We start from the raw sequence: 55,783 nt of genomic DNA, 5'->3' as shown, positions 1-55,783 counted from the left end.
GCCCGCAAGTCGGACACGGTCCACACCGGAGTTGAGTGATGACCACCGCCAGTCCCCGTACCCCTCCCGCCGTGCTGCCCGGACCCAATGACGTCTGCTGGTGTGGCAGCGGCACCAAGTACAAGAAGTGTCACCGTGGCGCCGACGCCGTCGAGGCCCGCAAGAAGGGCCCCGAGGTGGCGCGCCACGGCATCCGGCCGGGCATCATCAGCCCCCGCCGCGACGTGCCCCTGAACATCCCGCGTCCGGACTACGCCGCGTCTGGCCGCCCGCTGCGCCGGGGCGGGGACTCCGACATCAAGACGCCGGACGTCATCGCGCGCATGCGCCGCGCCTGCAAGGCCGCCGCGGAGGTGCTCCAGGAGGTGGCGGGCCACGTCCGCCCGGGCATCACCACCGACGAGCTGGATGCCATCACCCACGAGGCGTACATCCGCCGGGGTGGCTACCCGAGCACGCTCAACTACCACGGCTTCCCCAAGTCGCTGTGCACCTCCGTCAACGAGGTCATCTGCCACGGCATCCCCGACAGCCGCGCGCTCGAGGACGGGGACATCGTCAACCTGGACATCACCATCTTCCTGGATGGGGTGCACGGGGACTGCTCGGCCACGTACTTCGTGGGCACTCCGCAGCCGGAGAGCGAGCGGCTGGTGCGAATCACGCGCGAGTGCCTGGACATGGGCATCGCCGCCGTGAAGCCCGGCCGTCCCGTCAGCGACATCGGCCGCGCGATTGAAGAGCACGCCACGAAGAACGGCGTGAGCGTGGTGCGTGCCTACTGCGGCCACGGCATCGGCGAGACGTTCCACACGGCCCTCCAGATTCCGCACTACTACGAGCCGGAGGCCGACACCGTCATGCAGACGGGCATGATTTTCACCGTCGAGCCGATGATCAACCAGGGCGGCTGGGGCCACCGCACGTGGGATGACGGGTGGACCGCCGTCACCGCCGACGGCAGCCGCAGCGCGCAGTTCGAGCACACGCTGCTCGTCACCGAGCAGGGCGCCGAAATCCTCACGGTGCCCTGAGTCGTCTCATCGTCCCGAGGCCCCCTCGCGCTGCAGGGGGCCTCTTCGGGCGGCCACGGTGTTCCCGCGTCGCCCCGCGGTCCGAGCCCGCCGTGTGAAGGCAGACAGTCTCCGGCTCGCGGACTTCCCGACACGAGGGCTTCATCCCTGTCGCGGAGTCGACGCCACCGTCAGATGACCTCCCAGCCTCGTCGGGACGGTGCGCTATGACGTGCGCCCTGGCCGGGGCTCGACGTGTCTGGCTTTCGCGACGCGGAGCGCTCCGACGAGGGACTGTCCACGCGGTTGTGTCGCCGGAGGCGCGCCATGGCTCTCGATATCGCTGTCGACCCCCAGTCGCTCAAGAGCGTCCAGGATGTCATCCAGACGCTGGAGGGGACCTTCCAGGTGGACTTCATCCCGGGCGTCCTGAAGAAGCTGGAGGAGAAGCTGCTCGTGGAGCGCGCGGCGTTCCGAGCCAACGAGCTGACGCAGCGCTACGAGCTGGACCTCTACTTCGGACTGAAGGCCCCCGAGGTGGAGGACTCACGAGAGTCGTTCCTGAAGGTGGGGATGAGCATCACCATCCAGCCCGAGGTGGTCTCCAGGGGGCGCAGGCCCGCGCGGTATGACGGCACGTTGGAGGTCCCGCTCGCCGGCGAGGCCGTCACCCATGTGCCGTTCGCGCTCTATTTGAAGAGGAGCCTCCGGTAAGGCCCAGCTCAAGTCCGTCCTTCGACTCAAGGCCCGCGCGAGGAGGACTCACGGGGGACAGGACCGCTGGCCGTCTCTCGCGAGGCGGAAGCGCGCGGGCCTCAGGGCCTGCACCACGACGTGGCCTGTCTGCTCCAGGCTCAGGGTGGCGCCAGGCTCCAGGACGTAGTCCCTGGAGTCCTGCTCGAAGGTGAGCCAGAGCCGGCCCTCGGTGCAGGTGAGCGACAGGCCCTCGCTCCCTTGCAGGCGACGGCTCCAGAGCGCTCCCTGGAACAGGCCGATGCAGCCAGCCTCCGCCTCCGGGTGGGCTCCCGGCTTCAGGTGATTCCACAGCATGCTCCACCAGTCCCGCCCCGACAGAGCGAACGTCGACTCCATGGCTCCATGACCTCCTCGCGAGAGGCAACATGCGCCCTGCCACGGGAACAGAACAGATGCAGCCGATTGTCATTGTGACCAGTACAGTCCCGGAATGGGAAACTGTACCGGTCCGGCATGAGGGCAGGTGTATCTGGGCAGCGGGCGGCGGGGCCGCTACCGATACGGGTCGCGGGACGGCATCTCGACGGAGGTGGCATGGGCGCGCTGGCACACAAGGCGAAGTTGTACGAGCAGGTGGCCGAGCGACTGGAGGAGGCCATCGCCGCGGGGACGCTGCGCGCGGGAGACCGGCTGCCCTCGGTGCGCCAGCTCAGCCTGCGCGAGCGGGTGAGCATCTCCACGGTGCTCCAGGCGTACCTCCATCTGGAATCGGTGGGACTCATCGAGACGCGGCCCCAGTCGGGCCACTACGTGCGCCGTCGCGAGCGGCCCCGTCTGGCGGAGCCGCAGGTGTCCCGGCCCGCGACGAGCGCCACGCCCGTCACCGTCAGCGGGTTGGTGTCGCGGGTGTACCAGGCGATGAGAGATGCGCGCACCGTGCAGCTCGGTGGCGCGTGGCCCGCGCCGGAGCTGCTGCCCACGCGGCGACTGTACCGGGAGCTGAACGCGCTCACTCGGGAGGCGGGTGACGTGGGGGTGCTGTACGACGTGCCGCCGGGGTGCCCGGAGCTGCGGCAACAACTGGCGCGGCGCTCACTGGACTGGGGCGGGGCGCTGGCGCCCGAGGACTTCATCATCACCTGTGGCGCGGCGGAGGCGATTCATCTGTGCCTGCTCGCGGTGGCGCGCACGGGGGACACCATCGCGATTGAGTCGCCGGCGTACTACGGCACGTTGCAGGCGATTGAATCGCTGGGGCTGAAGGCGCTGGAGATTCCGTGCTCGCCGCGACATGGGATGGAGCTGGATGCGCTGGAGGCCGCGCTGGAGCGGCGGCGCGTGGCGGCGGTGCTGGTGGTGCCGAGCTTCAGCAACCCGGTGGGCAGTTGCATGCCGGAGACGCGGCGGCGTCGGTTGGTGGCGATGTTGGAGGCGCGAGGTGTTCCGCTCATCGAGGACGACTTGTATGGCGACCTGCACTTCGAAGCGGAGCGTCCGCGCACGTGCAAGTCCTTCGATGCGTCTGGAAACGTGATGCTGTGTGGCTCGTTCTCGAAGACGCTCGCGCCGGGTTTTCGCGTGGGGTACGTGGCGCCGGGACGGTTCCGCGAGCGGGTGGAGCTGCTCAAGTTCTCGCACACGATTGCCACGGCGTCGCTGCCGCCGCTCGCGATTGCGCGGTTCCTGGAAGAGGGCGGGTATGACCGGCACCTGCGCGCGCTGCGCCGCCATCTCATGTCCCAGGTGGAGAGCATGGCGGAGGGCGTGGCGGAGTACTTCCCGGAGGGGACGCGGGTGGCTCGGCCGTCGGGTGGCTCGCTGCTGTGGGTGGAGCTGCCGCCGAAGGTGGACTCGCTGGAGCTGCATGCGCGCGCCATCGAGGCGGGCATCAGCATCGCGCCCGGACCCATCTTCTCCGCGCGGCCGGACTCGTATCGGAACTTCATCCGGCTGAGCTGTGGTCAGCCGTGGACGCCGCGCATCGAAGCGGCGGTGTCCACGTTGGGGAGCCTGGCGCGCAGCCTGGCGTGACGGGGCTTCAGCGCGCGAAGAGCAGGCCCAGGCCCTGGCGGGAGGCCTTGTCCAGGGCGTGCGTGGCCGCGTCGAGCGCGCGGGCCGGGTCTCCGCGCCTCGCGAGGGTCAGCTTGCGCTGGAGCCAGGAGCGGATGCGGGCGGAGCGGAGGTGGGGCTTGTAGTCGGGAGCGCCCTCGAGGTGCTCGCGCAGGCCCTCGCGAAGCTGGCGGACCTCCGAGCCTGTCCAATAGCCGAGGGCCGGGTACGCGCGCTTCAAGCCGGTGTTCGTGGGAGTGTCCTGTCCGGGCAGGCGGCCCCAGACGGCGAAGCGCCAGAGTCGCTGGATGGGCTCCGCGCAGGACGCGCCGACGACGGCCTCCGCCGCCTGGACGTCGTACTCGCTGGGATGCAGCTGCGTGGCCAGCTCCAGTGGCTCCCCCCGTGCGTCCTCGCCCAGGTGGACCAGCTCGTCCGCGAGCACGTCGAGCAGGTCCCAGACGCCGTCCTCGAGTCGCTCGGGGAGCCGCGTCAGCGTGTCTGCGCCGTGCTGGGAGAGGTGGTCCATCAGCTCCAGGAGCAGGACTTCGTCATCGTCTTCCTCGGGGTCCTCCAGGCCCTCGGCCACGGTGGAGCGCATGGCCGCGAGGCGCGCGCGGGTCAGGACGCCGGCGAGTCCCTCGGGGGGAATCAGGAAGAAGGAGACAGGGCTGCTCATGACCCCTGTGTACACCGACCGGCGGCGGGCCGCGCGGGGTTCAGAATGCCTTGGACCGCCGTCGCGAAGGTCCAAGGCATTATGTCATTCTTCGGGTTGAAGTCCTTCAGCCACATCCACGCAGAACCAAGGGGAGCACATGCGAAAGACCTTCCTCGCAGTCGCATTCGTGGCCGGGTTGTTGACGGGTTGTGGTGGCGCGGAGGCAGATGAGGCGGAGGACATGCAGGAGGTCGCGCAGCCGCTGGATGCACGCGCGGCCTGTCTGGAGGCCTGCTCCGTTCAGGCCGGAAGGTGTTGGCAGAACGCCACCACGCCGGCGGCCCAGGCGTGGTGCCAGACGATTACCGAGCGCTGCCCTCTGAAGTGTCAGTAATCCAAGACGAGTCGCAGGCTCGCGGTGCCTCCAGGTGAAGCACCGCGAGCAGCTTCACTCCAGTTTCCGGCCCGCGGAGGGTTGCCTCGCGGGCCGTCAGGGCTACACCCGACTCACGGCGTTCAGCAGTTCAGGTTGATGCGGATGAAGTCCACCATGGACTCGTTCTGCATGCGGAACTGCAGCATGTCGCCCACGGCGGTGATGGGGAGCGGCATGCACAGGAAGGCGGTCTGGCCCGGGTTCCACGTCGGGGTCAGCGCGGGCGCCACGGCCGTGCTGGCGATGATGGGGAAGCTGTAGGTGCCGAAGTCCGTGTCATGCACGGTGATGGTGTCGTTCTGGGGCGTCGTCGGAAGCGCTCGGGAGTAGGCGCAGAGCGTCAGCGTGCAGAACGGCGTCTGGGTGAAACAGCTCCGAAGTCCGTGCCGCAGCGTGGCCACGGTATGGCGGTTGGAGGTGGCGTCATCCAGCGTCTTGAGCTGGCTGACGGGGATGCTGTTGGCCGCGAGGTAGTTGACGAACTCGGGCATCGCCGTGGGGGCGTAGGGCAGCGGGTCCGGTCCCCCGGCGAAGTTGTCGGCCGTTCCGAAGGTGACGGACATGTTCGGGGTGCAGACGGCCTGCTCGGCCTCGCCCACGGCTCCGTCATCGAGGGTGGGCTCCTCGGCGGAGCCACAGGCAGTCAGGGCGAAGGGCAGCAGTCCCAGGGCGAGAAGCGAGGAAGCGGAACGAGGCATGGAGGGTCCTCCAGGTCGATTGGGTACGGTGGCCGTGAGGCCGTGCGGGCCGGTGAAAGTGGCATGGCCAGCTCGGCCCACGAGTGAAGCCTGCAATAACACCGGGCATGAGTCCACGACGTGGTGCATGGGCTGCTCTTCGGAGGAGCCATGCGGCAGGATGTCGACGTGGTCGTCATGTCCAAGGACTCCTGATGAAGCGCTTCCCCGTGTGTCTCGCGCTGCTCCCTCTCCTGGTCACGCTGCTCGCGGGAGGTGCGCAGGCGGCTGAACTGAACGTGACGTCGCTCACGGTCATCCCCAAGCCGGATGCGGAACAAGGCCCTCCGCAGGAGGCCATCCAGATGCCGTTCATCACCCACGACAGGCCGGAGCTGGCCGCCAACATCAACGACAGCCTGTTCATCAATCGGTTCAAGGCGCTGGCGCCCGTGAAGGCGGAGCCGCGACTGCCGGCTGACGGCTTCGACCTGGCGGGCCTGGCCGGTCAGACATTCAATGTGGCGCGCAACGATGCGCGTCTGCTCACGATTCATTTCGATGCCGAAGGCTGCGGCGCCTACTGCGAGACGTACAGTGTGGCCTACAGCTTCGACACGCGGACGGGTCGCCAGCTCAACCCGAGGGAGTTGTTCACCCCTGCCGGCGTGCGTGCGCTGAGCCTGCGCATGCACAAGGAGAAGCAGCGCGTCTACCGTGCGCAGGTCGCGCGGCATGAAAAGGAGCTGAAGGCGTCACGCAAGAAGAAGGATGAGCGTGAGACGATTGACGACCTGGAGGAGCGCATCGCGTTCAACCGCGAGTGTCTGGCCAGCGTGGAGGCCGAGGGTGACGAGGTGCGCGCCAGGAAGTCTTTCAATGAGCGCTGGGAGTTCAATGCGGCGGAAGCCCGCATGACGGCGGAGCGCTGCAGCAACCACGCGTCGCGCGCGCTCGATGACGTCGGCACCGTCAGCCTGTCACTGCCGTATGACTCCCTGCGTCCGCATCTGACGGCCTATGGCAAGAGTGTGCTGCTGGGGGAAGGACAGGCGTCGTCAGGCGAGGTCTGGGGTCAGGTGCTGCGCGGTCGAATCGGCAAGCTGCCCGTCGTCATGATGCTGGAGAAGCAGGACGACGGCTCGGTCTCCGGCGTGTACTTCTACGAGAAGCATCGCAAGCCGATTGAGCTGTCCGGTCAGGCGGAAGGCGGGAAGCTCGACCTTCAGGAACGTGATGCGGACGGCAACCCGGCGGCGCGTCTGCAACTGGAGGTCGGCAAGAATCTCCTGCGCGGTGAATGGGTGGGCAAGCAGTCCTTGTGGATGGAATTGCGCGCGCCCTGAGTCGTGCGGACGCCTGGCAGCGGGTGCTGCCCCGACCGGTTGGGTACTCCGGGCGGGGCAGCGGGGGCTGGCTAGAGGATTTTCGTGAGCTTCCAGTAGGCCCCACTATTGGTGGATTTGATGGGCGGGAAGGTCTCGTCCATGTCGAGCTCGATGTACTGCTCTTCGGCGGTCGGCGCGCGGGCGGTCGGGTTGTTCGTGTAGCCGTCGAAGGTGTATTTGCCCTTGGTCGGGCTCTTCTCGCCTGTCTTGAACCGCTGTCCCACGGTCGCCATGTTGATCTCCTCTTCCGTCCTTGTGGGACGGGTTGTCGTGCCGGCTGGCACGACGTGAGACTTTGGAGATGTGGACAGGCATGAGCCATACCTCTCAAGAGGTAGATGTGCCCAGGCACTCCGATGTTGTTGCCGGCTCAGGCTTCTTCGTCGGGAAGGAGCGTCCGGAGAAGCTCGTCGTCCGGACCAGAAGGACACCAACCAGCGGGTGGCGGATTGGCGCGAAGTGCAGCCCTGGCCTGCTTGACCCGCTCCTTATGGGTTTCCGGGGTATATGCCGACCAGTGGCTGAACACGATGGCAACCTCCGTGAGAGCATCGTCATCCAAAACGGCGGGCCAGCCATTCGGGAGGCATGCGTGCAGTTCGCGCACGAACTGCCCGCGCACCAGGCGAGTGAGCTGTTTGCTGCGCTCCGCCTCGGCCACCAGACCGCTGAACACCTGCACTCCAGCGATGTCGTCCTTGCCGAGCTCCTCGGCCAGCGCCACCAGCGAGGCGGTGGGGCGTGCCTCGGCAAAGGCGGTCAGCGAGTCGTAGCCTCGCTCGCGGACCCGCTCATGCAGGCGAGCCTTCCAGTTCCCCTCCCAAGGATGGTCGGCGGCCATCACCGTCGCCCTGGGGTGAAGTTCATCGGGATGTAGTAGCGATTCATGTTCTCCCCGACGATCCTCAGGATCGTATTCCGCGTCAACCTCCGGCCAGCTTCAGCTTCGGCATCGCGCAGCGTCTCCATGATCATCCGATTCCATTCTCCGGGCCATGTGCGTCCCAGACGCCAGCTCCCGCCGCCGTGAATGGCCTCGTGATGGGCGCGTTCCAGCCTCACGCAGAAATTGTCGATGTCCAGGTCGCCCGTGAAACCACGCTGCTCGAACCACTCGCGATGCTCATTGGGCATGACGTGATGCTTCGGTGCCTCGGACATGCCGGCTCCTGCTTTGTCCGTCACCCGCATGCCGCGCACTTCGGGACTGTCCCCGAGCGCGTCACGAACTCCCTTGGGCAAGTCTTGATGCGCTTGTGCCATCAGGACTTGTCCACTGTGGATGCGGACGGCCGCGCTGATGACTGGAACGGAGATGATGCCTGCTTGCACGAGCCGTCGCATCATCTCCACCCACTCGGTGGAGACGACGATTCGCGAGCCCGCCATGACTCCACCTGAGCTCATCACGAGACCCGCGCCCAACGTCGCCGGTGCGGCCGGAGGAAGCCGTGGTAGTGACATCTTCAGAGTGGAAACCAGGGTGAGCATCTCCCACACCTGCACCGCGGCCATGACTTTTCCATCGGCTTCCATGGTCGCGCGGGTGTCTCGATGGAGCGCATCGAACTCACGGGTCAGCTCTCCCATCAGTTCGGGCATCGCGGTGGCCGCCGCCTCGACCCGCTCGGGGTCCAGTGACGCGAGCTCCGTCAGCCGTGGCTCCATCAGTCCCTTTACTCGATGGAGGACCACGAACATCTTCTCGGAACTGCACATGAGACAGTGTCGGGAAACAGCATCAGCGAATTGGAGGAAGTCAAACCAGGTTGCCAGCAACAGGTTGCCGAAGAGGACAGCTTGGAGTCGAGGCCCCGACATGCGGAGGAGGCCCACTTCCGTGCTTGAGTCCCCGACTTCCGACGCCACTTCCGCGAGTGCCGTGGCGCTCCCGAGCGCACCACGAAGCCACGTCAGGTGATTGGAGCCGTGGTCGAGGTGTCGCGCGAAAATGTCGTTGAGCCCCCACCCGCCGAGAGTGGCAGGCCGCGTCGCGAATCGGGAGAACGCGTCTCCAACGCCATCCATGGAGACCTTCAGCTCTGCAATGGCTTCGAGGACGGCTTGACGCGGCAGCGCGTTATTTTGTCCCCCGCCCCCCACAGCTCCTTGGATGCGGGGCCCAACGAGTGTTGCGTCGTTGCGTGGCCCCAGGTGTCGCCACAGCCGTTGTTGCATCTTGGGGCCGGTGATGGAGTGAGGGCGTTGGTCGCTCGACGCTTCAACCCTCGTGGGATGCGTGACCATGCCTGGCTCGTAGCTCAATGTTCCTCCACGTCCGGGAGAATTCGTCCCCGAGGCACAGCCCGTGACCAGCAGCAACACGGCCAGCAGCGGGGTGCTAGCGCGCATTGTCCACCCCCAGTCCCACCGAGGCGAAGGCCCCCGGCCGCAACTGCGCTTCCTTCGTGGGAAACAGCAACGTGCCGCCTGTTCCCATCGCGTAGAGCTTTCCGCCCAGGACTCGCCAGCGGACTTCCGCTGCTCCCAGGTAGCGCGCGCCCGGCTTCCCAGCTCCGATGGCGAGTCCCTTCAATGCGACTTCCACGCTGCGCTCGAAGAGCTGCACCACGATGCGACCATCCACGTCGAGGCGTCCCCAGGAGAAGGCTTCCGCGCCCAGCGACAGTTTCAGGTGTTTGTAGAGCCCCCCGTAGCTGACCGCGTCCCAGCCCACTTCCGCCTCTCCGAACGCGGAGTAGCCCTCCGGAAAGGACGCCTCCGCGAGCGGAAGGTCTTCAGGGCCCGCTGCCTGGAAGCGCGCCAACTCGTAGTCCGCGCCAAAGAAGCCTTGGCGGAAGCCGCCATGCTGGCGCCTCGCCTCCAGTCGAAGTCGCAGGTGGAGCTTCTCAGTGAGCACGTCCACCCCCGCCCCCACGACGGCCCCCCAAGCGCCTCCTTGACCAGGACGGCCTCCCCATCCGGCAATCAGGTGGACCTCGTGGTCAGGCCGCAACAACACCCCCGCCGTTGCATCCAGGTGCGCCAGTGTCACCGAGGGCGCGAGGCCTCCCGCTTGCCCCCAGTCATGCACGGCGGACAGGCCGAGGGTGTAGCGCCCTTGCTGCTCGGGCTGGCCGAAGAGAATGTGCTCCAGGTCCAGGGAGAGTTCCGCGCCCATCAACCGCGCACCCAGCACGTCCGAGGCGAATGCCTCCGCATGGATTGGACCCAGCGTGGCGGTGAGAATCCCCCCGGCTGGGTGGTAGTCGGGATGGGTTCGATTGGAGTAGCGGCGGACGAGATGCCCGGAGAGGAGTCTGTGTTCCTCCAGGGGGCCGAACCAGATGCCCATCGGCGCGTTGTCCGAGCCGAACTTGAGGCCGCGAATGAGTTGCCCCCAGTCCGAGAGCGAGTCCCAGTCTTCGCGACGCATCAGGCCCGCACCAGAACCACCACCCCACATGCGGAACCGTATGGGAGCGCCCACGTTGATGCCGAACTCGGGGCCACCGTCAATGATGAGTGTGGGCTCTACCTGGATGAAGGCTTCGTCGTTGCCCGCGCCCGTGCGAGGCACCAGCGCCAGCGTCGTCGCTTCCACCCGTGTCAGGTAGTACCACCTGCGCTCAGGAGGAACTGGTGGGCTGGGGTCCACACCTTCTGCGGAAGCGGAGACCTCCGAGACCCACCCTGCCATGAGGAGCAAGGGTAACAGCGTGGTCAGAGTGCTTTGTTTGCTGTGCATATAGGCCTCCAGGGGGTGTCCCGACATGGGGCACGAGGACCACAAATCGCCCAGCCGACTTGAGTGGCTCGCGCGGTGTCGGTTTACCGCGTCCTCGCTTGTGGCTGGTCCCATCCAGGCCCACTGGGGACGAATGACAAGCACCAGCTCGGCACTCGTGGCGAAGCGTGCGTGTTGACGGTCATCGCGGACGGGAGCGGATGATGGACGCGGAGGGGGCGTGCCGCGGAATGGAATGGCCGATATGGGTCGCGACCGACGCCATCACCGATTCCTTGGTGGGGACGTCCAGGCGCGGCGCAGTTGTTTTTCACCCACCCTTTCGAGGTGGAGGGACTGGCCCGAACGTGGAGCCGGGTGCCGTGAATCCGCGCCCGCACATTGCCTCTGGCGGTAGAATGCCTGGATTCGTGGGGGGAGCCCCCAGGGGGATCATGGCAAACGTCTTCATCTCGCATCGCTCGTCGGACACCGCCGAAGCCGAGCGGCTCGCGCAGGCTGTCCAGGCCGCTGGCCACAAGGTGTGGTTCGACGACTGGGAACTCAACATCGGTGACTCCATCGTCGGCCGGATGAACGAGGGACTGGAGGGAGCCGCCTACCTCGTACTTTGCTACTCATCCTCGGGCGTGGACTCACCGTGGATGAGTCGCGAGTGGCTGTCCGCCCTGGCGCGTCAGATGTCGGGCCCCGGCGTCAAGGTACTGCCCGTGGTGCTCACAGGCGGAAAGCCTCCGGCCATCCTGGCGGACATCAAGTACGCCGACCTCGTGAAGAACTGGACCCACGGCGTCGCGGAGCTCCTCCGCGCCATCAAGTGACCACCATGAAGCGGCGGGTCTTCATCGCGCACGCCAAGGGAGAGGTTGCGATGGCCGAAGCCCTGGCCCGGCCTCTTGCGGAGGCTGGGTACGAGGTCGTCCACCACGGCACTGTCCTCGTCGGTGGGTCATTCATGGAGGAAGCGCAGAAGCAACTCGCGGCGGACGGTCCGGTGGTGGTCTGCGTGACGGTGAAGGCGGTCGGTACGAACTTTGCCCATCGTCTCGTGAATGCGAGCAGGGAGAGCAAGCGCGGTCGGACCTTCCTGATGCAGATGGAGGAAGATGCATACGTCGATCTCCTCTCGCTTGATGAGGAGGTCCCGGAGTGGTGGCGAGACCATGCCGCCGCCGAGCAGCGGCTTGTAGAGACCTTGAAACAGTACTATCCGCTGGATGAGAGGGCCTCTGTCCAGATGGCGCGATTCGATGCGGAACGGCGCTACCGCCAGCTCGCATTGGAGGCGTGCGACATCATCAACCTGGCCAACCTGCCAGAGGGCGAGCGCGATGTCGTCAGTCGGAAGCTTGAGCTGCGCAAGCTCTATGTCCCCCTGCGGGTCAGGGTGGAGGCGTCCTCACAGGATGAGGCGGCCGACGCCCGGCTGAAGGCGCTGGAGCAGCGTCGTGCTGCTTCACTGCGGGGAGTTCCTGACACCGAGATGCAGGTACGCTTCCCATTGGGAGAGCGACTGGCAGAGGCAAAGCGATTGGTGGTGCTGGGAGACCCGGGGGCGGGGAAGTCCACGCTCATCCGGTGGCTGGCGACGGCCTACCTGCTGCGGTTGAAGCAGGATCCGGAATTGAACGCCCTTCCGGATATCGCGACGCTGCCTGACCGGCACTGGCTGCCCATCATCGTCCGGTGTCGCGACCTGGACCCAGCCTCCATTAGTGGCTCGCTCAGCAGCATCCTCCGGCATACGTTGCGCAAAACAGAGATGCTGGAAGCGGAAGTAGAAGTCTTGCAGGCGGTCCTGCTCCAAAAGCTCGCCGAGGGAGAGGCCCTGTTGCTCATCGACGGGCTCGATGAAATCTCCGAGGCCGGAGCGCGCGTCCGCTTCTGCGAGCAACTCGAGAAGATCCACGTTGCCATGCCGGCTGCTCCTATCGTGGTGACCTCGCGCGTCGTTGGCTACCGCGAGATGATGGGGCATCGCATCGGCCGTGGCTTTGAGCATGTCACCGTGGATGACCTGTCCCCTGAGGACAAGGATGATTTCGTGCGCCGCTGGTGTGCTGTGACGGAGCCCGCCGAGCGCCGGGCCACTATCGAGGAGGAACTGATCTCGGACATTCACAGCACTGACCGGATTGAGCGGCTCACGGGGAACCCGATGTTGTTGACGACCATGGCGCTCGTGAAGCGCAAGGTTGGCAAGCTCCCCCGCCGTCGGACGGACTTGTATTGGGAGGCGGTGCAGGTACTCCTCAACTGGCGCCGAGCGGAGGCGAACGATCCGCTCGAACTATGGGAAGCCTTGCCGCAGCTCGGTTTTGTCGCCTACGCGATGTGTGATCGTGGCGTGCAACGGCTTCGCCGGGATGAGGTACTTTCCCTGCTGCATCAGGTCAGGGAAGAATATCCACGGCTCCACGATGTACGGCGCCATTCTCCCGAGAACTTCCTCATCCTTATCGAGCGATACACGGGCATCCTGATTGAGTCAGGACATGAGAAGCACCAGGACATGAGTGTACCCGTCTATGAGTTCCGCCATCTGACGTTCCAGGAATATCTCGCGGCGCGAGCGCTCGTGCACCACTGCTTCCCTTCTGCACCACAGAACTCCCTGGCGGAGAACATCGCTCCGCTAGCAATGAAGCCGGCGGCGGTTGGCGGCCAGGAGGAATCGCATGTGCAGCATGCCGCGAGTTGGCCAGAGGTACTTCGCCTCTGCGTCGCCATCTGTGGGCACGTTGACGTTGATGCCGTGCTGCTGGCTATCTTCACACCACTTCCGGGTGAACCCTTGGAGACGGCGGTGGGATTACGCGCATTCCAGGCGGCGCTATGCCTGGTAGATGAGCCCAATGCATCGGACGAGGTGGCGCGTCGCATCCTGCTCAAGCTCGCCGAGCACCTCGACTACCTGGAACCGTCACCAAGTTTGGTGCCCATTCTCTCGCTACTGATGGAAACGCGTTGGAACTGGGAGTTGATGCTCGCACTGGCGCATGAGTTCAGAATCCGTGAAGCCCACGAGCGAATTCTCTTCTGGAGGGTCGTCCGTCGCTTCGTGATGGAATGGAAATATGAGGCCGGGACGACTCCCCAGGACTGGGTTGCCTTGTGGGTTGCCAAACTCTCGGCGAAGAATGACCTCGAAGTCATTGCGTCGGCGCTCAGGCTTTCGGTGGAGAATTTCTGGAAGGAAGACTGCACGCCTCCGTCCGTTCAAGGAGATGAGTTGATGGCCCTGATAGCGCGAGGGGGTGCGGTAGCGCATGCCTCCGCCCTGGCCCTGCATCGGTTGAAGGACTCTGTTAATTACGGAGAGCTCTGGTCGCCCACCCCCACGCAATTGGAACAGCTCGCCTCTGTGTATGCCTCCGAAGTTTCTGATACAGGGGCGCTGATTTCGCTGACGAGCATTCTGGGCAGCGAACGAGTAGAGAGCTCCGTTGACGCCATCATCTCCAGGCTGAGGAGTGAAGACTCGGCTCTTAGAGCGGCAGCCGCCAATGCACTGGGGGTTCTCCAAGATGTGCGGGCACTAGCTCCGTTGGCCCAGGCCATCAAAGACACGGATCGCAAAGTGAAGCGGATGGCGATCTTGGCGCTGGGATACCTGCGTGACATAAACTCTCTGGAAATGCTGAGCGAGAGGCTTCAGGACCCCGATGAAGACACTCGGTCCGCTGCTGTTGAAGCGCTTTCCCTTCTTCCGGGCTCGGTTCCTGTCACTGCGCTACGAGAAGCAATCGGAGATCCGAGCGAGGAGGTTCGGCACACCCTGGTATGGCGTCTGAGGGAACGCATGGAACTCGCGGACATGGAGCTTCTCATCAGGTTGCTGGATGACCCAGTCGCCGCGAACCGACTCGGAGCGATTCGTATCATGGCTGAGCTGAAGTCGCCCCTGGCTGTTGCACCGCTGTTGGCCTGGATGGAGCGACCGCTGGAGCCACTGGCGGAGGGTGATTTCCTGGCCATGGCGCTTCGGGGACATGGTTTCTTCAAAGGGCGGTTCCTAGATCATCGGCTCCTGTGGACGGAGGCAGCATTGGCTTTGGGCGAGATTCAGGATTCGAGCGCTGTCGAGCCGCTCCATGACTGGCTCGGCCAAGTGGATGAGGAATTGCGCCCCGCTGTCCTTCATTCACTGGGCAAGATTGGCGATACATGCGCCGTGGAGTGGTTGGTGCCCTGGCTCTCAGTGGCAGACGAGCGCACTTCCTTGGGCGCAGCGGAAGCGCTCGCACGACTGGGTGACGGTCGGGGAAGGGCTTTCCTCATCTCGAAGCTTGTCTCCGAGTCCTTCGAGCTGCGAGTGGGAGCTCTGGAACTCCTCGCAGGACTGTATCCGGAGGACGAAATGGACGAGCGCCTGCTGCTCGTCCATGAGTACCGTGACACCCTCTATATGGATCCAAGCGCCACGGTCGACGATGCACGGCTGAAGGAGATCGAGGAGCAGATGGGAATCCCTCGGGACGAGGCACGGCGGGGTTTCGAGGTCCTCGTCCAGAAGATCCCCCTTAAGCTGGCGTGGCAGGTGCCCGCTACTCCCGCAGCACGGTGAGGCCTGTGTCGGTCAGGACGTAGAGCATGGCGGGCGCCACGGTGGGGTCGTACACGAGCTGGAGCACCTGCTTTCCATTCACGGAGTCCACGCGGGTGAGCGTCTCCCCATCCTCCTCGATGCGCCACAGGCCCTGGTCATCGGTGCCCACGTAGACGATGCCCCCGTCGGTGGCCGCCAGCGCCGTCACGTTGTCGGAGGGCAGGTCGGTGATGCGCGTATAGTTCGCGCTGGAGCGGTCCGTCTGCTCCATGCGCCACAAGCCGAAGTCACGGCTGCCCACCCAGGTGGTCCCCGTCTTCGTGCGGGCAATCGCGCGCCAGTGGTCGAAGGCCTCCAGGCTGTTGAGCTGGGAGTTGTGCCCTTTGTAGCTCCAAGGCACCGGACCCTCCCAGGTGCGCTCCTTGTCGAAGTCCTCCAGCACGCCATTCGGCTCCAGGATGCCCACCAGCCAGTCATTGGCCACCAGCACCTCACCGCCGGGCCCGATGCCGAGCCCCCAGTTGAAGCCCGCCTGGAGTGACTGGGACACGCTGCCGTCCGCGCGCGGTGTCTCCAGATACCAGGCCGCGTGGCGGTGGCTGTTGTACGTGAGGCCCCGAACCAACGTCACACCGTGGTTGGTGCCGATGTAGACATCTCCCCGGTCCCTGCCGCGCATCACCCGCTGGCAGGCGAGCACCGAGCGGTCCTCGTCGTAGTGGAAGTCATTGGTGTTGCGGATGCCGAGCTGCTGCTGCCCGCCAGACACTCCCGCGCTGCGCCACAGGTGCTCCTCCAGCACCACCTGGCCGTCGGACTCCAGGCGCACCGCGTCCAGGTCGCCCTTCTGGTACTCCGCGAACCGCTTCGCGGTGTAGTGGGGCTCCCCTTCCACGGGGATGTATGCGTGGGGCTTGTCCGGCACCTCCGGCTGCAGCTCATAGGTGTGGTAGCCCACGTAGGCGCGCCCCGCCTCGCCGCCGCAGATGACGGTGGAGCCGAGCGCCTTCTTGTCCCGCCCGAAGCCCTCCGCCGCCTGCCCCACGCCGCGCGTCCACGTGGGCGCCGTGTCGCCGGGACGCAGCACGCCAATCTCCGCGCCCTTCAACAGCCAGATGTTGTGCCCCTCGTCGACGCCGATGCTCCGGACACCCGCGCCAATGCCAAACGCCGTCGCGTAGTCCTTCACCGCGTCCAGGGGCCAGGGGCCAGGGCCATCCGGCGAGTCGACGTCATCCCTGCCCGAGGACTCACCGCATGCGCCGAGGAACACCGCCATGCCCACCGCCGTCGCCCATCGCCACCCGCCGTGCATGCACCCTCCCGGCATCTCAGTGCTGCTGGATACACAGCAAGGCGTATGCCCGGAGGGGATGGGAAAACTCCTTCCCACCGTGGCGACTCCAAGGGGAGACGGCACGGAGGTGGGCGTGATTCGACTGGAAGATGACGACCCGACGGTGAACCGCTGTCGCCAGGACTGGAGCCCGAGGGAACGCCGGTTCCTCCAGGTCGGTGTAGGGCCTACCGTTGCATGCGGGGTGGAGCCCCCCGAGCCGCCTCACGAGGGAGGACCAGGGGACATCGTGGTGTGGCCTGCAGGGGCCTGGGAGGAAGTATCCTGTCCGGAGAGGATGGCGTCCGGCGGGCCAGTCCGTGCGGCCATGCTGGTGCTCGGAGGTGTCTCATGTCGCAGTCCACCCGTTGGCTCGTGGCAGGCGTTGTCGGGGCGCTCCTGGTGGCTGGAGGAGCCGCCTTCCTGTGGGCGCGCGCCGCGGTGAAGCGGAGTCCCTCCATCATCCATCCCGACGAGGAAGGGCCCCGCCGGTAGAGCACCCGGCACGTCTCCCACTCTCTCCCGAGTCACACCCGTGGAGGCCGTGAAAGACATTCAGGGGCTTGTTCTTTGTCGTCACGGGTGATTGGTTCCCGAGCTGTCTGAAGAGGGGGACTCACACATGAATCGTGGCACGAGACGGATGTCTGGCATCGCGGCGTGGTGCGGGTTGCTGTGCGCGCTGTTGTTGGGGGGATGCTCAGGCAATGCGTTGGAGGAGACGGCTCCGGAGCCCGGCACCGCGCGCGCCGCGGAGGGCTACTCTCGTCAGGGCACGGTGCTGGCGGGGCGCACCCACTCCCTGGCCCTGCGCTCGGATGGGACGGTGTGGTCCTGGGGTGGCAATACCTTTGGACAGCTGGGCAATGGCACGACACGCCCGCGTCCGTTCCCCGTGCGGGTGTGGCGCTTGTTCGACATCCGGGCGCTCGGGGCGGGTGAGATGCACTCACTGGCGCTGAAGTCGGACGGGACGGTGTGGTCCTGGGGCAACAACCTGAATGGACAGCTCGGGGATGGGAGCACGACGTCGCGTCCGGTGCCCGTGCCGGTGCCCGGACTGACGAATGCCGTGGCCATCGCCGCGGGCTTCTCCCACTCCCTGGTCCTGAAGTCGGACGGGACGGTGTGGGCATATGGGGCAACAACGCGGCGGGGCAACTGGGAGACGGGACGACGACGCGACGCGTGTCCCCCGTGCAGGTGCAGGGCCTGACCGGAGTGATGGCCATCTCCGCGGGCAACGTCCACTCCCTGGCGCTGACGGCGGATGGGCGCGTGTGGTCCTGGGGCGGCAACCTGGACGGGCAGCTCGGGACGGGTGACCTCACGGGCCGCACGCTTCCCGCCGTGCTCCCGGGCCCGACGGGCCTGACGTCGGTGTCAGGCGGAGGCTCGCACACGGTGGCGTTGAAGGTGGATGGCACGGTGTGGACCTGGGGCAAGAACGACGAAGGGCAGCTCGGCCTGGGCTCCACCGCGGTGACTCTCGTCCCCACCCAGATTCCGGCGTTGAGCGGTGTCGAGGCGGTGGTGGGTGGCGGGCAGCACACCGTGGCGCTGAAGGGCGATGGGACGGTGTGGGCGTGGGGGAGCAACACGAGGTCGCAGCTGGGAGATGGGACGATGCTCCAGCGGCTGTCTCCGGTGCAGGTGCCAGGCCTCACGCAGGTCCGAGGCGTGTCAGCCGGCGGTGGACAGCACTCGGTGGCGGTGAAGGCGAGCGGAGAGGTCTGGGCCTGGGGTGCGAACACCGACGGGCAGGTGGGCGACGGGACGTATCTGATGAAGATGATGCCCGTGGCGACGCGCGCGTGGCTGGAGCGAGTCGAAGCCTCGGCGGGTGAGGGTCACTCCCTGGCGGTGAAGTCGGATGGCTCCGTCTGGTCCTGGGGCGGCAACTATTCGGGGCAGCTGGGCGATGGGACGACCGTGTCGCGCTGGTCTCCGTTCAAGGTCACGCTTCCGGGGGCGCCCCTTGTGGGCTCGGTCGCCGCCGGAGGAACGCACTCGGTGGTCCTCCGGGAAGACGGCACGGTGTGGGCCTGGGGCACCAACGGCTACGGCTCCGTCGGAGATGGGACGACGACCGCGCGATTGCTCCCGGTCCAGGTGCAAGGCGCGCCGGTGGCCACGGCCGTGGCCACCGGAATCCGTCATTCACTGGCGTTGAAGGCGGACGGCACGGTGTGGGCATGGGGCTCGAACTCCATTGGCCAACTGGGAGATGGGACGGGGCTCAATCGGACCCTGCCCACCCGAGTCCCAGGGCTCTTGGGTGTCGTCTCGCTCGCCGCGGGCGAGGCGCATTCGCTGGCCTTGAAGTCCGACGGCACGGTCTGGACGTGGGGCCACAACAGCCCGTCCTGGATGGAGTTGGACCCCGAGGAGCCGGTGGCACCGGGACTCCTGTCTCCGATGCAGGTGCAGGGGCTCGCGGACGTGGTGGGTGTCTCGGGTGGCAACAGCCACTCCCTGGCGCTGAAGGCGGATGGCACCGTCTGGGCCTGGGGCAACAACGAACAGGGACAACTGGGGGACGGCACTCTCGCTTCCCGGATGACACCTGCTCAGGTGGCGGGGCTTTCGGGGGTGGTCGCCGTGTCAGCGAATTGGATGCACTCCTCGGCGCTGCGCGCGGATGGGACGGTGTGGACCTGGGGGATGAACTCGCTCGGCCAACTGGGAGGGGGTAGCGGGCCAGCGCGGTCGCTGCCCGCGCAGGTTGCTGGCCTGTCCAATGTCCGGGCCCTGGTGGCGGGTGGGAGTCATGCCCTGGCGGTGAAGGACGACGGGACGGTGTGGACCTGGGGCTACAACGGCTCTGGCCAGATTGGAGATGGGGTGACCGAACAGAAGGCGAGCCCCGTTCCATCCCTGGTGCTCCGCTCGCGTGGAGTGGCCGCATCCTCCCAGGTCGCGCTGGGGCTGACTCCGGATGGCAAGGTCCAGGCCTGGGGCTTGAATGCGTGGGGGCAGTTGGGAGACGGAAGCACCCTCAACCGGTCGGAGCCCGTCGAAGTATTCGGGCTGACGGGGATGCTGGCGGTCTCCATGGCGTACAACCATGCGCTGGCGCTGAAGTCAGACGGAACGGCGTGGGCCTGGGGGTCCAACTCGAGTGGCGCGCTGGGGGATGGGACGCGGACCCAACGCACCACTCCCGTCCAGGTGCTGTCCCCGGTCAGGTTTCTCTCCGTCTCCACGGGGTCCGCTCACAGCATGGCCCTGGCGGAGGATGGAACGGTGTGGGCCTGGGGTGGAAACATCCATGGAGAGCTCGGGGATGGGACGCAAACCCTGCGCACCCAGCCCGTCCAGGTGGTGGGGCTGACGCAGGTGATTGCCATCGCGGCGGGAACCTCCTTCTCGCTGGCCTTGAGGGCGGACGGGACGGTGTGGGGGTGGGGACACAATGCCTATGGTCAGTTGGGCATCAACTCCACGACAGCGAGGTCTCTGCCCGCCCAGGTGCTGGGGCTCACGGGCGTCACCGCCGTGGGGGCAGGCAATGGCCATTCCCTGGCATTGAAGTCAGACGGGACGGTGTGGGCGTGGGGCTATAATGCCTACGGAAGCCTGGGGGATGGCACCACCGTCAACAAGCTCATGCCCGTGCAGACGAGGAATCTGGCGGGAGTGGTGTCCATCTCGGCGGGCGTGCAGCACAATCTCGCCATCACAGTGGGCGGACTGGTCTGGTCCTGGGGACGCAATGACCAAGGTCAACTGGGAGATGGCGTCCCGTCGACGTCGAAGCTGCTGCCCGCGCGGGTGAGCACGCTCGGGACCGCCGTGGCGGTCTCCGCCGGAGGAGACCATTCCCACGCCATCCTCGCGGACCGGAGCGTCTGGTCCTGGGGCAGCAGCATCTATGGACAGCTCGGCACCGGGCTGTCCCGCATCCGGGCCGCTCCCACGCAGGTCTGGTGAGGCGTCACGCCGCCGTCGTTCTTGAGAGGGCCCACATGCCCGGTCCTTCGGTCGTGGGCCCCTGTGTCCGCTGGAGATGAATCCCCGCTGCGCCGGCCCGGCCCTTGACTCATTAGTTTTTTGTCAGGGGCCCGCACCGCTCGTTATGCGGCCGTCCGCTACTCCCAACTGAACTCCCATCATCCCATGCGTCGAGCGCAATACCTCTGTGGTGGGAGAGCGGATGCCCGATTGCCGATGTACCGTGCATCTGCCGTCAAGGCGCTACCTGCTGGGGGACCCATGTCTGAAGGAATCAAGTCTATTGGCATCTCCGCCACCAAGACGCTCATCAACTCCATACTCGTTTCCCTCGTAGTGCTTGGCTCACTCGGCCTTGGGTACCATGCGATGCGGCCAATCCCGCCGACGGGCGAGGAGCTGGCAATCGCATTGGCGAAACAGAGTGTGCAAACCGGCGTCGAGGATTTTGCCTCCATGGTTACTCGCCATCTGGGAGGTTCCGATGCGGTTCGGCTCGACAGCACGATTCAGTCGCGTCTGGGGGAACTGCGAGGCGAGCTTGTGGTGAAGGGCTGGGTAGCCAAAGAAGTCGCAAACAACCTGTACATGGTCAGCTTCACCTGGGCCCACTCCTCGGGTGGTGAGCGAGGGTTCTTCTTCGAGGTCGACACCAAGAACAGATTCGCCCGTCCCATCGGTCCGGATGACGAACTCGCGCTGAAATACGGCATGCGCTCGCAAGAGGACTTTCAAAAGGAGGAGGTGGTCACGCGGGATTTCATCAAGAAGAAGTACCCCGAGGGCGCCCTCCAATATGCAAACCACACTCTCACGATCCAAGGCAGAGCAGATGGGGATTACAACCCGCAGGACGTCGCCCAGGAGATTCACCGCAGTTTGAAGGGGGCGTTCGAACACCGCAGGGATCAGTATCTCCACGTAAAGATGACCAAGGGAAGCCTCGTTGGCGAACACGCTGCGAGATACTAACCCCGGGCAGCGACCTCATCCTCTCTTTTGGCATGCAATACGCCGAGAGAAGGCGTGCGAGTTCCCTGCCAAATAGTTCACAAGAAGAACGAAGTGTATTGCTGACATGAAAGGGGTAGTGCCATGTCAAAGGGTGCAGTCATTACATTCGATTTGAGACCTCAAACCAGCGATGACTACAAGACCGCCTATGGCATTCTGGGGAAGGCGGGCTTTGTCGTAGCAACGCCGAACATGACCGTTTTTCTCCCCAACACCACGGTGATGGGAACCATCCCTGAACAATGGACGGCCGGAAATCTGAGGGACGCGGTCATGACTACGTTCAGGAACGCTGGATTGGTCCTGACCTCTATCCTCTGTGGCGTGGTCACTGATTGGGCCGTCATGGGGGACCGAGTAGACTACAAGGCGATTGCTCCGTAGCGGCTGGAACAATCTCCAACGAGTTGTGAGCTGCGGAGTCAGGCCTCCGCAGCTCGCTCTACCTGACGGGGTTACACCGCTTTTTAGGAGCGGAACATGGCGACCATCACAGGTCCGCTTGGCATGCTTGGGAAGTCAGTGGATCGCACCAGGGCCTTGGCACCCCTGCGGGGATTGAGGCAGGCACATGGAACACCTGTTGGCGGAGTTCTCCTGGCTCTACTTCCTCTCTTCGACGCGTTCCACGCGACGTTCCCCGAAACGAAGCGCATTGCCTCCTCCTTCGAGGAGTTCCTCACCCGAGCCCTGCGCAGTGGCAGTCGCGCGTATTAGCTGGGTGGATGAGCCAGCCCACTCCCGACCCGGGAGTGGGCTGGCGCCAGGGCCTTCAGTCCGCGGACATCGCCACGCCGGGCGACACCTTCGACGCCCTGCGCGCGGGCAGCCAGCTGGCCAGCGCCACCACGCTGAGCAGGAGCACGGGCACCGCCAGGAAGGTCAGCGGGTCCGTCGCGCTCACGTCGTACAACATCCCCTCCAGCACCTGGGACAGCGCCAGCGCCAGCAACAGGCCCACGCCCAAGCCCAGCGCGCACATCCGCAGCGCCTGCTTCATCACCAGCCGCACCACGTCCGCCGGCATCGCTCCCAATGCCAGCCGGATGCCGAGCTCCCGCTTGCGCTGCGCCACGCTGTACGCCATCAACCCGTAGATACCCAGCGACGCCAGCGCCACCGCGGACACCGCGAAGGCGAGGAGCAACACCCGCTGGAAGTTCCGGTTCGCCACCGAGCGCTCCAGGTTCTCCTCCAGCGTCGTCGGCTTGCGCATCGACAACTGCGAGTCGAGCTGCAGCAGCTCCGCCTTCGCCGCCGCCGCCACGGTCTCCATCGGCAGCTTGCTGCGCACCATCAACGTCGTCCCCGGCCAGGGTGTCTGCCCCAGCGGCGCGTAGAGCTCCGGCTCGGCCGGACTGTCCAGCGCTCGCCCCCTCATGTCTCCCACCACCCCCACCACCTCGCGGTCCACCTTGTCGCCGTAGCCAATCCTGACCCGCTTGCCGAGCACCTCCTCCCCAGGGAAGAAGCGACGCGCGAAGGACTCGTTCACCACCACCACCTGAGACGACGTCGACGTGTCCTGCGTCGTGAAGTCCCGTCCCCGCTTCAGCTGAATCCCCAGTGTCGCGAAGGCCCCGTCACTCATCGCTCGATAGGCGGTGTCCTGCCGGTCCCCCGGCGCCGTGGGACGCTCCGGGATTTCCAACGTCAGGCCAATGCCTCCCCCCGTCACCACGCCCGGCGTCACGTGCGCCGCCGCCTCCACCCCCGGCTGTGCGCGCACCCGCTCCAGCAAGCGCGCGTAGAACGACGCCATCGTCTCGCCCGTGTAGCGCGCCGCCGGAAGGTTGTACCGCATCAGCGTCACGTTCTCGGTCCGATAACCCGGGTCCACCGAGGCCAACCGCTGCGCGCTGCGCACCAACAATCCCGCGCCCACCAGCAACACCAACGCGAGCGCCACCTGCGTGGACACCAGCACCGCGCGCCAGCGCAGCGCCGACTTGCTGGCGCTCGTGCCACGCGTGCTCTGCAACAGGCCACCCAGGCTCGCCTTCACCGCCGTGCCCAAGGGTGCCAGTCCACACAGCACCGTCACGGCCAACACCAACCCCGCCGTGTAGGCGAGCGCCAGCCCATCCACGCGCACCGCCTGCACCTGCTGCACCGACTCCGGCAACACCGCGCTCAGTGCGTCCGTGCCCCACGTCCCCAACAACAACCCCAGCGCCCCTCCCGAGACGGCCAGCAGCGCGCCCTCCGCCAAAAGCTGCCGCGCCAGCGCGAGCTTTCCCGCCCCCAGCGCCGTGCGCACCGCGAACTCCTGCTGCCTCGCCAACGCCCGCGCGAGCAGCAGCTGCGCCACGTTCACGCAGGCGATGAGCAGCAGCAACGACACCGCGCCCAGGAGCAACAGCGCGGGGCGCCGCGTGTCCTGCGACAGCCTGTCCTGAAGCCCCATCACCGTCACGCTCGTCCCCGGATTGCTGTCCGGATACGCCTGCGACAGCGCCGCCATCACCGAGCGCGCCTCCGCGTTCGCCTGCTCCACCGTGGCCCCGGCCGCCAGCCGCCCCAGACCCACGAGCAGGTGCGTGCCTCGGCTGTCCCAGTTGTCCCGGATGAAGTCCTGCGACGACAGGGCCGCCCAGAGTCCCAGCGGCTCGTTGGAGCCCTCCTTCGGAAAGTCGAAGCCCTCCGGCATCACCCCGACGATTTGATAGGAGTTGCCCTCCATCTCCACCATGCGCTCCAGGACGCGCGGGTCCGCTCCGAAGCGGCGCTTCCACAGCCCGTGCGAAATCACCACCGCACGCGGACCGTTGAGCAGGAACTCCTCGTCCGTGAGCACCCGGCCGAGCAGGGGCTTCACCCCCACGATGCGGAAGAAGTCCTCCGACACGCCGGCGCTCTCCACCCGCTCGGGCTCCAGGTTCGGCCCGGTGAGCGTGACGCCGTTGACGTCGAAGGCCGAGAAGCCGTCGAACGACTTCACCTTCTGCCGCAGGTCCTCCGCGTCCAGCCGGGACAGGGCCGAGTTCCGGCCCGCCTCATGCGAGTCCTGCCCCCACACCGAGAGCAGCCTGTCCGCCCCAGGGAGGGGAAGCGGGCGCAGCAGGAGCGCGCTCACCACGCTGAAGAGCATGGTGTTCGCGCCGATGCCGAGCGCCAGCGCCAGCACCGTCGCCAGCGTGAAGCCGGGGCTGCGACGCAGCGAGCGGGCGCCGTGGCGCAGGTCCTGAAGGAATGAAGGCATGCGCCTCCTCAAAGCCATTCGCGTGCCAACCCGGCGCCGCGACTCAAGCGCGCGGAGTGACGACGTGCGCCGTCACGGGGGACTCGGCCACTGTGCGCTTGTGGGACGGCCGCGTTCGGAGGTGGCACGGCCTGTCTCCCAGGAAAACGGCCTAGACGCGCAGGGGCGGCTCGATGAGCGCGGGCGGCGTGGCCTTCGCGTCGTCCGGCTCGTACGCGGGCGCATGGGGGCCCGCGTGGACCTGCTTCCACTTGCGAGGCACCCGCTCGATTCCCACCGGGTACACCGTGAGGTGCCCCTCTTCGTTGATGTGCAGGCGCACGAAGTTCTTCCAGTCCGGCAGCGCCAGCGAGATGAACGCCTCGTTGGAGTGGGCCCCGAAGAAGTTCACGCTCAGCCACAGGTAGAGCCCCATGACGAACGGGCCGACGAGGAAGCCGCCCAGGAACGTCAGCCCCGAGGACATCAGGAACTTGCCCGCCAGGTGTGCCCAGCCCGCCGTGCAGTTGAGCCCATCCGGGGTCAGGTCCGGGCAGATGCCCAGCCCGCTCACCGCGACGTAGGTGCCTCCCCAGGCCACGAAGAAGGCCGCGACGATGTGCGCGAAGCCGTGCAGTCCTCCCGCCAGCCACCTCCACTTGCCGAACGCCGAGTCCGCCAGGCCGATGAGCCCGCCGATGGTGCCCAGTCCCAGCACCATCGTCCACGGACGACTCACCATGCTGTTGGCCACCGCCATGACGACGTCGCCGAGCCGCGACACGCCCAGCGAGCCCACCTCCGCGTAGGCCGCCAGCGCGAGCAGCAGGTACAGCGCGCCCGTCATCAGGCCGAACAGCGGGCTGTAGCGGATGAGGAACAGGTTCTTTCGCGCGAGCTTCTTCGACGTGCGCTCGTCCGGGAAGCTCTTCTCCAGCTTGTACCCGTCGCGCAACACATGGGCCTTGGGCGCGTGCGTGGGGTGCAGGAAGGCGCCGCCTCCGCCCGCCGTGATTTTCTGCCGGCCCGCCGCGTCCTCGTGGCGCCGGTAGTGGTGCAGGTCTCCCGCGAGGAAGACGCTGATGCGCCGGCCGAGCACCTTCTCCTGGAGGTACTCCAGGTTGTTCTCCAGGTAGCTGCCCTTGCGCCGCTGCGTGGCCGCGAGAATCCACGCGGGCTCCGCGTTGCAGAGGATGACCCGGTCATCGGGGCCCATGCTCTCCGCCACCTGACGGAAGTACTCCACCTGCGGCACGTCGATGTCGCTGTTGAGCTGCACGTCCGTGCCGATGAGCCACCAGCGATGTGGCAGCTTCAGCGCGAAGTAGCTGCGGCTCTGTCTTGTCCGCCGACCGGCGATCCACCGGTTCGCGCAGAACAGCCGCATGAAGGACGACAGGCCGTCGTACCAGTCGTGGTTGCCTGGGATGACGAACAGGTCCGGATTGGGCGCGACGGAGCGGCGCATGGCCGCCTCGTACGGCTGTATCAACCGCTCCTCGTAGGTCTCACGGCTGGCGCCGGGGTAGACGCCGTCACCGCCGCTGACGAGCACGCGTCCCCGCTTCGTCTCGTGCTCGCCCGCCCTCGGCTGGCCGCGCACGGACAGCTTCAGCTCCGGCAGGGCCAACAGCCGCGCCACCGTGTACGTGGAGTCCCAGCCGTCGCCCGTGTCCGCGACGTAGTCGAGCCAGAAGTCTCCGTCGGGCAGCGTCTCCTGCGAATAGTCGAAGTAGGGCTCCTGCGGACGCACCACCGCTTCGATGAGGCGATGGTCCGCGCGCGCGCCGAACACGGCCGCCACGAGCGCGTCCAGGCCCGTGCGCAGCAACTGCGCCGGATGCAGCCAGCGCACCATGCCCGCGTGCTTCTGGGGCTTCGTCGCGGTGCCGCTTTCGGAGATGAGCGCTGTCTCGTTCCTCGATTCCACCAGGTGCGGACGCTCACCCGTCGTCAGCTTGTTGGACTGCTTCGCGGGAGCTTCGCTGCCCTTGCGCGCCGCCGCCCCGTCCCGCTCACTTGCCATGGGGGACGTTCTCCCTCGGGCCTTGCGTGAAGCGCTGCTCGGGGCCCGGGCCGGCGTAGACCTGCACGGCCTTGAAGGGCGCGCCCGGCGTGACGACTCGGGCCGAGTGCTTCGCTCCCGCGGGGATGTAGACCGCGTCGCCCTTGCTCACGCGCAGCGTCTGCCCCGACACCGTCATGTCCGCGGCGCCTTCCTCGATGTAGAGAATCTCGACGCTGGCGTCGTGCGTGTGCTCGGGGACTTCGCCTCCGGGCTGCAACTCCAACAGCGTCAGCGAAGCGGCGGTGGCGCCCGTGCCCTCGTTGAGGAACAGCGTCGCGCGACCCTTGCCTCCCGCGATGATGTGACGCGGGGCCTCGGCCGTGGTGACGCGGTGGCGCACGGCGCGCGCGCTGGTGGGCTGCGCGCCCGATGCCGCGCCGGTGGGGCTCGTGGCCTGTGTACCTCGCGCGGCGTCGGGAGTGTTCTTCGTGCCCGGCGCGGGGGTGTCTCGCGATGTGTCGACAGGCGGCCGCGGCGAGCTGGCACCGGGTGCTGGCTTCGGCGCGGGCTCGCGGGCCCAGGAGGGAGGAGCGATACCGAGCCCCATGAGGGCCAGCGCGGAAAGCAGGAGTCGTGGACTCATCGTGTTGCTGGATTATCACGGCCACGGCCCCTGACTGGAGAGCAGGCAGGCGGTGTTCTTCGTTCCCTCGGGGCCTCGACTGGGGCACCCTGCCCGACATGGCGGACCTCACCCCCCAGGACTTCCCTGTTGCCGTCCCCTTCACCCTCCACTGGAGTGAGATGGACGCGTTCGGCCACGCCAACAACGCCCGGACCTTCACGTGGTTCGAGTCGGCTCGCATCTCCTACCTGGTGCGTATCGGCATGACGGGCCCCTCGGGCACGGGCGAGACGCGCGCGCCGGGCGGTATCGGCCCCATCCTCAAGGCCACCCAGGCCGAGTACGTGCGCCCCGTCGTCTTCCCGGCCCGGCTCGTGGCCTGCGCCCGCGTCTCCCGCATCGGCACGACGTCCGTCACGCTGGAGCACGCGGTGTTCGGCGAGGAGGACGGCGTGCTGTACACGAAGGGCATCGCCGTCATCGTCACGCTCAACTACGTCTCGAATGAAACAGTCCCCGTGCCCGCGCACGTGCGCGCCGCCATCGAGGCCGTGGAGGGGCGGTCCTTCGGGACATGAGTGACTCCGTGCTGGGGTTCCACGAAGGGCTGGCCGAGGAGTATCACCTGCTCTTCGTCAACTGGGCCCAGTCGGTGGAGCGGCAGGGCGCCGCGCTGGATGCGCTGCTGCGCCGCTGCGGAGAGCCTCCTCCCCGGCGCGTGCTCGACTGCGCGTGTGGCATCGGCACCCAGGCCCTGGGGCTCGCGGGCCGGGGCTACGTCGTCCACGCCACGGACTTGAGCCCGGCGGCCGTGGCCCGCGCGGAGCGTGAGGCGCGCACCCTGGGCGTCTCCGTGACGACCGGCGTCGCCGACATGCGGAAGCTGGACACGCAGGTGTCGGGCACCTTCCAGCTGGTGCTCGCCTTCGACAACGCCGTGCCGCATCTGCTCACCGACGAGGACCTGGATGCCGCCGCGCACGCCATGGCCTCCAAGCTGACGCCGGGTGGCATGCTGGCGCTGGGCGTGCGCGACTATGAATTGCTGATGGCGCAGCAGCCGCGCTTCACCTCGGAGCGCGTGCTCGATGCACCCGAGGGGCGACGGATTCTCTTCCAGGTCTGGGATTGGGCCGCCGACGGCCGCACGTACAGGGTGCACCAGTTCATCCTCCGTCCCGAGGGCGGAGGCTGGCAGGCGACGGAGCACACCGCCGTCTACCGCGCGCTCCAGCGCGTGGAGGTGGAGCGCGCGCTGACTCGCGCGGGATTGATGGATACACGGTGGTACTCGCCCGACGAGACGGGCTTCCATCAGCCCATCCTCACCGCGCGCAGGCCGTGAGGCTCAACCTCCGCCGCGCTTCACGTCCGCCGGTGCATTGGGGTGGCGCGTGAGCAACATGCGGAGCTGGGGCTGACGGCGCACCGCTTCCTGCTTCAAGAGATGGGCGATGAGAGGCGGCGGCGCGGCGCTCCAGCGGGCGATGTTCTGGATGAGCATCGGTGAGCGGTACGTGCGCCCGCACAACAGCGACGCCGTCTTGCCATCCACGGACATGCCGATGAGCGATGCGAGGGCTCGGCCTTCCGTGTTGAGGATGACCTCCACCTTCTCCTCGGAGGGGCCGGTGGTGAAGCGCTGACGCAGGACCTCTCGCGATGAGCGCCGCGTGGACTCCGGCACGTCGCGGTCGATGGTCACCTTGTACAGCTCCATCAGCCGCCGCGTGCTCCACAGGCGACGGAAGAGGCCCGCTGGAAGCTGAGGATTGCGCACCAGCCACCGGCGCACGCCCGTGTCCGCCGTGAAGGCCGCGCGGCTACACAGCGCCTCCAGGCCCACGGGGTTGCGGTGGTTGCGCGCGATGAGCCGCGCGTGCGCGAGCCCCACGCGCGAGTTCTCCAGCACCGCCTTGATGACCGCGGGCAGCGGGTCGAAGCACAGCGCGGACAGCTCCGGGTCCTCACACGCGCGCGCCAGCGCCACGCGTTGGTCTTCCGTCTGCGGATGCAGCCGCGTCTCGAAGAGCTGGCGGAAGTTGCCCAGGGCCACTTCGGGCTCGTCGTCCACGGCGGGCTCTTCGTCCGGGGACTCGACCGCGTCGGCTCCTGGCTCCAGGGGGCCGGGCTCCTCCGCCTCCTGCGGAAGCAGATCCAGCATCGGCAGCTCCTCCTCCGGCGCCGCGGTGGCGGAGGCCGCGAGGGGCTCGTAGCCCGGGCTCACCGTGGAGGGCGTCGAGCGGCCCGGGCCACCGACAGGGGCGGGGCTCGGAGACGCGGCGCCTGTCGTCGGGCTCGTGGCGATGGGATTCCGCGCGGCGACGGGGGGCGGGCCCTGCGGCCCTGGCTGCGCGGCGGGGAGCAGCGCGCCTTGGGACAAGAGGCGCGTGAGGATGCCCTGGAGTCGCTCGGGGGGCAGGCCGGTGAGGGCGGGGAGGTTCCTCGCCGCGGTCGCCCCGTCCAGGCGCGAGAGCACGAAGCCTTCTTCCGCGCTGAGCACCAGGGTGCGCAGGTCCACCTGGGGGTTCGGCTTGGGAATCCAATCCGTCATCGGCTCCGAGTCTCCCACGACCCGTATACGAGGTGCAGAGGCCCTTCCTCTCGATGCATGACGGGCGGAAAACTGTGGAGCGACGGCATGCGCCAGGGGCCACGAGGCTCGCGTGAAGCCGTCCCGGGAGGCCGTGGGCCCTCATACCCGAAGTACTGGTTTTCCGACTTTTTCTGGTGCTGTCCCTGGCGCTAGAACTCCAGGTGAAACGCCCGGACGTCCACGGCGGCAACCTCTGGTGGGCGGGGCACCAGGAGCACGACATGTCGAGATTCGCGGGAGCGCTGTTCGTCGCCGTCGTCGCCGTCTTTCCCCTGCACGGACAGGCGCAGCAATGTCCCGAGATGCCGGGGCCCACCATGTCCACCACGCTGGAGCTCTTCAAGACGATTCAAGAAGACCGGGCGAAGGTGTGCGCCGTCGTCGGTGAGAAGCCGCTCCCGGAGCGCTTCCTCAAGGAGGCATCGGCCTGCTTCGACAAGCACCTGATGCCGTGTGCCCAGTCGACGGCGAAGGGGTTCATGCCGCTCCTCACCAAGTGCATCCAGGGCCAGAACCTCTTCAGCGACACGGGCATGTGCTCGCGCTGGGACGCGGCGATGACGTGCATGGACACGGAGATCCGCGACCGGAGCAGCCCCGCCACCCTGGCGATGATGAAGCACCTGGGCCTGGTCCAGAGCAAGACCCAGAAGTTCGAGGCGTGCTTCCGCGCCGCCGCGAAGAAGGTGAAGAAGTAGCTCTTCCGAGTCCGGTCGTCCCCGGTGGCGGGGAGGGGGCCCACCTGTCGGGAAATGCGCGCCAGGGGGGCCCAGGGGGCCGCTTGCCCGCTCGCTGGCCATGCCCTCGGGGGCCGTAGGGGCCCTGATTTCACGCTCCGGGGAAGAGCGGGTTGACGGGATGCCCCTGCCTGGACACAACTTCACTCCATGCCCAAGCCCATCCAGACCTATGGCGAGTTCTGGCCGTTCTACTTGCGCGAGCACTCGCTGCCCGTGACTCGACGGTTCCACTTCGTGGGCACCAGCCTGGGACTGGCCACGGGCGTGGCGGCCGTCGTCACCGGACGGGGGGCCCTGGTGCCCGCCGCCCTGGTCGCCGCCTACGGCTTCGCGTGGTTCAGCCACTTCTTCATCGAGCGCAACAAGCCGGCGAGCTTCAAGTACCCGCTCTGGTCCTTCATCTCCGACTTCCGGATGGCGGGGTTGATGGCGGTGGGCCAGCTCGACGCGCACATGGAGCGGGCCTTCGCCAACGGCGAGCAGGGGACGGGGGCCAACAGCCTCACGCCCGCGCAGCAGGCGCAGCCCCAGGCCTCCGCGCAGCAGGCGCGCTGAAGTCACTCGCAGGGCCTTGGGATGGACGGGCGCGGTGGCCCATGAAGGTCGCCGCCTGTTCCGTTTCGTGGACCGAGCGCCGGCCAGGTCGCCGCCCCGCACACGAAGCGCGGGCGCCTCACCCGAGTTGCGCTAGATTGGCCGCACCGTTGTAACGCCCCCCTATTTCCAAAGAGTCGCTTCGACCCATGGGACGCATTTTCGAGACGCGCAAGGCCACGATGATGGCCCGCTGGAACAAGATGGCGAAGGTGTTCACGCGCATCAGCAAGGACATCGCCATCTCGGTGAAGTCCGGCGGGCCCAACCCGGACACCAACTCCACGCTGCGTCGGGTCCTCCAGAATGCCCGTGCGGCGAACATGCCGAAGGACAAGGTCGAGGCCGCCATCAAGCGCGCCAGCGGCCAGACGGCGACGCAGTACGAAATCGTCCTCTACGAGGGCTACGCGCCCCACGGCATCGCCCTGCTGGTGGAGACGGCCACGGACAACGTGGTGCGCACCGTGGCGAACGTGCGCATGCGCTTCAACAAGTACTCCGGGAACATGGGCAACGCGGGCAGCGTGGCGTTCATGTTCAAGCGGATGGGGGTCTTCCGTCTGAATCCGGAGGGGTTGAATCAGGACGAGCTGGAGCTGGAGCTCATCGACCACGGCCTCCAGGAGCTGGGAGAGGGCACCGGTGAGAAGGGTGAGAAGCAGCTCATCATCCGCTGTGACTTCTCCGACTTCGGCAAGCTGCAGACGGCGATTGAGGCCAAGGGCCTGACGCCCATCTCCGCTGACTCCGAGTACATCGCGGAGAACCTCATCGAGCTGCCCGAGGACAAGGCCAACGAGGTCCTCGAGCTGGTGGACTCGCTGGAGCAGGACGACGACGTGCAGCGCGTCTTCCACAATCTGGGCTGAGTGGGTTCGCGGCCCGGGACGGTGTGGGCGCTCGTTGAGAGCGTCCCCGTTGCCGGGCCTTGGCGGGTGCTGCTCACTTCACGTCGTAGACCTTGCGCAGCGGGGCTCCGTCGCGGTGCAGGTCCACCTCCAGCCGGCGGGCGGTCTTCAAGAGCGCGTAGGTCTCCAGCGCCTTCTCCGGCGTGTCGAGCGAGATGCCGTTGACGCGCTGGATGACGTCGCCGTTCTGGAAGCCCAGCTTGTCGTAGAGCGAGCCCTCCCGGATGGAGAAGAGCTTGAAGCCCTGGGACTTGCCGTCCTTGAAGGAGGGGACGATGCGCGCCTGCATCGACGCCTCCGAGTGGCTGGGTTGCAAGGTGTCGACGAGCGGCTCCTTGCTGGTGATTTCGTAGGCGTTCTCTCCCACGCTGCGAATGTCGACGCTGGAGTCGGAGTCGTCGAACGGGCGCTTGGTGAAGTGATGGAACGCAAGCACGGCGAACACTGCCCCCGCCGTGACGAGCGAGCCAGCCAGGAACCAGACAGACTTCGGAAAGATGGTGAGCTTCATCGTGTCCTGCCTCCTCCCCCTCAGGGGTGAACGGGACAAGAGCAAGCTCGATGCCAGGGCCGTGCGCGTGTCTGGCTTCACTCGGAGACCACGTCGCGCCTGGGAAGGCCAGCGCTGTCGTGCGGGCTCGGGCAGGCCACTCCTGTCACTCGCCGCGGATTCTCGGGTGACAGGGTGTCGTGACAGGTTGTCACGCGGCGCGACGGGGACGAGGAGCCGTCCGTTGCTGGCCCCGACACCCGAGGGGAAGACGGCAGCGAGGTCCGCCGCCGTCTTCCCCTCATCTCGTTGCGGTGTCTCTACTTGGTGAAGGTGATGGGGCCGCTGGAGAGCGTGCTGTTGTTCGCTCCGTCGATGGCCCGCACCCGCCACGTGTGGCTGCCCGTGGCCAGGCCCGTCAGCGTCGTCTGCTCCGTCCCGACGCCGTACACCTCGAACTCCCACAGCGAGTACCCGTAGCCCGTGGCGCGCTGGATGCCTCGCATGCGCACGTAGCGACCCACGCCGCTCAGGTTGAGCAGGTCATCCTGCGCGCCGTTGCCGTTGGCCTCGGTGTACACCGTCCTCCACGTCGTGCCGTCCACGGAGGCCTCGATGGCGTACTGCCTTCCATACGCCGCCTCCCAGAACAGGTTCACCCGCTTGATGGAGTACACCCCGCCCAGGTCCACGGTGATGGACTCCGTGTCGGGGCTGGCCACGTCGTTCCGGCTGGACCAGCGCGTGCCCGTCACGTTGCCGTCCACCGCGTCGTTGGGGCTGCCGAACTCCGAGGACGTCGCGGAGATGTTCTTCCCCAGCGCCAGGTTCGTCGACGTGCCCACGTAGGCCTTCGGCGTGACGTCCGGCGCGCGGTCCGTGCCGTCCACCACGAGCACGTACCTGGACACGCCCGCGCCCACGTCCGTCGTCTGCTCCCAGATGAACGTCGTGGACGCACCCGGCACCGCCGCGCCCGCCGCGGGCACCAGCGCCGCGAAGGCCGCCGGAGGCGCCGTGTCATTCAGCGTGAAGGTCGCCGTCGCCGACTGCGTGACGCCGCCCGCCCAGTTGTAGGCCCTCACGAACCACGTGTGCGCGCCGTTGCCCAGCGCGGCGTTGATGACGGAGGCGGAGTTCGTGCGCGTCGTGGCGACGGGGAAGGGGCTGCCATCCAGGAAGACCTCGTAGCGGTGGATGCCCGTCTGCGGGTCGCTGCTCGCCGTCCACGTGAAGTTCGGCCGCGTGGTGATGGTGGAGCCCGGCGCCGGCGTCTGCAGCGTGAAGGCCGTGGGCGGCGTCGCGTCCGTCAGCCCGAAGCCCTGGATGCCCGCGCCGTACTGGAACAGCGGGTTGCCGTAGATGGGCAACACCGGCAGCCCCTGCGCGATGCGCGAGCGAATCTCCGTGCGCTGCGCCGCCGTGGCGCCCAGGTCGAACGGGAGGTCCCAGTGCTCCAACTGGTTGTTCTCCGCGTCGGTGCCAATCTGGTCCATCGAGCGCGGGAGCTGCCAGGGCAGCTTGCCTCGAGGGAAGACGTCTCCGAAGAGGATGTCCGCCACGGCCGGGCCTCCCGAGTCTCCAGGCCGGTACGCCGCCAGCAGCGCGTTGGTCTGCGGGACGACGTTGGTGAGGATGTACGGGCGCGGCAGGATGAGCACCGTCGTCGTGGGGATGTTGCGCGCGCGGAAGCCGGTGATGAGGCCGTACTGGTTGCCCCACTTGGCATCATGCGCCGGGCCAATCGGGTCTCCCGGCAGGTAGGGCTTCTCCTTGTCCCACTCGGTGCCGTGCGTGAAGTAGCTCTCGCCCACCACGACGATGGCCGCGTTGGGCGTGACGCCCGCCGGAGCGTTGTCCTTGTAGACGGTGATGCCAGCCGCCGCGGCGCGCTGCTTGATGGCCTGGTAGATGGTCAGGTCCCCGAACTCCGTGCCGTGGAAGTCCGAGCGCCACGTCACCATGCAGGGGCCCGCATCCGCGCAAGGCCCCGCGACGACGATGCTCGAGCCCGCGCCCAACCGCAGTGGCAGCGCGCCGTCGTTCTTCAAGAGCGTCATCGCGTTCTGAGCCGCGCGGCGCACCAGCTCCTTGTGGTCCGCCGTGTGCCACTCGGACGTGCCCGCGAGGCCCCTGCGGTACGGGTCCTCGAAGATGCCCAGGCGGAACTTCAGGTCCAGAATCCGGCGCACGGAGTCGTTGATGCGGGCGATGGGCACCGCCGTCTCGAAGTTGCCCATCTGCGCGGGGTTCGCCCCGCCCATGACGTCCGAGCCCGCCGTCGCCGAGCGCGTCCACGCCCCCGACGGCAGCCAGTCCGAGCAGATGACGCCCTGGTAGCCCAGGTTCACCCGCAGGTAGTTGAGGATGCCCACGCTGTCACCGGCGCCGTAGCCCTCCGGACCCAGCAGCCAGCTGCCCGCGTAGCCCGGCATGATGCCGCTGGTGCCCGCCTCCAGCGCCGCGTGCCACGGACGCATGTGGTAGTGGATGGTGGTGCCGTCATAGGTGATGCCGGCCTCGCCGCCCGCGCCCTGGCCGGGCCAGTGCTTGGTGGTGACCCAGATGGAGTGCGGGTTCACCTCGGGGCCGCCCTGCAGGCCCGCGATGAGCGCGCGGGTGAGGCCCGCCGACAGGTCCGCGTCCTCGCCGTTGCCCTCCTGGATGCGCGGATAGAGGACCTTGGTGCCCACCTCCGCCAGCGGCGACAGCGTGCCGCGGCTGCCCACCGCGAGCTGCTCGCGGCGCTGCATGTCACCCAGCTCGTAGACGGTGTCCAAGTCGCGGGAGGCGGCCAGCGCCGGCTGCGTGGGCCAGCTCGTCTTGTAGCCGTGGATGGAGTCACCCGCGTCCACGTTGGGGATTCCCAGCCGCGTGGCCGCGGAGGCGCGCTGGAAGCTGACGATGTCCTCCGGGCTCAGGGGGCCCATGGTGAAGCCCGCCTCGGGGAACGTCTTGGCCTCGAAGAACATCTGGAGCGCCTTCTCGCGCGTCGTCATCCGCGCCATCAGGTCATTGACGCGGGTGGCGATGGGGTTGTGCCAGTCCTCGTACGGGTCGATGACGCCGTTCTTGTTCAAGTCGCGCATGCCGTTGATGAGCGCGACGCCGTCCGCCGCCGTCTCCACCACCGGCAGGTACACGCTGAACTGACGCAAGTCGGAGCGACTGGTGGCGCCGCTGGCCTGCGTGGCCACGACGTACCACTTGTACGTCCAGCGGTCCGGCAGGTCCTGCGCCAGGGTGAAGGACGTGCCCGTCGTCGTGGTCATCAGCGTGTAGCGGTCCAGCAGGCTGCCCGGGGCCATCCAGTCGTAGTCGTCCCGGCTGATGTTCAGATACAGCTTGTAGTTGGCCGCGCCCGCGACGGCGGCCCACTGGAACGTGGGACGGCGGGTGTTCGTCACCATGGCGTTGTTGGCCGGCGCCACGACTGCGAACGCGCCCGCGATGGCGGGAGGCGCGGGCGCCTGGTACGGGTCCGGGATGATGGTGCGGTCTCTTCCGTCCGGAGGCCCGCCCGTGGTGAAGATTTCGACCTTCCACTCGGCGCCCTGCACCGCGAGCGAGGTGACGCTCTGGCCGCGCAGCACCGTGCCGGTGGACGTCGTCACCGCCAGCCGGATGTCCGTGTTGGGCGCGGTGGGCGAGAACTGGTTCTTGGAGAGGGTAATCGTCGTGTTGGGCGCGAAGGTCAGCTCGTAGGTGAAGGGCCCGGGCGGGTTGCGCACCGACGGCGTGGTGTTGCCTTCCTCGGGCGTGGGCGTGACGCTGAGGGGCGCGGGCGAGACATTGATTTTCGCGTACGCCAGCTCCGGGAACATCAGCTTGATGGTCTGGTTCGTCGTCTGCGGCGGCGGCTCCTGCGGGCCGTCACCGGGCGCGTAGACCTCGAAGTCCCAGAGGGAGATTCCGTAGCCCGTGCCGCGGGTGATGCCGCGCACGCGCACGTAGCGGGCGGAGCCGGACACGGTGATTTCACGGCGACCCGGCGCGCCGTCGGTGATGTTCGTCGCGAGCGGCGACCAGGTGCTGTCATTCGTCGAGCCTTCAATCGCATAGGTCGACGGATAGGCGCCCTCCCAGTTCAGCACCACCTTGCCCAGCGTCCTCGCCGAGCCCAGGTCCACGCGAATCCACTGGCCATCCAGCGGGTCCGAGGACCAGCGCGTCGTCGTGTTGCCATCCACCGCGTAGCCCGGCGTGAGGTGGGCCGCGTTGCCCTCCACGGTGGAGGCCGTGGCGGGACGGTTCTTCGCCAGGTCGCCGGTGGCGGCCGTGCCGCTGTAGACGGCGAACTCCCACAGCGAATAGCCGTAGTCCGCCGCGCCGCGCACCGTGCCGAGGATGCGGATGTAGCGGCCCGTGCCCGACACCGTCAGGTCATCCACCCCGCCGTCGCCGTCGGTGATGGTGCGGATGTCCGTCCAGTTCGCCGCGTCCGGGGACGTCTGCACCTTGTAGCCGATGGCGTACGCCGTCTCCCACGTGAGCACCACGCGACTGATGGTGGTGCTCGCACCCAGGTCGACGTAGATCCACTCATTCGCGGTGAAGAGGCTGCCCCACCGCGTTCCTCCATCTCCATCCACCGCGTAGTTGCCAGTGATTCCCTCCTGTGCCGATGACGTCACCGTCGGTCGGTTGAGAGCGAGATTCCCGGCCTGGGCGTTCGCGTCCGAACCGAACGCCATCACACCCACTGCTACCGCTGTCGCACACACCCGCGTCAGGAGACTCCTGACACGGTGCGTGGCCTGCACAAGAGGGGTTGGTAATCGCATGGGGACGAAAAGCGGGCCGCTGGAGAAAGTAGGGGAGGGGGTGTGCCAGCGCATACCGAGACGGTGCTGCGTCCGAGCGGTCCTTTCCTTTCAGCCCATGATTCTATTTCTTCGGACGACAAAGAAAGTCAAACCAAGACCCGTTAACGCGGCAAGTCTCGAAAGGCGTGCGGGCAGCGCGGCGGGCCCCGCGTTGGAGTTTCATCGGGTTACGCGGGTGCCGCGTTGCGTTGTCGGTATGCGGGCCTTGGACTGGCGTTCAGCGCGTCTCGTGCTGCTTCGCCCACGCGGCGACTTCGGGCGTGCGTGACTCCACCCACGCGCGGAACTCATCGGCCTGGGAGAGGTACAGCTCGCCGCCGCCCGCGCCACCGGAGGGTGGGTGTCCGAAGAAGCGCGTATGCACCTCGCGAGCGAGCGTGCCCACGTCGACGCCGTGGGCCTGCGCGAGCCGCTCCAGGAGCTCCTGGAAGTGCGCGCCCTTTATCTTCAGGGCGTCGGCGGCCTGCACGAGGCTGTCCAGGTGGGTCGCGCTCTGTCCCAGCGACGGGTGGTCCGCGATGAGCTTCTGCACCTGCTCCGGCGACAGGCCCGCGTCCTGGCACAGCCGCTGGTCGAGCAGCTCCGGCCCCAGGGTGATGAGGTTGCGCGCGAGCGTCGCATCCATGCCGCTCGCGGTGAGCAACTTCACCTGCTCCTCGCGGATGCGCTCCTGCTCCGGGTCCAGGTACTTGGCGCCCAGCCCTCCGAGGAACAGTGCCGCGCCGAGAATCTGGAAGCCCGGCGCCCAGCTGAAGAGCGCCGCTCCCGCCATCAGCGCGCCGCCCAGGGCCTGGGCGCCGGACGCGGTGGCCTTCCAGCCATCGCCCTCGCGCAGGTACTGGAAGCTCTGCAGCGCGTCACCCGCGGCGCCGAGCACCGCGCCGATGGCGGAGGCCTTGCCCAGCACCGAGACGGCGGACGCCGCCTGCGCCGTCTTGCCGAGGACGCCGGTGAGGAACACCGCGCCGTCGGAGGTGAAGCTGAGCCCGTCTCCGACAATCTTGAGCTTCGCGGAGAGGTCCGCCTGGCTCCAGTTGCTGACGTCTCCGGCGAACGCCGTGCCGACGACGAGCAGGCCCAGTCCGCGCAGCGCCTGTCCCCGAGGCGAGTCCGGGTTGAATGGCAGGCCCGTCTCCTGCCCCGTCAGGAGGGCATTCAGGGACTGGGTCGTCTTGCGCACGTCCGCTTCGGAGGTGCCCGGTTTGATGGTCCGCAGCAGGCGGACGTAGGCCTTCATGTCGTCCGGCTTCATGCCGAACACGTCCGAGCAGCGCGCCAGCCCGTCGAAGATTTTCTGGGCGGTGGCCGGGGACTTGTTGCCGGCCGCGAGCAGTGCGCCGGTGCCCGCGCTCTTCACGAGCGCGAGGGCGAGCTTCTCGTTGAAGTCCTTGCCGTCCTTCAGCTTGCCCACGACATCGAGGAAGAGCGGCGTGTCCTCCGCCTTGGCCGCGAGCTGTCCGGCGAGGTAGCTGGCGCCGCCCGCGGTCTCCGCGAGGCGGGGGATTTCACGGGCGAGCGCGGCGATGCGCGGGTCCTCCGCGCCGTGAGGCACGCCGTCCGGCGCGGCGGTGGCGAGCAGCTTGCCCAGCCGCTCGAACTCCGCGAGGTCCTTCTGGATGCCGGCCTGCCCGACGTAGGCGGAGATGAAGTCCTTCTGCTGCTCGGGAGTGAGGATGGCGGCGGGGCCACCGAGCAGCGCGGTGAGCTTCTTCTGGTGTGCTTCCGCCTTTTCGGCCGCCACCGCGAAGTCGCCGCGCACGCCGTCGATGGCGCTCCACAGCGTGCGGTGAAGCGCCGCCTGGTCCTTGCCGTAGGTGGGCGCGGTGCTGCCCGGCGCAATCACCTCCCTCCGATTCAGCGAACGCTCGAGGTCGAACGCGAGCCGCGTGCCGAGCCCGAAGTTGACGGCGGTGCGCACCGCGCTCGTCATCGACATGTTCACCAGCCCCGGAGGCGCGTCGCGCGTGAAGGCCTTGCCCACCATTCCCGCGGCGGGGTCCTTCAAGAGCTCCGTGGCGCGCGTCAGGGCGAAGAACGTCTGGTGCTCGATGCGGGTCTCCTGGTCCGCGAGCTTCTTCAGCACCGCCGGGTTGTCCAGGTCAGGTGGGCGCAGCGGCGGGCGGGGATGGAGCTGGCGGTCCGTCTCCGGAGACACGCCGGCGAAGAGCTGTCCCATCTTCGCCAGGGACGGCTCGGCGGCGCGGACGAACGCCTCCTGGTAGACGGGGTCCGGGTTGCTGGCGATGAGTTGCTCGAACTGGCGCGCGCCCTGCTCCAGGCTGTTCTTGAGCGTGCCCTCCAGGGCCTTCGCGTCTTGCGCCGCGCGCGTCTTCACGTCCGTGCCGGCGGCGACGCTGACGATGCTTACTCCCGGCTTCGGCGTGGAGAGCTCGGGCTCGGGAGTGGGGCTTCCCGAGGCGGCCTCCTCGAGCCTGCGTGCCACGGCGGCTCCGGTGCTCGCGCCCGCGTTGGCGGCCGGGCTCGTGGTTCGCGACGCTCCCTCCAGGGCGGTGAAGGAAGGTTGTCCGCTCGTGGGGGAGAAGAAGACGCCGAGCTGCTCGCGCGTCATCGCCACGGGGCCGCCGGTGTGCAGCGGGTCCGCCACCAGGTACTTGCCGTCGGGTGTCTTGCCGAGGATGGCGTTGAGGTGGCCGATGTCTCCGGAGCCCATGCGCTCGGGGAACTGGGCGCGCCACTTCGCGTTCGTCTGGCCATTGGCGATGACGGGGTTGCCCGCGGCGAGCTGCTGGTCGAGGGATTCCCAGCCCTGGCCGTAGCGCGAGCCCAGGCCCGCGCCCTGGATGCCATCCCCCACCATGGTGCCGCCCGTCAGCTCGCGGTCCCGGTCGAGCTGGGGAACGCGGGTGCCATCGGACGCCTTCACGTAGGTGAACTCGCTCTCGCGGCGCGGACTCATCAGCGCGCGGGCGTAGTCCACCTGCTGCTCCTTGGAGATGCCGGGCGGCATGTGCCCCGTGTATGCCAGCGACATCGCGAGGCTCGCGGGCCCGCAGTTGGTGCTGCCGCGAGGGCCGGTCGGGTTGTACTCGGAGGTGAACTGGGTGATGAACGCGTCCTCGGCGGACGTGGCTGGCTGTCGTGCGCCGCTGTTCACCTTTGGCTCGGTGAGCGCGTTGGACAGTGCGTCGCGCGTCCCCGCCGAGTACTGGCCGGTGGTGGGGAGCTGGTGCTCGGCCTGGAAGCGCTCCAGCGCCGCTGCTGTCTGGGGGCCGAACTGGCCGGGCCCGGTGGCCACCTGGGCTTCGGTGAGGTAGCCCAGCGTCACCAGCGCGTCCTGCAGTTGTTTCACCTCCAGGCCTGAGTCGCCGCGCTTCAAGTCCTTCAGCGGGAGCGGGACGGGAGCTTCCTCTTCCTTCTCGGGAGGTGGAGGAGGCGGAGGTGGCTGGAGCCGCTCGCGGTGCACGGCGCCGCCGTCGCCGTCCTCGAAGCTTGAGGTCGAGTCGAAGCCTTCCGTGCTGGAAGTGTCTTCCCGCTCGACGACGTGGTTTTGAGACGATGACTCGGTCCGGGCTGTTTCAGTCGCGCCTTCGGATGAGCTGATTTGAGTCGAACGTGATGAGCCGTCGACACGCATGTGTGTTGCTCCCCCTCTGATATCCAACCCACCTACGGCCCCACGGCGACTCGATTGCGTGGCCGTGGGTACGACTGCTCGGTGGTGTTCGTGGGGGTGGGGGTGACCCGGCTCCGTGGCTCTCTCACTTCGTTTGAAGTGGCGAAAAGCGCATGCTGAGGTGTCGCGGGAGCGCGGCAAACATGCATCCTGGCGATGCACCACGTCCGGGGGGACATTCATGATGATTCGCGCGGTTTGGGCCGTGATGCTCCTGCTGGTTGGCTGTACGGCGACGCCGCGACTCGCGCATGGTGGTGAGCTGCTCGATACAGTCGCGGAGGATTCCGCGGAGGCCTGTGCCAGGTTCTCCGGGCACGAGGAGGAGGGCTGCTACGCCCCAGCCTGCGGTGAAGAAGACTGCGGCCTCTATCGCTGCGAGGACCTCGCGTCGCCTCCCTATGCGCTGCGGGTTTCCCCCGGCCAGGCTTCCGCCGGCGCGACCGCGCGCATCCAGCGCTACTGGGGAGGCGCTGTTCCGCTTCCAGGTCGAACGCCTGTGTTCGTCATCCCGTGGTATCGAAGCGAAGAGCTACCGAGCGCCAAGTCTGTCCGGAAGGCCATCGCGGAGTGGCAACGACGGCCGAAAGAGCGACACCACATCTTCCCCAGGGCTTTCGAGCCGTACTTCGCGGTCGTCGGCATCGAGATCCACAAGTACACCTTGTTGGTCGCGGTGGAGGAGCACAAGCGGGTTCATGCGGGCGGAAACGGCGGGCCCTGGAACCGCGACTGGCGAATCTGGATTGCCGAGAACCGGGACAGCGCGTCGCGCGAAGACCACTTCCTCCAGGGAGGGAAGATGGTGGAACGTTATGGATTGGTTGGCATGCCCATGACGTACTGGCAGCGGCTCGCGTTGCTGTCCGCATCAGGAGAGTGAATGCGCTACTACACGTTGCGGGAGGAACTGAGCGCGGGGTCGAGGTGGACAGGGGGCTACGACCTTGGCCGCCAGTGGCAGTTGCCCGGCGTCGAGTGCTCCACCTGCGGCGTCGCGTGGGGCGGGGGCGGGTACGACTACCCGACGGTCGACCTGTCCGGGCTCGCCGGCTCCGAGGATTACGAGCGCCCGAGGTGCGTGCCCTGGCCTGAATTCTCGGTCCTGAGGGAACGCGTGCTGCCCTGGGTGCCACCTGGCGCCTTGGTGGGCCCTGGCGCGGGATTCGGGCCGCTGACTGGACGGGCTCGGGGTCGCTTCGCGCCTGTCGTCATCCACATGCCTTGGATCCTCCTCCTTCGCCCAGAGGTGATGTCGCGGTTGGAAGGGCTCACAGGCGCCGTCCCGGTCCCCACTCGCTTCAAGAGGGCACGTGGCGCGGAGTTGGTCGAACTCGAGGTCTTGCCAGGAGGGCGCATCGCGGGAGCAGAGGCTCACAAACCTTGTGAGACCTGTGGCCGGACGACCTTCGTGCGGCCTCCTCTCGGAAAGCTGCGCGTAGCCGATGTCCCTCCTGTCGACTTTGCCCGGCCAAGCGCGAGTCTCGTCATCTGCAGCGAGCGCGTCATCGACAGGTTGGCGCGGGAGCTGAGCGAGTCGGAGGTGGTCGCGGTCGACGTCGGCGGCGGGCCTTCGGAGAGCGCCACCGGCCAACCTGGGTAAGACCCACCAGGAGGCACGCGAGGTGCCTCCCGGTGATTCATGTCACCGACACCGGCTCAGGCGCTGACGCCCACGCCGATGGGGCAGCTCACGCCGGTGCCGCCCAGGCCGCAGTACCCGCCGGGGTTCTTCTCCAGGTACTGCTGATGGTAGTCCTCGGCGAAGTAGTACTCGGGCGCCGGGATGATTTCGGTGGTGATGGCGTCCAGCCCCTTCGCGGTGAGCGCCTTCTGGTACGCATCCCGACTGGCCTCCGCGGCGCGCTTCTGGGCCTCGCTCGTGGTGTAGATGCCGGAGCGGTACTGCGTGCCCTCGTCGTTGCCCTGGCGCATGCCCTGCGTCGGGTTGTGGCTCTCCCAGAAGACTCGCAGCAGCTGCTCGTAGCTGACCTTCTTCGGGTCGAACACCACGCGGACCACCTCGTTGTGGCCCGTCATCCCGCTGCACACCTCGCGGTACGTGGGGTTGGGCGTCAGGCCCCCCGCATAGCCCACGGACGTGCTGTACACGCCGGGCGTCTGCCAGAACTTGCGCTCGGCGCCCCAGAAGCAGCCCAGGCCGAAGATGGCGACCTCGTGGCCCTCCGGAACAGGCCCCTTCAGCGGGGTGCCCAGCACCTCGTGCTTGGTGGGAACGGACATCTCCTCCGTACGGCCCGGCAGCGCCTCCGCCGGGGACGGCATCCGCAGCTTCTTGGTGGAGTTGAAGAACATGCCCCTAGGAATAGCCTCCCGCCCGTCTGGTTTCACCCCTAGAAGGAGCAGGCGGCCAAACAGGCGGTGTTGGGGCCTCAGGCCCTCCGCCAGGGTAGGACGGCCTGCCCCCCTGAAATAGGGTCTCCCCCACATGCGCCTCCCCACCGCCACGGCCTTGCTGTGTCTCGTCCCCTCCCTCGCGCTCGCGGGAGCGGACTCCCGCTGCCGCCCCAGCCGCTTCTCCGAGCAGGAGATGAAGGGCGCCTCCGCCCAGGCGCGTCATGCCGCGTATGTACAGGCATGTGCGCTCGATGAGGTGGTGGAGCTGACGAAGCAGCTGGTGCGCTTCAAGACGGTCAGCAGCGAGGTGCCGCCCGCGAAGAGCCCCGACATCGCCGCCATGGGCCGCTTCCTCCAGAAGTGGGCCAAGGCCCATGGCATGGCGTACCGCGCCGTGGGCGGCAATGACGTGTTCGAGATTGCCTGGGGCGAAGGCACGCCCACGCTGGGCCTCGTCTTCCACGGTGACGTGGTCCCCGCGCCCGCGCACGAGTGGAAGCGCCCGCCCTTCGAGCCCTATGTCCAGGACGGCCGCCTGTTCGGCCGCGGCGTGGAGGATGACAAGGGGCCGCTCGCCTCCGCGCTGGTGGCGCTCGACTTCGCGAAGAAGCTCGGGCTCAAGCCCCAGGGCAAGGTGCTCGTCATCGTCGGCAACGGCGAGGAGAGCGACTGGAACGGCATGGCGAAGTACGCGGCCACCGAGCCCAAGCCCACGCACGTCATCTCCGTGGACTCGGGCTACCCCGTCGTCGCCGCGCAGTCCGGCTTCGTCGCGTGGAACCTCGTCACGCCCGTGGGGCCGGCTCGCAAGTCCTCCAAGGTCGCGCTGCGGCCGGTGGACGTGAAGGCCGGCGAGTTCCTCACGCAGGTGCCCGGCACGGCCACGCTGAAGCTCCTGCCCGGTGAGGAGGGCTCGCTCGCCGTCGCCCTGGAGACCGTCCGGAGCGCCGTCGCCCTGGAGCAGCAGGCGCGCTCCGAGCTGAAGGCGGACGTGAAGGAGGAGGGGGGGGCGGTGGTGCTCACCGTCCACGGCAAGGCGGTGCATGCCTCCATCGCCGACGAGGGAAACAACGCGCTGTGGGGCCTGTCCGGTGTCGCGTCGCGGCTGCTCATGGAGGACAACGGCATCACCGCCATGCTGCACGTGCTGGCCATGCGCTTCGACCGCGACCACCATGGCGAGAAGCTGGGCCTGGTGTACTCGGACTCCGGGCTGATGGGGACGCTCATCGTCGCGCCCACCGTGCTGCGCGTGGCGGATGGCAAGGTGAGCCTGGGCGTCAACATGCGCCGTCCCCAGGGGAAGGACGCGGCGGAGTTCAATGCCTCGCTGGACCACGCCGCGGCGCGCGTGAGCCAGGACTCGGAGGGCCGCGTGAAGGAGGCCGGCGAGCGCTACGTGGGAGACGCGCACGTGGCCGACACGTCCGGGCCGCTCGTCACCACGCTCCTGGACATCTACAAGCGCCACAAGAACGTCCCGGACGCGAAGGCGACGTCCGTGCGCGGCGGCACCTACGCACGCCTGTTCCCCAAGGCCGTGGACTTCGGCCCCGGCTTCCCGGGCGAGGAGTACACCGGCCACGCGCCCGATGAGTCCATCTCGCTGGAGAGCCTGGATCTGGGCACGCGCATGCTCGCGGAGGCCGTCCACACGCTGGCCCTCACGCCCGCCGCCAGCACGGAGAAGTGACGGCTACGTCCGGAGCGCGCCCTTCGCGCGAGGCCAGTACACGCGGAACGTGGTGCCCTCCTCCTCCGAGGAGCGCACCTCCACGCGGCCTCCGTGCGCGCGGACAATCTGGTGGACGATGTAGAGGCCCAGGCCCAGGCTGCGCTGCTGCTGGTACTTGGAGGTGGACTCGGACGTCGCCACCGGCGTCTTGAACGGGTCGAAGATGCGCGGCAGCAGCTCCGGGGGAATGGGCTCGCCCCGGTTGTGCACCTCCAGCACCACGTCGTGCGCTTCTCCGCGCACGTGGGTGTACACGGGCGTGTCGCCACCGCCGTGCTGGAGCGCGTTGGACACCAGGTTTCCCAGCACCTGCGCCACCCGGTCCGGGTCCCAGTCGCCCGACGTGTCTCCCGAAGACTCGAACAGCAGCGGACGCCCCGGGTGGCTCACCTGGAGCTCCTCCAACGTCGCCTGACACACGTCCGTCAGGTTCATCGGCTGGGGCGAGACGGGGATGCCCTCGCCCAGCTTGCTGCGCGCGAAGTCGAGGATGTCCGTAATCATGCGCCCCATGCGCCCGGCGGACTTGCGGATGCGCTCCACCGCGCGGCGCTCCGGCGCCTCCAAATCCTCCGCGCGCGCGAGCTGGAAGGCGGAGGCGCCAATGGCGTTGAGCGGGTTGCGCAGGTCATGCCCCAGCACGGCGAGGAGCTGCTCCCGGAAGTCCACCGCCCGCTGGAGCGCGGCCTCCGCCTGCTTGTGCTTGGTGATGTCCACCAGGACGCAGCCCATGCCCAGCAACCCCGCGCCCATGGGCTCACGCACCGGATAGAAGGTCACCTGCCAGATGTGTCTGCCCTTCCGGGGCACCAGCGCGGGCGGCGTGGCGAACTCGAAGGCCTGCAGGGGCTCGCCCGTCCGCAGCACCTGCAACAGCAGCGGCTCCATCAGGTCGGCGACCTCCGGGGGCTGCATCTGCCGGAAGGTCCGGCCCAGGTGGGCCTCGGGTGGGAAGCCGTTGATGTCCGCCAGTGTCTGGTTGATGCGCAGGTAGCGCAGCTCATGGTCCAGGTAGGCCATGCCCATGGGCGTGGCCTCCAGGAGCGCGTCCAGGAGCGCCAGCGAGCGCTGGGCCTCCACGCGCGCGTCGCGCTCCAAATCCTGGAGCCGCGCCTGGAGGATGTACGCGCCGGCGCGCTGACACATGGTGCGAAACAACAGCAGGTCCGCGTCGGAGAAGCCGAAGGACGTGCGCGAGCCCAGATACGCCACGCCCAACAGCCGTGTGCCTTCCACCAGAGGCACGCCGTAGACAGCGAGCAGGCCCACGTCGCGCAGCACCGGCAACACCACGCGCGGATCCGTGGAGGCCGAGCGCACCGCCATCGGCTCGCGCTTCACGGCGACCTCGCCCACGAGGCCCTGGCCCAGGTCCACCGAGCTGCCCAGGGCCGTGTCGCCACCCAGCCCCACCGCGGCGCGCACCACCAGCCGGGTGCCCTCCAGCATCAACACACCCGCGGCATCCACCGAGAGCGTCGACTCCATCACCACGGTGAGCAGGCGCGCGAGGAGCACGTCCACGGGAGGGCCGTCCAGCGTGGCCTGCGCCATGCGGTCCAGGGCCTGGAGGCTTCGCTGGCGCTCCTCCGCGAAGCGCTGCACCGTGCGCACCACCGTCCGGTCCAACACGCCTTCCAGGCGCTCCAGCTCTCCTGGAGCCAGGGGCTGGGACCAGGCCTCCAGTCGCCGGAGGATGCACTTGCGCAGGAGCGCGAACTCGGACACGACTTCACCCAGGTCGAAGCCCTGGTCCAGCCTCACCACCGCGTGCTCGTCCGCCAGCGCGATGTCGGCGCCGTGCTCACCCTGTTCCAGCGTGTCCGCCAGCGCCAGGAGCAGTCCTGGCATGTGGTCCAGGAGCCACGAGGGCTTCTCCCGCACGCCGATGTGCATCGCGTGCATCGCGTGCTCCCACTCCGTCAGGAGCTCCTCTCGATTCGCGCGCAGGAAGTCCGACGCCTTGAGCGGTGTTTCCCGCTCGGCCTCATCGTTCTTCGTGGAGCGTGTTTCCGGCTCCATCATCACCGACCTCCTGAGGCCCCGCCCGCTCGTGCCGTCCCCATCTTCAATGTGGGCACGTGGGCAGTTGTATGTATGTCCGAGCCCTTGTTTTGGCGGGAGACGCGGGCCCGAGGGCCACCCCGGACCCTCGTCGTCCGAGGGGACCGCGCGGCGCTCGCCGGAGTCGTTCGTCGCTCCCCGCTGGACGAGGTGCGCGTCCGTCCACCGTCAATCGCTTGGCCCCCTGGGGTGAAGTCGGGGGCTGGCGGAGCTCCCGCGCTCGGTTAGGGTGGGCGGCAGATGCGCACCCTCTTGTTGACCCGCTCCGATGTGTCTCGCAACCTCCAGGCGCTCACCCTGCTGGAGGACTTGCGGGAGGCCTTCCGCACCGACGCCCTGGCTCGCACCGTGGCGCCCCAGCGTGTACGCGCACCGCTGCACGCGGAGGGCACCGCGCTGGCGATGCTCCCCGGCTGCCTTCCCGGCATCCCCGCGTACACGGTGAAGGTGCACGCGAAGTTCCCCGCGCGGACGCCCGCCATCCAGGGCGTGGTGCACCTGAACGACCTGGCCACGGGCGAGCTGCTGGCGGTGATGGACTCCGGACACCTGACGGCGGTGCGCACGGGGGTGATGGGCGCGCTGGCGGCGGATGTGCTGGCGCGGCCTGACGCGAGTCGCGTGGCCATCATCGGCGCGGGCGCGCAGGCGGTGATGCAAATCAAGTCGCTGCGGCTGGTGCGCTCGCTGTCCCACGTGCGCGTCCATGACACGGACGCCACGCGCGCCTTCGCCTTCGCCACGCGGATGTACCAGGAGCTGAGCCTGCCGGTGCGGCCCGCGGATTCGGTGGCGGAGGCGGTGGAGGACGCGGACATCGTCATCGCCGTGACATGGAGCCGCCAGCCCTTCCTCCACGCCGGCATGGTGAAGCCGGGCACGCACATCACCACGCTGGGCGCGGACGAGCCGGGCAAGGCGGAGGTCTCCGCGGAGCTCTTGCGGCAGGCGCGCTTCATCTGCGACCACCGCGGCCTGTCCGTCGCGAGCGGCGCGGTGGGCAACGTGGGCCTGGGCGAGGACGTCATCCACGCGGAGTTGGGCGAGGTGCTCGCCGGACTGAAGCCGGGGAGGACCTCTCCGGAAGAGGTGACGGTGTTCGGCGCGGTGGGGCTGCCCTTCCAGGACCTGGCCGCCGCGTGGCACGTGTATCAAGCCGCGCAGGGTGATGACGCCATCCAGGGCATGGACTTCGGCGCATGAGGGCCTGGGACTCGCTCATGTCGCGGCTGGGGCTCACGCGGCCGGAGCTGCGCGCGTGGGCGATGTATGACTGGGCGAACTCGGCCTACGTCACCACCGTCATCGCGGTGGTGTTCCCCATCTATTACGCCTCCGTCGCGTCGAAGGGGCTGGAGCGCGAGGTGGCCACCAGCCGCTTCGCCGCCGTCACCGCCGTGGCGCTGGGCACGGTGGCGGTGCTGTCGCCGGTGCTGGGCGCGCTGAGCGACAGGGCGGGCCGGCTCAAGACGCTGCTGGGGGTGTTCCTCGCGCTGGGGCTGCTGTCCACGCTGGGACTCGCCGGCGTGGGGCAGGGTGACTGGGTCTGGGCGCTGGTGTGCTTCGGCCTGGGCAACGTGGGGGTGACGGGCAGCATCGTCTTCTCCGACGCGCTGCTGCGCCACATCGCCAATGACGAGGAGTTGGACCGGGTGTCCACCGCGGGCTACGCGCTGGGCTATCTGGGAGGCGGGCTGCTGTTGGCCGCGCAGCTCGTGTTGCTGGTGAAGCCCGGCTGGTTCGGACTGCCGAACGCGGCGGTGGCCTCGCGCGTGTCCTTCGTGACGGTGGCGCTGTGGTGGGGAGCGTTCTCGCTGCCGCTGTTCCTGCGCGTCCCCGAGCCCCGCCCCCAGAGCGCCGCGCCTCCGCCCCGGCTGTCGCTCACCGGCATCTTCTCCCAGCTCGCGGAGACGCTGCGCACGCTGAGGAAGTACCGGCAGGCGATGCTGCTGCTGGTGGCGTACCTGCTCTACAGCGACGGCATCGGCACCATCATCCGCCTGTCCACGCTGTATGGGACGGAGCTGGGAATCGGCCAGGGCGCGCTGATGGGGGCGCTCTTGCTGACGCAGGCGGTGGGAGTGCCATGCGCGGTGCTGTTCGGCCGGGCGGCGTCGAGAGTCGGCGCGAAGCCGGCGCTGATGTTCGCGCTGGCGGTGTACGTGGTGGTGACGTTCCTGGGCTACTTCATGAGCTCGCCCGCGCACTTCTTCGCGCTGGCGCTGCTGGTGGGCATGGTGCAGGGCGGGAGCCAGGCGCTGAGCCGCTCGCTGTTCGCGCAGCTGATTCCCCGGCACCGCGCGGGGGAGATGTTCGGCCTGTTCAGCGTCTTCGAGAAGGTGACGGCGGTGGCGGGCCCGCTGGTGTTCGCGGCCACGGTGGAGCTGACGGGCTCCAGTCGCCTGGCGGTGCTGTCGCTGCTCGCCTTCTTCGGCGCGGGCGCGGCGGTGTTGTGGCGCGTGGACGTGGAGACAGGCCGGCGCGCGGCGCGCGAGGCGGAGGCTCGCGCGGGCTGGAATGATGTCCCGCTGACGACCGCCGCTCCCGGGGCCGCGAGCGCGGAGTGACAAGAGGCTCAGTGCTCGACGGGGGGCACCTCCCTGGGCGCGGAGAAGAGGCTGTCGCGTCCATGGCGCAGCACCACCTCTCCGTGGAGGACCTCCGTCACGTCGTCGAAGGACACCGCGAAGTCGTGGCGCCGCAGCAGGCCCTTCTCCACGATGAGCTCCTTCTCGGTGATGTCGATGATGCGGCCGATGGCATGGCCATCATTGCCGCGGACCTTCATTCCCTTCTGAATCTCCGCTCGACTGAACATGGGAGCTCCCTGGGGGCGTGCGTGGGAGAGGCCCCTCCACGCGAAGCTGGGGAGTGAGTTCGTCTCCTGCAGCGCCCGCACGGTGAGACGGCCCCTCGGGAGCTTTGCGGGAGACGGCTGCCCCCGCACCTCGGCGCCCGGCCGTGCGGGTCATGGAGCGCGCGCGAGAGGAGGCAGGCGGCCGATGCAGCTCATCGGGAATACGCCTGCTTGCGAGCCTCCGGTTGCGCTCGCGCTCGCCCGTCCACATCGGTGAAGGGTGTGCTGAAACAAAATAAGTCTTCCCGGGAAGGGAGCGTGGATGCGACGCATCGCCGACTATGCCCTCCTGGGTGACTGTCATTCCGCGGCGCTGGTGGGGAGGGACGGCTCCATTGACTGGGCCTGCTTCCCTCGCTTCGACGCGCCCTCGGTCTTCTGCCGCATCCTGGATGAGCAGCGGGGCGGCAGCTTCTGCTTGTCGCCGGTGGGCCACTTCACCTCCACGCGCACCTACGTGGAGGACAGCAACGTCCTGGCCACCACCTTCACCACGCCGCGCGGAGTGCTCGAGGTCGTGGACTGCATGCCCGTGTCGGCCACCGGCGCGTCGAGCGGCACGAGTGTGAGTACGCGGCATGCGCTGCTGCGACGCGTGCGCTGTCTCGCGGGCGAGGTCCAGGTGCGCGTGGTGGTGGCCCCGCGCTTCGAATATGGCTCCTTCACCCCTCGCGTGCGGCTGACGTCCTGGCGCACCGCTGAAGTCGTCGGGGGCGCGGACGCGCTGTGGGTGTCGTCCACGCATCCCCTGATGGCGCAGGAGTCTTCCCTGCGCGCCCGTTGGATGCTGCACGCCGGAGACGAGGCGTGGATTGAAGCCGCGTGGACGCCCTCCTTCGTCGAGCGGGCGCCCGAGAAGGCGCCGGACCTCCACGACTTCCATCGCCGCCTGGAGGACACGCTCACCTTCTGGCGGCAGTGGATTGGCCGCTGCTCGTACCAGGGCGCGCACCTGAGGGCGGTGCGACGCTCGGCGCTCACGCTGAAGGCCCTCACGTACGCGCCCACCGGAGCGCTCGTGGCCGCGCCCACCACGTCCCTGCCGGAGGAGCTCGGGGGCACGCGCAACTGGGACTATCGCTTCACCTGGTTGCGGGACGCGTCACTGACGCTCATCTCGCTGCTGGTGACGGGTTACCGCGAAGAGGCGGATGCCTTCCGACACTGGCTGCGGCGCACCAGCGCGGGGCGCGCGGAGGACGTGCAAATCATGTACGGCATCCAGGGCCATCGCCTGCTGCCCGAGGTGGAGCTGAGCCACCTGGCCGGACACGCGGGCTCGCGGCCGGTGCGCATTGGCAATGGCGCGGCGAAACAACTCCAGCTCGACGTGTCTGGCGAACTCCTGGAGGCGAGCTGGCTGTACGCGCGCGCGGGCGGGCTGGTGACGCCCACCAACTGGGCCTTCCTCTCCGGACTGGTGGAGGAGGTGTGTCGGCGCTGGCGACAGCCGGACCAGGGACTGTGGGAGATGCGGGACGAGCCTCGGCACTTCATCCACTCGAAGCTCCTGTGCTGGGTGGCATTGGACAGGGGCCTGCGACTGGCACAGGAGCGAAACCTGCCGGCGCCTTTGGTGCGCTGGGCCCGGGAGCGCGCGGAGCTGCGGCGCTACCTCATGGAGTGCGCGGCGGACGGGTGGTTTCCCCAGTCGCGGGGCTCGAGCGTGGCGGATGCGTCCACCTTGCTGGTGCCCGCGCTGGGCTTTCTTCCCCTGGCGCATCCGCTGGTGCGCGGCACGGTCCAGAAGGTGCGCGAGCGGCTGGAGTCGGGCGGGCTCCTGTATCGCTACCTCGCGCCGGATGGCCTGTCGGGAGGAGAGGGCGCCTTCCTGCTGTGCTCCTTCTGGCTGGTGGACGTGCTGGCCCATGAGGGGAAATGGGAGGAGGCGGAGGCGCTGCTGTCGCGGCTCCTGGGCCTGGCCAACGACGTGGGGCTGTACGCGGAGGAGGCCGTGCCCGTCACGGGCGAGGCGCTGGGCAACTTCCCCCAGGCCTTCACTCACATGGCGCTGGTGTCCTCGTGCGCGCAGCTCTCCGCGGTCCGCGCGCTGGAGCAGCGGCGTCCGCCCGAGCAGGCTCGCGACTTCGCGGCGGTCGCCCTGGAGTCCCTGCTGGCGTCGCGACGACAGGGCGATGAAGCGCGCGGGTCCGCCCAGGCCTCGTTCTCGCCCGTCGAGCCAGAGGCCCTGGCGCTCCACTGAGGAGGCGCCTGCCCGGATGCTCGGCCTGCGTCCGGACAAAGAAGCCGGGCCCGTGGTCGCTCGCCGGAGCGTGTCCATCTTCGCCCTGGGGAGGTGCGCATGGTCGTCGGCTTCATGGCATCGCGAGCGGGACGTTGGCTGCGTATCGTGACGGGCTCCTGTCTGGTGTTGGGTGGGCTGCGTGCCGGGACATCCCGGGGCGCCGCGGTGGCGCTGTTGGGATTGGGGCCCCTGGTCGCCGCGTCCCTGGACCTGGTGCTGCTGGGGCCGCTCTTTGGCCTCCCCATGCGTGGCTCGGAGGTGCGCCGGGAGCTGGGCATGGCCGAGGAGACCTCGCTGCTCAACGGCCACCGGCGCGTGACTTCTCGCGCCGACATGTTGCTCCACTGACGAGCGGCCCGCGCCGAGGTGGCGAAGGCGCGGGCGCTCAGCTCTTTCCCACCTGGAAGGGGATGTCGAGCGTGCCCAGCGACTCGCCGCTGTTCGCGTCCACGGGGTTGGCCCGGAGCACGACGCCGTTCTCCCGGCCGGTGACGACCTGGAAGTAGATGAAGCCCTGCACGGTGCCACCGTCCGCCAGCGTGCCTTCGGGCAGCGCCTTCTGGAGCATGTCCCGCGTGGGCAGGGGCTCCTCGCATTGGTAGGTCGTGTAGGGGCCCGGGTAGTACGGGCCGTAGCCCGGGTAGAAGGGACTGCCCCAGCCGCGCGGCCCGTAGCCCCAGCCGTAACCGGTGCGCCAGCCGGGCCCCGCGCCGATGTACACGGAGCCGCGCCCCGAGCCGCCCGTGCCCTCCAGCGTCCCTTGCGTCGACGAGGACGACACCATCGACTGGCGCAGGCTGAAGGGTGGCAGCGCGGAGTAGCTGAAGCGCGACTCGGTGCCGACGAGCGAGAAGTCCTCGTAGCGGATGCGCAGCGTCCTGCCGCTCTGGTTCTCCAGGCGGACGTAGACGGGCGTGAGGGTGCGCTCCAGATTGGAGGGGTTGCCCTTCCACGCGGCGCCGTCCGCCACCAGCGTCACCCCCGCGCCTTTCGCGACGGCGGTGTCCTTGTCTCCCTGGAGGACCTGGGCGTCCAGGGAGGGTTTCAGATTCGATTCAGTGACACAGCCTGCCGCCAGCAACAGCGTGGCGACGGGCACGAGCGCGCGCATGAGACGCCTCCTTCTGTTCGAAGGTAGGCAGCGGCAAGTCGCGTGGTGCGGGCGGAAGCGGCGCCACCCTGGAACGTCACCAGGGGGCGCGGGGCCTCACTGTCCGGCAGGCGGGGTGGGCTCGGCGGCGGCGTGCGGCCAGGCAGGAGAGGTGAGCGCGCTCCAGTCCTGCTTGCGCGCCCAGTCCTCGAAGGTGTGCCAGTGCAGGTCCGGATAGTTGTGGCGCAGCGTGAGGATGTCCGCGTGGTAGCCCACACGGTCCAGCCACTCGTACATGGCGGCCAGGTCCTCGCTGCGCTCGCGGATGAAGTCCAGCGGGAGTTGCTCGAAGTGGATGCGATGACCGCTCACCATCGACAGGAGTCCCGCCGCCTGCTGGCCCGTCACCTCGTCCGAGGCCACGTCGATGCGCAGGTCCTCGTGGCGCTCCGCGTCCTCCAGCACCCTGACCGCGAAGGCGGCCAGGTCGTTTATCGACACCAGCTGGAGCCCTCGCGAGGCGGGCAGCCCGAAGGCGAGCACCCCTGCCCTCAGCCCCTCCTCGAACATGGGGCTGGTGAGGTTCTCCATGAAGAAGGTGGGCCCGAGGATGGTGAAGGGCAGGCCGCTGCGGCGCACGTGCAGCTCCACCCGGTGCTTGCTGTCGAAGTGGGGGATGCCCGTCAGCCGGTCCGCGCCCGCCACCGAGGTGTAGACGAAGTGCTTCACCTCCGCGAGCCGCGCGGCGTCCACCTGGTTCATGCCGTGGCGTATCTCCGCCTCCACGCCTGTCTCGAAGGGCGTGGCCATGGCGTAGAACGCGTCCACGCTCTCCGCGGCCCGGGCGAGCGCGTCCACGTCGTCGAAGTCACCCACGGCCAGCTCGGCGCCCAGCGACTGCAGCGAGCGCGCGGCGGGTGACTCGGGTTGGCGGACATAGGCGACGACGCGGTGCCCGCGGTGGAGGAGGTGGCGTGCCACGGCGCCGCCCTGGTTGCCGGTGGCACCTGTGACGAGCACGGAGAGGGAGTGGGCCCTGGGCATGTGTGAACCTCGCGACAGACAGGTCTATGGGATGTCGGGAAGTTGGGGACGATGGGAGTCGCTGGCGAGCGTGGGAAAGAGGCCGCTCGTGCCCATGGCCGGGCCCGGCGGGCAGGAGGGCAGGCGGGCCTTGGAGGTGGCGCCCGCGAAGTCCTCGCCCCGTCGACCCCTCGCGCGTGCCATGTTCCCGCCTGCCCATGAGCAAGCGAGACAAACCGCAGGACTCCGCGCTGGTTGAGGCCGCCCGCTCCCTCGACGAGGGACTGGAGCGCTTCGAGGCCCTGGCGCAACAACTCCAGGACGCCCCCCTCCAGGCGGAGAAGCACCTGGAGCGCGCCTCTTCCACCCTGAAGGCCCTGGCCGACATGGACGAGCAGCTCCGCGCCCGTGTCTCCGCGCTGGTAGGGGCCATCTCCCAGGTGCGTGACAGGCAGCAGGCCCAGGCCGAGGCCGTGCACGTGCGCGCGCAGGAGCTCCAGGCGCGCACCGAGATTTTCAAGGACCTGCTCGTGCGCTACGGCGCGCTGGGACAGAGCGCCGCCGAGCTGAACGTGCGGATGCAGGAGTTCGCCGCCCAGCGCCAGAGCGCGAAGACACCGGAGGAGCAGGCCGCGCTGGGCGTGACATTCCAGTCGCTCCAGGACCGGATGTCGGAGGTGGCCGACGAGGCGCAGTCGCTCTCCCAGGCGGCCGAGCAGAGCGAGTTCAACGATATCGCCCGGCAGGCGGACTCGCTGCGCCAGCAGTTGTTGTCCGCGCGCAACAAGCTGGCGCTGCTCCAGAAGAGCTTCACCGGAGGTTGAAGCGCGCGGTGGTGGCGTGCGACTTCAGCTGAGGTAGGTGGGGGCGAACTCTTCCGGACTGTCGATGGGACGTCGCCCCGAGAAGCCGTCGTACATCCCGTGCCAGTGCGAGACGGCGGCTTCTCCGATGCGCCAGCACAGATAGACGGGCTCGTCCCCGCGGTGGGCTCGGAAGTCGACGAGCCCCTGCGCGCCTTTGATTTCCAGGCCCATCTCGTGGAAGTGGTGCAGCTCCATGCGGACCTTCTCGAGCAGGGCGTCGCGCTCCTCGCGCAGCGACTCCTGGTTCGACAGGGCCTTGCCCTCGGGGGTACCGAGGGTCTCCACGAGTTGCTGCACGCGCTCCACCCAAGGGCGGATGTGCTCGAAGGTGCGGCTGAGCAGCGGCACCAGGCGGTTGGCTTCGTCCACGCTGAAGTAGCGCATGGCCGTGGAGCATGCAGTGCTCCGCTGTGTCGCCGCCATCGCTCGTTTCATGGAGCGGGGACAACCGCACGGAGTGCTCGCGCGTATGAAGCCGG

The 55,783-nt window shown here is 68.0% G+C and carries 47 protein-coding genes (1 of these 47 only partly in view); 26 read left to right on the top strand and 21 right to left on the bottom strand.

Annotation, left to right across the window (positions count from 1 at the left end; genetic code table 11):
• The 3 genes from LZ199_RS39865 to LZ199_RS39855 all read left to right on the top strand — a co-directional run.
• A protein-coding gene (locus tag LZ199_RS39865) for a hypothetical protein (RefSeq protein ID WP_176437305.1) crosses the window boundary here: on the top strand, positions 1–39 show its 3' end. 180 nt of this gene lie to the left of the window's left edge; only the last 39 of its 219 coding nucleotides appear in the window; its start codon lies beyond the left edge, outside the window; the stop codon is at positions 37–39.
• Positions 39–1,034 carry a type I methionyl aminopeptidase gene (gene map, locus LZ199_RS39860; RefSeq protein WP_253999043.1) on the top strand — a complete coding sequence of 332 codons (996 nt, stop codon included), beginning with the start codon at positions 39–41 and terminating at the stop codon, positions 1,032–1,034. The genes LZ199_RS39865 and map overlap by 1 nt, the downstream gene beginning before the upstream one ends.
• Positions 1,035–1,340: 306 nt before the next feature.
• The gene (locus LZ199_RS39855) at positions 1,341–1,727 is read left to right on the top strand and encodes a hypothetical protein (protein ID WP_253999042.1); all 387 of its coding nucleotides are present in this window, start codon (positions 1,341–1,343) and stop codon (positions 1,725–1,727) included.
• Between the two features lie 48 nt (positions 1,728–1,775).
• Here the strand turns inward: LZ199_RS39855 and LZ199_RS39850 are convergent, their stop codons facing one another.
• Entirely contained in the window at positions 1,776–2,105 is a 330-nt protein-coding gene (locus LZ199_RS39850; protein WP_253999041.1) for a DUF2917 domain-containing protein, read from the bottom strand.
• A 198-nt stretch (positions 2,106–2,303) separates the two neighbouring features.
• On the opposite strand from LZ199_RS39850, the gene LZ199_RS39845 reads away from it, so the two are divergent.
• Positions 2,304–3,740 carry an aminotransferase-like domain-containing protein gene (locus LZ199_RS39845; RefSeq protein WP_253999040.1) on the top strand — a complete coding sequence of 479 codons (1,437 nt, stop codon included), beginning with the start codon at positions 2,304–2,306 and terminating at the stop codon, positions 3,738–3,740.
• A gap of 7 nt (positions 3,741–3,747) precedes the next feature.
• Here the strand turns inward: LZ199_RS39845 and LZ199_RS39840 are convergent, their stop codons facing one another.
• Positions 3,748–4,437: a hypothetical protein gene (locus LZ199_RS39840; RefSeq protein WP_253999039.1), complete on the bottom strand. Its 690-nt coding sequence runs from the start codon at positions 4,435–4,437 to the stop codon at positions 3,748–3,750.
• Positions 4,438–4,576: 139 nt separating this feature from the next.
• Between LZ199_RS39840 and LZ199_RS39835 the strand changes: the two genes are divergently transcribed.
• Positions 4,577–4,813 (top strand): hypothetical protein, encoded by a 237-nt coding sequence (locus LZ199_RS39835; protein WP_253999038.1) that lies wholly within the window; start codon positions 4,577–4,579, stop codon positions 4,811–4,813.
• 122 nt (positions 4,814–4,935) lie between these two features.
• Here LZ199_RS39835 and LZ199_RS39830 read toward each other — a convergent pair whose 3' ends face one another.
• Positions 4,936–5,553, bottom strand: coding sequence for a hypothetical protein (locus LZ199_RS39830; RefSeq protein WP_253999037.1), 618 nt, complete (start codon positions 5,551–5,553; stop codon positions 4,936–4,938).
• A gap of 194 nt (positions 5,554–5,747) precedes the next feature.
• On the opposite strand from LZ199_RS39830, the gene LZ199_RS39825 reads away from it, so the two are divergent.
• Positions 5,748–6,878 carry a hypothetical protein gene (locus LZ199_RS39825; RefSeq protein WP_253999036.1) on the top strand — a complete coding sequence of 377 codons (1,131 nt, stop codon included), beginning with the start codon at positions 5,748–5,750 and terminating at the stop codon, positions 6,876–6,878.
• 71 nt (positions 6,879–6,949) lie between these two features.
• Here the strand turns inward: LZ199_RS39825 and LZ199_RS39820 are convergent, their stop codons facing one another.
• From LZ199_RS39820 to LZ199_RS39805, 4 genes are all read right to left on the bottom strand, one after another.
• Positions 6,950–7,153, bottom strand: a complete 204-nt coding sequence (locus tag LZ199_RS39820) for a YjzC family protein (RefSeq protein ID WP_253999035.1) — start codon at positions 7,151–7,153, stop codon at positions 6,950–6,952.
• Between the two features lie 137 nt (positions 7,154–7,290).
• Positions 7,291–7,761 (bottom strand): NUDIX hydrolase, encoded by a 471-nt coding sequence (locus LZ199_RS39815; RefSeq protein ID WP_253999034.1) that lies wholly within the window; start codon positions 7,759–7,761, stop codon positions 7,291–7,293.
• On the bottom strand, positions 7,761–9,167 hold the full coding sequence (locus tag LZ199_RS39810) for a TIGR02269 family lipoprotein (RefSeq protein WP_253999033.1): 1,407 nt from the start codon (positions 9,165–9,167) through the stop codon (positions 7,761–7,763). The genes LZ199_RS39815 and LZ199_RS39810 overlap by 1 nt, the downstream gene beginning before the upstream one ends.
• 94 nt (positions 9,168–9,261) lie before the next feature.
• A complete protein-coding gene (locus LZ199_RS39805) occupies positions 9,262–10,560 on the bottom strand; it encodes a hypothetical protein (protein ID WP_407667332.1) in 1,299 nt (432 codons plus the stop codon).
• A 482-nt stretch (positions 10,561–11,042) separates the two neighbouring features.
• Here LZ199_RS39805 and LZ199_RS39800 point away from each other — a divergent pair, with 482 nt between their 5' ends.
• Together LZ199_RS39800 and LZ199_RS39795 are read left to right on the top strand one after the other, a co-directional pair.
• Entirely contained in the window at positions 11,043–11,429 is a 387-nt protein-coding gene (locus tag LZ199_RS39800) for a toll/interleukin-1 receptor domain-containing protein (RefSeq protein ID WP_253999031.1), read from the top strand.
• A gap of 5 nt (positions 11,430–11,434) precedes the next feature.
• Positions 11,435–15,175 (top strand): HEAT repeat domain-containing protein, encoded by a 3,741-nt coding sequence (locus LZ199_RS39795; RefSeq protein WP_253999030.1) that lies wholly within the window; start codon positions 11,435–11,437, stop codon positions 15,173–15,175.
• Here LZ199_RS39795 and LZ199_RS39790 read toward each other — a convergent pair.
• Positions 15,156–16,472 carry a hypothetical protein gene (locus LZ199_RS39790; RefSeq protein ID WP_253999029.1) on the bottom strand — a complete coding sequence of 439 codons (1,317 nt, stop codon included), beginning with the start codon at positions 16,470–16,472 and terminating at the stop codon, positions 15,156–15,158. The genes LZ199_RS39795 and LZ199_RS39790 overlap by 20 nt on opposite strands.
• 372 nt (positions 16,473–16,844) lie before the next feature.
• On the opposite strand from LZ199_RS39790, the gene LZ199_RS39785 reads away from it, so the two are divergent.
• The 5 genes from LZ199_RS39785 to LZ199_RS39770 all read left to right on the top strand — a co-directional run bounded on the left by LZ199_RS39785 (position 16,845) and on the right by LZ199_RS39770 (position 21,845).
• Complete coding sequence (locus tag LZ199_RS39785) at positions 16,845–16,988, top strand: hypothetical protein (protein WP_253999028.1); 144 nt, start codon at positions 16,845–16,847, stop codon at positions 16,986–16,988.
• Between the two features lie 127 nt (positions 16,989–17,115).
• Complete coding sequence (locus tag LZ199_RS46855; protein WP_323390235.1) at positions 17,116–17,709, top strand: RCC1 domain-containing protein; 594 nt, start codon at positions 17,116–17,118, stop codon at positions 17,707–17,709.
• Complete coding sequence (locus LZ199_RS39780; protein ID WP_323390234.1) at positions 17,682–20,426, top strand: RCC1 domain-containing protein; 2,745 nt, start codon at positions 17,682–17,684, stop codon at positions 20,424–20,426. The genes LZ199_RS46855 and LZ199_RS39780 overlap by 28 nt, the downstream gene beginning before the upstream one ends.
• A gap of 282 nt (positions 20,427–20,708) precedes the next feature.
• Positions 20,709–21,419: a hypothetical protein gene (locus tag LZ199_RS39775; RefSeq protein WP_253999027.1), complete on the top strand. Its 711-nt coding sequence runs from the start codon at positions 20,709–20,711 to the stop codon at positions 21,417–21,419.
• A gap of 123 nt (positions 21,420–21,542) precedes the next feature.
• Complete coding sequence (locus LZ199_RS39770) at positions 21,543–21,845, top strand: hypothetical protein (RefSeq protein WP_253999026.1); 303 nt, start codon at positions 21,543–21,545, stop codon at positions 21,843–21,845.
• A 388-nt stretch (positions 21,846–22,233) separates the two neighbouring features.
• On the opposite strand, the gene LZ199_RS39765 is transcribed toward LZ199_RS39770, so the two are convergent.
• The 3 genes from LZ199_RS39765 to LZ199_RS39755 all read right to left on the bottom strand — a co-directional run bounded on the left by LZ199_RS39765 (position 22,234) and on the right by LZ199_RS39755 (position 27,293).
• Positions 22,234–24,663: an ABC transporter permease gene (locus LZ199_RS39765; RefSeq protein ID WP_253999025.1), complete on the bottom strand. Its 2,430-nt coding sequence runs from the start codon at positions 24,661–24,663 to the stop codon at positions 22,234–22,236.
• A gap of 151 nt (positions 24,664–24,814) precedes the next feature.
• Positions 24,815–26,500, bottom strand: coding sequence for a metallophosphoesterase (locus LZ199_RS39760; RefSeq protein WP_253999048.1), 1,686 nt, complete (start codon positions 26,498–26,500; stop codon positions 24,815–24,817).
• 157 nt (positions 26,501–26,657) lie between these two features.
• Positions 26,658–27,293: a cupin domain-containing protein gene (locus tag LZ199_RS39755; RefSeq protein ID WP_253999024.1), complete on the bottom strand. Its 636-nt coding sequence runs from the start codon at positions 27,291–27,293 to the stop codon at positions 26,658–26,660.
• 98 nt (positions 27,294–27,391) lie between these two features.
• On the opposite strand from LZ199_RS39755, the gene LZ199_RS39750 reads away from it, so the two are divergent.
• Both LZ199_RS39750 and LZ199_RS39745 read left to right on the top strand, forming a co-directional pair.
• Positions 27,392–27,853 carry an acyl-CoA thioesterase gene (locus tag LZ199_RS39750; RefSeq protein ID WP_253999023.1) on the top strand — a complete coding sequence of 154 codons (462 nt, stop codon included), beginning with the start codon at positions 27,392–27,394 and terminating at the stop codon, positions 27,851–27,853.
• A complete protein-coding gene (locus LZ199_RS39745) occupies positions 27,850–28,620 on the top strand; it encodes a class I SAM-dependent methyltransferase (RefSeq protein WP_253999022.1) in 771 nt (256 codons plus the stop codon). Before LZ199_RS39750 ends, LZ199_RS39745 begins: the two co-directional genes overlap by 4 nt.
• 3 nt (positions 28,621–28,623) lie before the next feature.
• Here the strand turns inward: LZ199_RS39745 and LZ199_RS39740 are convergent, their stop codons facing one another.
• Positions 28,624–29,829, bottom strand: coding sequence for a hypothetical protein (locus LZ199_RS39740; protein WP_253999021.1), 1,206 nt, complete (start codon positions 29,827–29,829; stop codon positions 28,624–28,626).
• A gap of 263 nt (positions 29,830–30,092) precedes the next feature.
• On the opposite strand from LZ199_RS39740, the gene LZ199_RS39735 reads away from it, so the two are divergent.
• The 3 genes from LZ199_RS39735 (at position 30,093) to LZ199_RS39725 (ending at position 32,077) form a co-directional block, all read left to right on the top strand.
• Positions 30,093–30,569: a hypothetical protein gene (locus LZ199_RS39735; protein ID WP_253999020.1), complete on the top strand. Its 477-nt coding sequence runs from the start codon at positions 30,093–30,095 to the stop codon at positions 30,567–30,569.
• A gap of 189 nt (positions 30,570–30,758) precedes the next feature.
• Complete coding sequence (locus LZ199_RS39730; RefSeq protein ID WP_253999019.1) at positions 30,759–31,166, top strand: DUF962 domain-containing protein; 408 nt, start codon at positions 30,759–30,761, stop codon at positions 31,164–31,166.
• Between the two features lie 188 nt (positions 31,167–31,354).
• Positions 31,355–32,077 carry a YebC/PmpR family DNA-binding transcriptional regulator gene (locus LZ199_RS39725; protein WP_174453827.1) on the top strand — a complete coding sequence of 241 codons (723 nt, stop codon included), beginning with the start codon at positions 31,355–31,357 and terminating at the stop codon, positions 32,075–32,077.
• 73 nt (positions 32,078–32,150) lie between these two features.
• Here the strand turns inward: LZ199_RS39725 and LZ199_RS39720 are convergent, their stop codons facing one another.
• The 3 genes from LZ199_RS39720 to LZ199_RS39710 form a co-directional block, all read right to left on the bottom strand.
• Complete coding sequence (locus tag LZ199_RS39720) at positions 32,151–32,627, bottom strand: hypothetical protein (protein ID WP_253999018.1); 477 nt, start codon at positions 32,625–32,627, stop codon at positions 32,151–32,153.
• A 299-nt stretch (positions 32,628–32,926) separates the two neighbouring features.
• Positions 32,927–37,390, bottom strand: coding sequence for a galactose-binding domain-containing protein (locus LZ199_RS39715; RefSeq protein ID WP_407667331.1), 4,464 nt, complete (start codon positions 37,388–37,390; stop codon positions 32,927–32,929).
• Between the two features lie 259 nt (positions 37,391–37,649).
• Positions 37,650–40,856 (bottom strand): peptidoglycan-binding protein, encoded by a 3,207-nt coding sequence (locus LZ199_RS39710; RefSeq protein ID WP_253999016.1) that lies wholly within the window; start codon positions 40,854–40,856, stop codon positions 37,650–37,652.
• 391 nt (positions 40,857–41,247) lie between these two features.
• Between LZ199_RS39710 and sitA6 the strand changes: the two genes are divergently transcribed.
• Together sitA6 and sitI6 are read left to right on the top strand one after the other, a co-directional pair.
• Complete coding sequence (gene sitA6, locus LZ199_RS39705; RefSeq protein ID WP_253999015.1) at positions 41,248–41,949, top strand: SitA6 family polymorphic toxin lipoprotein; 702 nt, start codon at positions 41,248–41,250, stop codon at positions 41,947–41,949.
• Positions 41,950–42,669: a SitI6 family double-CXXCG motif immunity protein gene (gene sitI6, locus LZ199_RS39700; protein WP_253999014.1), complete on the top strand. Its 720-nt coding sequence runs from the start codon at positions 41,950–41,952 to the stop codon at positions 42,667–42,669.
• Positions 42,670–42,725: 56 nt separating this feature from the next.
• On the opposite strand, the gene msrA is transcribed toward sitI6, so the two are convergent.
• Entirely contained in the window at positions 42,726–43,382 is a 657-nt protein-coding gene (gene msrA, locus LZ199_RS39695) for a peptide-methionine (S)-S-oxide reductase MsrA (RefSeq protein ID WP_253999013.1), read from the bottom strand.
• Between the two features lie 133 nt (positions 43,383–43,515).
• Between msrA and LZ199_RS39690 the strand changes: the two genes are divergently transcribed.
• Complete coding sequence (locus LZ199_RS39690; protein WP_253999012.1) at positions 43,516–45,117, top strand: Sapep family Mn(2+)-dependent dipeptidase; 1,602 nt, start codon at positions 43,516–43,518, stop codon at positions 45,115–45,117.
• A 3-nt stretch (positions 45,118–45,120) separates the two neighbouring features.
• On the opposite strand, the gene LZ199_RS39685 is transcribed toward LZ199_RS39690, so the two are convergent.
• Entirely contained in the window at positions 45,121–47,184 is a 2,064-nt protein-coding gene (locus LZ199_RS39685) for an ATP-binding protein (protein WP_253999011.1), read from the bottom strand.
• Between the two features lie 279 nt (positions 47,185–47,463).
• Here LZ199_RS39685 and LZ199_RS39680 point away from each other — a divergent pair, with 279 nt between their 5' ends.
• Together LZ199_RS39680 and LZ199_RS39675 are read left to right on the top strand one after the other, a co-directional pair.
• Positions 47,464–48,426, top strand: a complete 963-nt coding sequence (locus LZ199_RS39680) for an ornithine cyclodeaminase family protein (RefSeq protein ID WP_253999010.1) — start codon at positions 47,464–47,466, stop codon at positions 48,424–48,426.
• Complete coding sequence (locus LZ199_RS39675; RefSeq protein WP_253999009.1) at positions 48,423–49,790, top strand: MFS transporter; 1,368 nt, start codon at positions 48,423–48,425, stop codon at positions 49,788–49,790. The genes LZ199_RS39680 and LZ199_RS39675 overlap by 4 nt, the downstream gene beginning before the upstream one ends.
• Positions 49,791–49,798: 8 nt before the next feature.
• Here LZ199_RS39675 and LZ199_RS39670 read toward each other — a convergent pair whose 3' ends face one another.
• The gene (locus LZ199_RS39670) at positions 49,799–50,041 is read right to left on the bottom strand and encodes a hypothetical protein (protein WP_253999008.1); all 243 of its coding nucleotides are present in this window, start codon (positions 50,039–50,041) and stop codon (positions 49,799–49,801) included.
• A 301-nt stretch (positions 50,042–50,342) separates the two neighbouring features.
• Between LZ199_RS39670 and LZ199_RS39665 the strand changes: the two genes are divergently transcribed.
• Together LZ199_RS39665 and LZ199_RS39660 are read left to right on the top strand one after the other, a co-directional pair.
• Entirely contained in the window at positions 50,343–52,283 is a 1,941-nt protein-coding gene (locus LZ199_RS39665; RefSeq protein WP_253999007.1) for a glycoside hydrolase family 15 protein, read from the top strand.
• Positions 52,284–52,382: 99 nt separating this feature from the next.
• Positions 52,383–52,673 (top strand): hypothetical protein, encoded by a 291-nt coding sequence (locus LZ199_RS39660; RefSeq protein WP_253999006.1) that lies wholly within the window; start codon positions 52,383–52,385, stop codon positions 52,671–52,673.
• Positions 52,674–52,710: 37 nt separating this feature from the next.
• Here LZ199_RS39660 and LZ199_RS39655 read toward each other — a convergent pair whose 3' ends face one another.
• Together LZ199_RS39655 and LZ199_RS39650 are read right to left on the bottom strand one after the other, a co-directional pair.
• Positions 52,711–53,436: a hypothetical protein gene (locus tag LZ199_RS39655; RefSeq protein WP_253999005.1), complete on the bottom strand. Its 726-nt coding sequence runs from the start codon at positions 53,434–53,436 to the stop codon at positions 52,711–52,713.
• Between the two features lie 96 nt (positions 53,437–53,532).
• Positions 53,533–54,459: an NmrA/HSCARG family protein gene (locus tag LZ199_RS39650; RefSeq protein WP_253999004.1), complete on the bottom strand. Its 927-nt coding sequence runs from the start codon at positions 54,457–54,459 to the stop codon at positions 53,533–53,535.
• A 197-nt stretch (positions 54,460–54,656) separates the two neighbouring features.
• On the opposite strand from LZ199_RS39650, the gene LZ199_RS39645 reads away from it, so the two are divergent.
• Positions 54,657–55,262: a hypothetical protein gene (locus LZ199_RS39645; RefSeq protein ID WP_163869907.1), complete on the top strand. Its 606-nt coding sequence runs from the start codon at positions 54,657–54,659 to the stop codon at positions 55,260–55,262.
• Positions 55,263–55,286: 24 nt separating this feature from the next.
• Here LZ199_RS39645 and LZ199_RS39640 read toward each other — a convergent pair whose 3' ends face one another.
• The gene (locus LZ199_RS39640) at positions 55,287–55,727 is read right to left on the bottom strand and encodes a DUF2203 domain-containing protein (RefSeq protein ID WP_253999003.1); all 441 of its coding nucleotides are present in this window, start codon (positions 55,725–55,727) and stop codon (positions 55,287–55,289) included.
• Positions 55,728–55,783: the final 56 nt, after the last annotated feature.

This window comes from Myxococcus qinghaiensis (genome assembly GCF_024198215.1).
Taxonomy (GTDB): domain Bacteria; phylum Myxococcota; class Myxococcia; order Myxococcales; family Myxococcaceae; genus Myxococcus; species Myxococcus qinghaiensis.
This window is presented reverse-complemented; position numbering and strand designations above follow the sequence as displayed.

Excerpts from the sequence above, each read along its gene's own strand:
- LZ199_RS39685 (WP_253999011.1), bottom strand. The coding sequence starts at position 47,184 with ATGATGGAGCCGGAAACACGCTCCACGAAGAACGATGAGGCCGAGCGG.
- LZ199_RS39805 (WP_407667332.1), bottom strand. The coding sequence starts at position 10,560 with ATGGCAGGGTGGGTCTCGGAGGTCTCCGCTTCCGCAGAAGGTGTGGAC.
- LZ199_RS39785 (WP_253999028.1), top strand. The coding sequence starts at position 16,845 with ATGTCGCAGTCCACCCGTTGGCTCGTGGCAGGCGTTGTCGGGGCGCTC.
- LZ199_RS46855 (WP_323390235.1), top strand. The coding sequence starts at position 17,116 with ATGAATCGTGGCACGAGACGGATGTCTGGCATCGCGGCGTGGTGCGGG.
- LZ199_RS39755 (WP_253999024.1), bottom strand. The coding sequence starts at position 27,293 with ATGAGTCCACGACTCCTGCTTTCCGCGCTGGCCCTCATGGGGCTCGGT.
- sitI6 (WP_253999014.1), top strand. The coding sequence starts at position 41,950 with ATGCGCTACTACACGTTGCGGGAGGAACTGAGCGCGGGGTCGAGGTGG.
- LZ199_RS39745 (WP_253999022.1), top strand. The coding sequence starts at position 27,850 with ATGAGTGACTCCGTGCTGGGGTTCCACGAAGGGCTGGCCGAGGAGTAT.
- LZ199_RS39830 (WP_253999037.1), bottom strand. The coding sequence starts at position 5,553 with ATGCCTCGTTCCGCTTCCTCGCTTCTCGCCCTGGGACTGCTGCCCTTC.
- LZ199_RS39790 (WP_253999029.1), bottom strand. The coding sequence starts at position 16,472 with ATGCACGGCGGGTGGCGATGGGCGACGGCGGTGGGCATGGCGGTGTTC.
- LZ199_RS39680 (WP_253999010.1), top strand. The coding sequence starts at position 47,464 with ATGCGCACCCTCTTGTTGACCCGCTCCGATGTGTCTCGCAACCTCCAG.
- map (WP_253999043.1), top strand. The coding sequence starts at position 39 with ATGACCACCGCCAGTCCCCGTACCCCTCCCGCCGTGCTGCCCGGACCC.
- msrA (WP_253999013.1), bottom strand. The coding sequence starts at position 43,382 with ATGTTCTTCAACTCCACCAAGAAGCTGCGGATGCCGTCCCCGGCGGAG.
- LZ199_RS39730 (WP_253999019.1), top strand. The coding sequence starts at position 30,759 with ATGCCCAAGCCCATCCAGACCTATGGCGAGTTCTGGCCGTTCTACTTG.
- LZ199_RS39835 (WP_253999038.1), top strand. The coding sequence starts at position 4,577 with ATGCGAAAGACCTTCCTCGCAGTCGCATTCGTGGCCGGGTTGTTGACG.
- LZ199_RS39840 (WP_253999039.1), bottom strand. The coding sequence starts at position 4,437 with ATGAGCAGCCCTGTCTCCTTCTTCCTGATTCCCCCCGAGGGACTCGCC.
- LZ199_RS39820 (WP_253999035.1), bottom strand. The coding sequence starts at position 7,153 with ATGGCGACCGTGGGACAGCGGTTCAAGACAGGCGAGAAGAGCCCGACC.
- LZ199_RS39770 (WP_253999026.1), top strand. The coding sequence starts at position 21,543 with ATGTCAAAGGGTGCAGTCATTACATTCGATTTGAGACCTCAAACCAGC.
- sitA6 (WP_253999015.1), top strand. The coding sequence starts at position 41,248 with ATGATGATTCGCGCGGTTTGGGCCGTGATGCTCCTGCTGGTTGGCTGT.
- LZ199_RS39640 (WP_253999003.1), bottom strand. The coding sequence starts at position 55,727 with ATGGCGGCGACACAGCGGAGCACTGCATGCTCCACGGCCATGCGCTAC.
- LZ199_RS39675 (WP_253999009.1), top strand. The coding sequence starts at position 48,423 with ATGAGGGCCTGGGACTCGCTCATGTCGCGGCTGGGGCTCACGCGGCCG.
- LZ199_RS39850 (WP_253999041.1), bottom strand. The coding sequence starts at position 2,105 with ATGGAGTCGACGTTCGCTCTGTCGGGGCGGGACTGGTGGAGCATGCTG.
- LZ199_RS39655 (WP_253999005.1), bottom strand. The coding sequence starts at position 53,436 with ATGCGCGCGCTCGTGCCCGTCGCCACGCTGTTGCTGGCGGCAGGCTGT.
- LZ199_RS39715 (WP_407667331.1), bottom strand. The coding sequence starts at position 37,390 with ATGCGATTACCAACCCCTCTTGTGCAGGCCACGCACCGTGTCAGGAGT.
- LZ199_RS39765 (WP_253999025.1), bottom strand. The coding sequence starts at position 24,663 with ATGCCTTCATTCCTTCAGGACCTGCGCCACGGCGCCCGCTCGCTGCGT.
- LZ199_RS39845 (WP_253999040.1), top strand. The coding sequence starts at position 2,304 with ATGGGCGCGCTGGCACACAAGGCGAAGTTGTACGAGCAGGTGGCCGAG.
- LZ199_RS39660 (WP_253999006.1), top strand. The coding sequence starts at position 52,383 with ATGGTCGTCGGCTTCATGGCATCGCGAGCGGGACGTTGGCTGCGTATC.
- LZ199_RS39825 (WP_253999036.1), top strand. The coding sequence starts at position 5,748 with ATGAAGCGCTTCCCCGTGTGTCTCGCGCTGCTCCCTCTCCTGGTCACG.
- LZ199_RS39670 (WP_253999008.1), bottom strand. The coding sequence starts at position 50,041 with ATGTTCAGTCGAGCGGAGATTCAGAAGGGAATGAAGGTCCGCGGCAAT.
- LZ199_RS39720 (WP_253999018.1), bottom strand. The coding sequence starts at position 32,627 with ATGAAGCTCACCATCTTTCCGAAGTCTGTCTGGTTCCTGGCTGGCTCG.
- LZ199_RS39815 (WP_253999034.1), bottom strand. The coding sequence starts at position 7,761 with ATGGCCGCCGACCATCCTTGGGAGGGGAACTGGAAGGCTCGCCTGCAT.
- LZ199_RS39650 (WP_253999004.1), bottom strand. The coding sequence starts at position 54,459 with ATGCCCAGGGCCCACTCCCTCTCCGTGCTCGTCACAGGTGCCACCGGC.
- LZ199_RS39725 (WP_174453827.1), top strand. The coding sequence starts at position 31,355 with ATGGGACGCATTTTCGAGACGCGCAAGGCCACGATGATGGCCCGCTGG.
- LZ199_RS39795 (WP_253999030.1), top strand. The coding sequence starts at position 11,435 with ATGAAGCGGCGGGTCTTCATCGCGCACGCCAAGGGAGAGGTTGCGATG.
- LZ199_RS39855 (WP_253999042.1), top strand. The coding sequence starts at position 1,341 with ATGGCTCTCGATATCGCTGTCGACCCCCAGTCGCTCAAGAGCGTCCAG.
- LZ199_RS39760 (WP_253999048.1), bottom strand. The coding sequence starts at position 26,500 with ATGGTGCGCTGGCTGCATCCGGCGCAGTTGCTGCGCACGGGCCTGGAC.
- LZ199_RS39665 (WP_253999007.1), top strand. The coding sequence starts at position 50,343 with ATGCGACGCATCGCCGACTATGCCCTCCTGGGTGACTGTCATTCCGCG.
- LZ199_RS39810 (WP_253999033.1), bottom strand. The coding sequence starts at position 9,167 with ATGGTCACGCATCCCACGAGGGTTGAAGCGTCGAGCGACCAACGCCCT.
- LZ199_RS39690 (WP_253999012.1), top strand. The coding sequence starts at position 43,516 with ATGCGCCTCCCCACCGCCACGGCCTTGCTGTGTCTCGTCCCCTCCCTC.
- LZ199_RS39775 (WP_253999027.1), top strand. The coding sequence starts at position 20,709 with ATGTCTGAAGGAATCAAGTCTATTGGCATCTCCGCCACCAAGACGCTC.
- LZ199_RS39645 (WP_163869907.1), top strand. The coding sequence starts at position 54,657 with ATGAGCAAGCGAGACAAACCGCAGGACTCCGCGCTGGTTGAGGCCGCC.
- LZ199_RS39740 (WP_253999021.1), bottom strand. The coding sequence starts at position 29,829 with ATGACGGATTGGATTCCCAAGCCGAACCCCCAGGTGGACCTGCGCACC.
- LZ199_RS39800 (WP_253999031.1), top strand. The coding sequence starts at position 11,043 with ATGGCAAACGTCTTCATCTCGCATCGCTCGTCGGACACCGCCGAAGCC.
- LZ199_RS39735 (WP_253999020.1), top strand. The coding sequence starts at position 30,093 with ATGTCGAGATTCGCGGGAGCGCTGTTCGTCGCCGTCGTCGCCGTCTTT.
- LZ199_RS39750 (WP_253999023.1), top strand. The coding sequence starts at position 27,392 with ATGGCGGACCTCACCCCCCAGGACTTCCCTGTTGCCGTCCCCTTCACC.